This is a genomic window from Aquimonas sp., from assembly GCF_044377145.1.
Classification (GTDB): Bacteria; Pseudomonadota; Gammaproteobacteria; order Xanthomonadales; family Xanthomonadaceae; genus Aquimonas.
Genome location: NZ_JBILJQ010000004.1, coordinates 55,053 through 112,723, shown reverse-complemented (window position 1 = coordinate 112,723; position 57,671 = coordinate 55,053). Strand labels below are relative to the sequence as shown.

The window sequence follows — 57,671 nt, the reverse complement described above, 5'->3', positions numbered from 1 at the left end:
GACGCTGAAGCCGAAGCCCGCGTCGAGGCCGAACTCGCCACCGTGCTTGGCGCGGCCTCGGCACGGCTGCTGATGGATGCGGCGCGGCGCGCGCATGGGCGAGATCTCGAAGCCGTGGCCGCGATCGTGGGCGAGGCCTCGATCGCGCTGCGCTTCAACCAGCGCGTGCTCGAGGCTGCGCTGGAGAACATGGCCCAGGGCATCAGCGTGGTCGATCGCGAGCTGCGGCTGGTGGCCTGGAATGGCGTGTACCAGCGCCTGTTCGATTTCGACGACGCCCTGCTGAAGGTCGGGGTGCCGGTCGCCGAGCTGGTGCGGCACAATCTGGCGCGCGGCTTTGTGCAGGTCGATGCGGTCGGCCCGGAAGTCGAGAAGCGCATCGCCCATATGCGCGCCGGCACGCCCTACGTCGCCGAGCGTCGTTTCCCGGACGGCCGCATCGTCGAGATCCGCGGCGACCCGATGCCTGGTGGCGGCTTCGTGGCAACGTTCACTGACGTTACCGCTTTCCGCAGCGCCGAAGCCGAGCTGAAGCAGGTCAACGAAACCCTGGAGCAGCGGGTGACGGCGCGCACCGCCGAGTACCGCGCCGCGCGCGCCGAGGCCGAGCGCGCCAATCGCGCCAAGACGCGCTTTCTGGCCGCGGTCAGCCATGACCTCGCGCAGCCGATCAATGCAGCGCATCTGTTCACCCACGCGCTGCAGCAGCGGGTCAGCGACCCCGCGGTGGCGGCGCCGCTGGGCAATATCGATGCCGCCTTGAGCTCGGCGGAAGTCCTGCTTGCGGGTCTGCTCGACATCTCACGGCTGGATGCCGGCGGCCTGGTGCCGAAGATCGAGGCCTTCGCGCTCGATCCGCTGCTGCAGGGCCTGGCCGCCGAGTTCAGCCTGATGGCGGCCGAAAAAGGACTGCAGCTGCGCGCGCCGCATACCCGACTGTGGGTGCGCTCGGATCCGCAGCTGCTGCGCCGGGTGCTACAGAACTTTCTTGCCAATGCGGTTCGCTATACCCAGGTGGGACACATCGTGCTCGGCGTGCGTCGCCGTGTCGGGCAGGCCGAGATCGGCGTCTACGACAGCGGCCCCGGCATCGCGCCCGAAGATCAGAGCCTGATCTTCGAGGAGTTCCGGCGGCTCGATCGCGGCGGGCAGGGGCTTGGGCTCGGGCTGTCGATCGCCGAGCGCATCGCCCGCCTCCTGGAGCATCCGATCCGCCTGCAGTCGCGGCTGGGCCACGGCACCTGCTTCGCGATCCGGCTGCAGCGCGCAGCGGCAGCTCAGGCGCCTGTGCCCGTGGTCGCATCGGTGCCCGCGCCGGCCTTCAGCGCCCGCGTGCTGGTGATCGACAACGATCCCGGCGTACTCGGCGGCATGCAGGCCCTTCTGAGCGGCTGGGGCTGCGATGTGCTGGCACTGGCCGATCCTGTGCACGTGCGCGCGGCGCTGGTCTCCAGCCCGCCCGATCTGCTGCTGCTCGACTATCACCTTGATGGCGACTTCACCGGCCTCAAGCTGCGCGCCAGTCTGGGCGCCGCCGCCGCGCGCATTCCTTGCGTGATCATCACCGCCGACCACAGCGAAGGCGTGCGCGGCCAGGTCGCCGAGGCCGGCTGCTGGCTGCTGCACAAGCCGCTGAAGCCGCTGGCGCTGCGCAGTCTGATGGGGCGGCTGCTGGGGTAGCGCGGAATCAGGCCTCCGCTACAGATTCAGCGCCCGCCCGCCGTCAACCCGCAGCACCGTGCCGGTGGTGTATTCCGCCCGCAGCAGGTAGGCGACGGCCTCGGCGACGTCTTCGGCGCGGCCGGGGCGTTTCAGCGCGGTCTTTTCGAGCAGGGCCTGTTGCTCGCCGCTGGGCTTGCCGCCCTCCGGCCACATGACTGCGCCGGGCGCCACCGCATTGACCCGCACCTCCGGGCCGAGCTCCTTGGCCAGCGACAGGGTCATCATCAGCAGCGCCGCCTTGGCCATGCAGTAGATCGTGTGCTCGGCCAAGGGGCGTTCGGCGTACACATCGACCAGGTTCACGATGGCGCCGCGGTGCGTTCGCAAACAGGGTGCCGCGGCTTGGCTGAGGAAGAACGGCGCGCGCGCGTTGCTGGCGAACAGTACGTCCCAATCGGTGCCTTCGGCCTGACCGATCGGGGTCGGGTAAAAGGTCGATGCATTGTTGATCAGCGCATCGAGCCGGCCGAAGCGCGCCAGCGTCGCGCCGATCAAAGCATCAGCGGCCGCGCTGTCGCCGAGTTCGGCATGGATCGACAGCACGCTGCCCGGACGCATCGACTCGAGTTCTTCCTCCAGCGCCAGCATGGCGTCGGTAGAGCTGCGGTAGTGCAGGGCGAGGTCATAGCCCTCGCGGTGCAGACGACGCGCGATCACCGCGCCGACCCGGCGCGCGGCGCCGGTAATCAGGGCCACGGGCGCCAGCTGGACGGATAAGGGGGCAGGGGGCATGCGCTATCCTTCGGGGCCTTGGATCAGGCCGCAGTGTCCGCGCTGGGCGCTGAAGATTCCATCACGAAGGGCGCATTGCGCCCGTTCTCGCGAGCCCAGAAATGATTCCTCTCGACCTGCCGGAGCCCTCGCCCGAGGCACAGGCGCACAGCGCGCGTTTGCGCGAGTTGATCGCTGCCGAGATCCGCGCCAACCGCGGCGCGATCGCGTTCTCGCGCTACATGGAGCTGGCACTCTATGCGCCCGGGTTCGGCTACTACAGCGCCGGCGCGACCAAGTTCGGCGCCGCCGGTGATTTCGTCACTGCGCCCGAGCTGGGCGGCCTGTTCGCGGCCTGCATCGCCGAAGCGACGGCGCCGGTGCTGCGGCGCTTCAAGGGCGAAGGCTGCTTTCTCGAGCTCGGCGGCGGCAGCGGCGCATTTGCGGCCGCCGTGCTGCCGGCGCTGGCGGCGCGCAACGCGCTGCCGGCCGGCTATTGGATTCTGGAACCCAGTGCCGACCTGCGCGAGCGTCAGCGTGAGCGCCTGCAGGCTGAGCTCGATGCCGGTATCTTCGAGCGTGTGCGCTGGCTGGACCGCCTGCCCGACGACGACTGGAACGGCGTGCTGTTCGCCAACGAGGTGCTGGACGCACTGCCGACCACCCGTTTCGTGATGAGCGGCGGTGAAGTGATGGAGCAGAGCGTCTGCCTGCACGGTGAGGCTTTCGCCTTCTGCGAGCGGCCGGCCGACATGCTGGTGAGCGCGGCGGTTCGGCACGTCGAGCGCAGCCTGGGCCGCGCGTTTGCCGATGGCTACACCTCTGAACTGTTGCCGCAGCTGCCGTACTGGCTGGACGCGGTCTGTGGCGCGCTGGCGCAGGGCCTGGTGTTGTTTGTCGACTACGGCTATCCGCGGCGGGAGTTCTACCTGGCCGAGCGCGAGCAGGGCACCCTGCTGTGCCACTACCGGCATCGCGTACATGCCGACCCCTTTGTGCTGCCCGGCCTGCAGGACATCACTGCCTCGGTCGATTTCACCGCCGTGGCCGAAGCCGGTCAGCACGCCGGGCTGGAGCTTGCCGGCTACAGCAGCCAGGCGGCGTTCCTGCTCAACAACGGCCTGCAGCAGCACGTCGAGGCCGGCCCTGCCGATGCCGTGGGCGCGCATCGGCGGGCACTGGAGGCCAAGCGCCTGATCCTGCCCTCGGAGATGGGCGAGCGCTTCCAGGTGATGGGGCTGGCGCGCGGCGTCGACTGCGAAGATCAGTTCGCGTTCGGCGATCAGAGCCACCGTCTGTGAGCGGCGCATGATGCGGCGTCAAACGCTGCGAAGACTGTGGCTGTGCGGCCTGCTGGCCTACCTCGGCGTGATCGCGCTGGCCTCCTTGCTGCCGCCACCCGAGTTGCCTTTGAGCCCCGGGGGCTTTGACAAGCTCTGGCACGCCGGCGCCTACGCCGCGGCCGCGTTCGCCTGCGTGCCGCTGTGGCGGCGCTGGCCGAGCCTGCTGCTGGCCGGGCTCGCGCTTGTCGCCTACGGCCTGCTGATGGAAGTGCTGCAGGGTTGGAGTGGCCAGCGCAGCTACGACTTGATGGATGCGCTGGCCAACAGCAGCGGCGTGGCCTTTGGTCTGCTGGCTGGCTGCAGCGGTCTGCGTGGCGTGTTGGCAGCGCAACACATCTGAAATGCCACTGACCCGGCAAGGGTGCGAGACTCCAGCCGCGCAGCTGCGCTCGATGCTCGTTGCCGGAGGTTTTCCATGGGATTGTTCAGTTTCATCAGCAGTGCAGGCGAAAAGCTGTTTGGCGGTAGCCAGATCGATGAAAACGCCGTTCGTGAGCACATTCTCAGCCTCGGCTTGAAGCTCAGCTCGCTGAGCGTGATCGCGTTCCAGCCGGAACAGAAAGTCGCCGTGATCGGCCGTGCCGCGACCCTCGAAGACAAGGAGAAGGCGATCCTGGCGGCCGGCAACGTCAAGGGCGTTGCGCAGGTCGACGACCGCCTGCGCGTGGTCGCGGCTGAGGCGACGGGGGCGGCTGCCGCCGTGGCAACGCCGGCAGCGGACGATGCCGACGCCACCGCGGATCTGAGCAGCGCCGAGCTGCCGACCGCGCAGTTCTACACGGTCAAATCGGGCGACACGCTGTCGGCGATCGCCAAGCGTGAGTACGGCTCCGCCAACGCCTACCCGCAGATCTTCGAGGCCAATCGGCCGATGCTGAGCCACCCGGACCGGATCTACCCGGGACAAGTGCTGCGGATTCCGCCCAAGGCCTGAGGCCGCTTGCACGGCCGGGAACCCGGAATCTATACGGCGCGTGCCAGCAGAATTCGCTGGCGTGCGCTTTGCATCGCCGCTGCGAATCCCCTCCGGTTCATCTCTTCTGCATGATCAAGTGTCTGCCCGTTACGCGTGCCATCCCGGGAATGTGGTTTCACCGGATTGCCGGTGGCGGAGGAGTGCACCCGGTGTTCGTGCGGCACTCGTTTCTGCTGACCGCGCGCGAGATCGATGCCCTGCGCCGCGGCGGAGTGGCGGAGATCCTGATTGACACCGAGCAGGGCCTGGACCTGATCGGCTGGCCGGAGTATGTCGAGGCCGAGGCCGTCGAGCCGCAGGCCGAGCCCGATGAAGTCGAGCCCGAGCCGGTTGAATCAGCCGACGAGGCCGGGCAGGCCGAAGCTATCGACGAGGCTGAGGCTGAGGCTGAAGCCAGTGCTGAGGGCGAGCCGGAGCCGGAGCCGGAGGTTGCCGAGCCTGCCCCGGCCGATGTCGAAGTCCCGGCGGCGGTCGCTCCGCCGCGCGCGAAACCGTCTCCGCGCAGTCAGCGCAGCATCGATGCCGAGTTGGTCTCGGCGCAGAAGCTGTGCCTGGCCGGCAAGGCCAAGATGATCGAGCTGTTCAACGAGGCACGCATGGGGCATGCCGTGCGGCCGGAAGCGGTGGAACCGCTGGTGGCGGAGATCAGTGCCTCGGTGACGCGTCATCCCGATGCGCTGATCAGCGTGGCCCGGCTCAAGCGCCACGATGACTACACCTATCTGCATTCGGTGGCGGTGTGTGCGCTGATGATCGCGCTGGCGCGCCGGCTGGAACTGTCCGAGGACGAGGTGCGCGAGGCAGGTGTGGGCGGCATGTTGCATGACATCGGCAAGGCAATGATGCCGCTCAACGTGTTGAACAAGCCGGGAGCGCTGAGCGACGACGAATTCCGGATCATGAAGTCGCACCCGCAGGCCGGTTTCGAGCTGCTGCGCGAAGGCGGAGGGGCCAGTTCGGCGGCGCTGGAGATCGCCCTGCACCACCACGAGAAGTTCGACGGCAGCGGCTACCCGCATGGGCAGAGCGGCGAGGGTATCAGCCGGCTGTCGCGGATGGGTGCCGTCTGTGATGTGTATGACGCGATCAGCTCCAATCGGCCCTACAAGCGCGCCTGGAGCCCGGCAGAATCGGTGCGGCGGATGGCGGCCTGGAACGGTCATTTCGATACGCCGATCTTGAATTCCTTCATCCGCAGCGTCGGCATCTACCCGGTCGGCGCGCTGGTGAAGCTGCAGTCCGAGCACCTGGCCGTGGTGCTGGAACAGCACGACGAAACCCTGCTCACGCCGAAGGTGCGGATCTTCTACAGCGCGCGCAAACGCGAGCCGGTGTTCCTGCGCGACCTCGACCTGGCGGCAGCCAACTGCGCGGACCGTATCGTCGGCATCGAGTCGCCGGAGGCGTGGGGGTTCAGCGCGCTGGAGAAACTTTGGATGCCGGGGTGAAGCCGGGAGTCGGGAGTCGGGAGTCGGGAGTCGGGAGTCGGGAGTCGGGAGTCGGGAGTCGGGATTCGGGATTCGGGATTCGGGATTGGAACAGCCCGCCGCGGTCCCACCGGCTCTGAATCCCCAATCCCTAATCCCGCTTCAAGGCCACCATCGGCGCGGTGCGTGCAGCATCGCGGGCTGGCAGCCAGCTGGCCGCGGCGGCAGTCAGCGAAAGGATCAGGGTCGCGGTGATCAGGGTGGGCGGGTCGTAGCTTTCGACGCCGTACAGCAGGTTTCTCAGGTAGGGCGCGAGCAGCGCATACAGGCCCAGACCGGCGAGCATCCCGACGACGGCCAGCCCGACGCCGCGCGAGGCGACCAGCCGGATGATGTGGCCTGGGCCGGCACCGAGCGCGACCCGGATGCCGAACTCGCGGCCGCGCAGCGTCACCATGTAGGCCATCGCGCCGTACAGGCCGAGGTTGCCGAGCAGCAGGGTGATCAAGGCGGCGCCGCCCAGCAACTGCAGCATCAGCACCAGTTCGGCGATCGATGCGTCGACGATGCCCTGCAGTGAGTCGGCCCTGGACACCGGCACCGTCGGGTCGAGCTCGTGGGCGATCTTGCCGATTGCCGCGATCAGCGCAGCGGTGGATCCGGCGTCCTTCGACCTCACCAGCAGCGCCATGCTGCCCGGGGCGCCAGGTTCAAGTGCAGCGTCCATCGGGGCCAACGGTGGCCGGTACAGCGTCGCCACCGGTGCGGTAGCCAGCGCGCGATCGCGCACATCGCCGACCACACCCACCACCGTATAGGCCGGGCCCGTGGGGTCGAGGCGCAGCCGCTCGCCCAGCGCTGAACTGCCGTCGCTGCCGCCGAACAGCAGGGTCGCGGCGCCTTGGCTCAGCACGATGTTGGCGGCGTGCTCGTGCTCGCTGCGTACAAAGCCGCGCCCCGCCAGCACCGGAATCCGCAGGGCGCTGAAGTAGTCGTCGTCGACGATATTGATCGGCAGGGTGAACACGCGGCCGTCGCGCTCGACGCGCAACGTCTGTTGCAGCGGTTCGCCGCGGGCCAAAGGCAGGCGCGTGGCCAGACCGGCGGCCTCGACCGATGGCAGTTCGCGCACTCGCGCGCTCAGCGCCGAGTAGAAGGCGACGCTGCGCGCATCGTCGTACTTGGCGAACGGCAGCCCGGTCCACAGGGTGGTGACGCGATCGGCTTTGAAGCCCGGGTCAACTTCGTACAGGCCCTGCGCGGAGCGCAGCAGCAGTGCGGAGCCGGCGGTGATTGCGAGTGCGACCGCGAACTGGGCAGCGACCACGGCGGCCTGCAGTCGCGGCCCCGCGGTGCCGCTCCGCCGGGCCTGCCCGAGCCCGCTTTGCAGCCGAAGCTGCAGCAGCGGCAGTAGTGCGCAGACCAGGGCGCCGATCACCGCCAGCAGCACGGCAACGCCGAGACTGTTCCAGCCCAGGCCAAGTTCGGAGACGCGCGGAAGCCCCGCGGGGCTGAGCGCGACGAACAGGCGCACGCCGGCCCAGCTCAACAGCAGGGCGAGCGCGGCCGCTGCTGCGCTGAGCAGCAGCGATTCGGTCAGCGCGTGCGCGACTGCGCGCAGGCCGCGGGCGCCCAGTGCGCGACGTACCGCCAGCTCGGCGCGGCGAGTGTCGGCGCGGATCAGCATCAGATTGGCGACATTGGCCCAGGCGACGAGCAGTACCAAGCCCGCTGCTGCCGCGAGCAGCCACAGCGTCGGCGCCACACCGGTGGTGAGGTGCTCGCGCAGCGGCGTCACCACCGGCCTGAACTGCATCGTGTCCAGCCAGTCCCGGGTCGACCCGCCGGTCTGCAGACGCGGAAACTCCGTTGCGAGGTTCGGCAGCAGGGCTGCCAGCTCCTGTTGTGCTTGCGCGGGCGTCGCACCCGGCGCGAGGCGCGCCACGCCGGCGTAGACGAACTCGCCGACGCCAGCGGCCTCGTCGAAGCGCCCGGGCAGCCACATCCGCGTGTCGGCCCGCGGGAAAGCGAAGCCTGCGGGCATCACACCGACGATCTCGCGTCGCACGCTGTTGACCATGAGCGTCTTGCCCAGCGCGTCGGGCGCGGCATTGAACCGCGCGCGCCACTCGGCCTCGCTCAGGATCACCGCGCCCGGCCCATTGCGGTGGTACTCATCCTCGTTGAACACACGGCCAAGCAGTGGTGCCACGCCGAGCAGGGGCAAAGTGCCAGCGCCGACCCAGCTCACGCTCAAGCCCTCGGCGGGCGCGCTGCTGTTCTCATCCCAGACATTCGACTTGCCGTCGCCACCGCGATGGAATCCGACCGCTTCCAGCCGGCGTGCCGACCGTTGATAAAGCTCACGCAGCGCCGGCGGCTGACCCTGCCACTGCTGCTGCGGCGTCTCCCAGCCGATGCTGACCAGCCGATCCGGATCCTGATAAGGCAGCGGTGCCAGCAGCACGCCGTGCACGATCGAGAACATCGTGGTGGCGGCACCGATGCCCAGCGCGAGGATCAGGATCACCGTCAGCGCGAATACCGGCGTGCGCCGCAGGGATCGGAGGCTCTGACGAAGATTCATCCGCGCCGGGCGTGGGTGTGGATGCCGAGGGATGCAGCTGCGAGGCGTTCGTCGTGCGCAGGCAAGGGCGGCATGCGGCTTGCCACTGTCGAGGCGTCGGAAGCGGCGGGCGTGCGACCGGTGTCGCGGCTCATGCGTGGATCTCACTGCTACGCGCCGCAGCAATCGCCGCAATCCGCGCGCGCTGCAGCGCTTCACCGACCTGCGGACCCTTGAGCCCTGACAGATCGAGATCACGCGCTTGCACCGCCAGCGCGGCGCGGTGGCAGCGCGTGAGCAGCTCGCGGTTGGGGTAGGGCGCATCTTCGCTGCCGAGCCGGCCGCGCTTGTCGATCTCACAGACCCGGCCGATCTGGTCGATGCGCTCGGGTCGGCGGTAGCCGTCGCAGCGCTGGATCAGGGCCTCGATCTTGGAGGCGCGCATTTCATCCAGGCGATGAACATTCAGATGCTCGCGGCAGGCGTGCAGGGCCAGCTCGCGGAAGTGGGTCGGCACCTTCAAACGCGCGCTCACCGCCTCGATCGGCTCCAGCCCGCGTTCTTCGTGGCGGAGGTGCTTGGGCAGCTCTTCGCTCGGCGTCAGCGCCTTGCCAAGATCGTGCACCAGCACCGCGAACGCGATCTGCGCATCGCCGGGCGCCAGCTGTGCCGACTGCGTGAGACACAGCTCGATATGCAGACCGGTGTCGACCTCGGGGTGGTACTCGGCCCGCTGCGGCACGCCGTACAGGGCATCGACTTCCGGTAGCAGGCGAGCCAATGCGCCGCAGTCGCGCAGGCTGCGCAGCGCCGCCTCCGGGGCGGGTTCAGCAAGCGCGCGCTCGAGTTCCTTCCAGACCCGCTCCGGCACCAGGTGGTCGACTTCGCCGGCCGCCACCATCGAGCGCATCAAGGCCAGCGTTTCATCGGCGATGCGAAAGCCGAGCGGCGCGAATCGAGCCATGAAGCGGGCTACGCGCAGGATCCGCACCGGGTCTTCGGCGAACGCTGGCGACACATGGCGCAGCAGGCGCGCATCGAGATCGGCGCGGCCGCCGTAGGGGTCGATCAGGCGCCCGTCCGCCGCCTGTGCGATCGCATTGATGGTCAGGTCGCGACGCTGCAGGTCTTCTTCCAGGGTCACGCCTGGATCGGCATCGACCACGAAGCCGCGATAGCCGCGGCCTGATTTGCGCTCGGTGCGCGCGAGCGCGTACTCCTCGCCGCTGTCGGGATGCAGGAATACCGGGAAATCGGCGCCGACGGCCTTGAAGCCAAGCGCATGCATCTGCGCCGGATCGCAGCCGACGACGACCCAATCGCGGTCGCCCACGGGTCGGTCGAGCAGGGCATCGCGCACGGCGCCGCCAACGAGGTAGGTGTGTTCTGCGAGGTTTGGATCGGCCATGCCGTGCATGGTAGCGCCGTGCAGTCTGCGGCTCGCCTTGCCCACGCATGTCCGGATGCGGTGGCATCCCCCGTATCCCCCGCGCTGGCGGCTGTCAGCGCCAAGGAATTCTCGTTGACATGCTGTTCACCAAACGCCTACCGTGCCGTCACGCAAGCCCAATCCGCCACGGGGGTGTCGGATGAACGAGTCGCAGCCCGCGGGCGGCACTCCAGCCAGCTATCGGATCGCCATCATCGGTTCTGGCCCGGCCGGGCTGAGCGCGGCTGCGCGCGCCGCCGAGATCGATGCCGCCGAGCGCCCGGGGCAGCCGCCCAGCCACGTGCTGCTGGAGGCCTCCGCAGCGCATGCGCGCACCATCCAGCGCTACCAGAAAGGCAAGTTCGTGATGGCCGAGCCCGGCTTTCTCGATCTGCGCAGCCCGCTGCGTTTCCGCGCTGGTTCGCGCGAGGCGGTGCTGGATGCCTGGGCACGCGGGATCGAGGCCTTGGGCGTGAACGTCCGCTACGGCTCGGAAGTGACCGCGTTGCGCGGCGAGCGCGGCAGGTTCGAGATCGAGTTGAAGGACGGCGGCCGTGTGCGCGCCGAGCATGTGGTGCTGGCGATCGGCCTCGAAGGCCAGCCCAACCGGATCGGTGCGCCGGGCGAGGACTGCGGCATCGTCCACTACCAGCTCGATGACCCCGAGGCCTGGCAGAACGAAACCATCGTGGTAGTCGGCGCCGGTGACTCCGCAATCGAGAACGCACTCGGCCTGTCGCGCTTCAATGCCGTGCACATGGTCAACCGCCGCGAAGAATTCTCGCGCGCGAAAGAGGGCAATCTGAACGCGGTGCTGAAGGCGATCAACGACCGCGCGCTCGACTTCCACTGCCACTACCGCGCCTCGGTCGCCAGCATCGAACCACCCGCCGCCGACGGTCGCGGTGCGGTGGTGCTGAACACGCCCGATGGCCAGCGCCGGATCGAGTGCCACAAGGTGCTGGCGCGCCTGGGCGGCACGCCGCCGCGCAAGTTCCTGGAAGCCTGCGGCATGGCGTTTCCGAGCGATCGCCCGGATGCGCTGCCCACCCTCGATGCGCAGTACCAGTGCAGCGTGCCGGGCCTGTATGTGATCGGTTCGCTGGCCGGTTTCCCGCTGATCAAGCAGGCGATGAACCAGGGCCAGGATGTGGTCGACAGCATCCTCGGACGCGCGGTGCGGCCGGTCGATCACGTGCTGCTGGCGCTGCAGTTTGCCGGCTTGCCCTATGTGGCCGAGGTCGAGGAAATCCTGGCCCTGTATCAGCAGCGCATTCCGATGTTCCGGCGCATGAATGCGCTGGCCTTCCGCGAGCTGCTGATCGAGAGCCGGCTGATCGTCAGCGCCGGTGACGCCGACACCTTGAATGACGCCAACAAGCAGGTGCGCGCTGCAATCGAGCGTCGCCGTGCCGAACAGCGCGCGCGCCAGGCCGCGATGCTGGAGCAGATGCGTCGCGCCGGCGAGACGCCGTCTGAATCCGAAACCGCCGAGCCGCCCGAGCCGCGCGCCTCCGAGGTGCTGGCGGCCGGCAGCGTGCTGTTCCGCGAGGGCGAATACAGCAGCGGTTTCTACACCGTGCTCGAAGGCGAAGTGCGGCTGCGCTACGGCGACGCCACCGAGTACGTGCTGCAGCCCGGCCAGTTCTTCGGCGAGATGAGCCTGATCTCGGGTCGCCCGCGTGGCGGCGATGCCTTCATCGGTGCTGACACCATCGTCATCGAAACCCCGCGGCGGACGATGGTGAAGCTGCTGAACTCGAACGACGAAGTGCGCGCCGGTGTGGACTGGATCTTCATCGTCCGCGCGCTGCAGGCGCACTTCGCTCCAGCCCTGCCGGTGGCCGAGCTGCGCGCGGTGGCGCAGGCCGCCAAGGTGCATACCTTCAATGCTGGCGAGCCGCTGTACTCGCAGAACGAAACCGGCGACTGCCTGCATCTGGTGCGCAGCGGCACCGTCGCCCTGTTGCGCGATGGGGTTACGGTCGGCCATGTGCAAAGCGGCCAGCTGTGCGGGCAGATGGCCCTGATGGGCGACCCGGTCCGGCGCGAGACCGCGCGGGCTGCGGTGCGGGTGGAAACGATCCGTCTGGGCCGCGCCGAGTTTCTGGATCTGCTCAAGAAAGACCCGCAGCGGGTCGGCGCGCTGCAGGACGAAACCAGCGCCCAGCTGCGTCGTTTCTCGGTGCTGGAGGCCCTGCCCGAGGGGGGTGAGCTGGTCTCGTTCCTGATGGGCGAAGGTCTGGGCGAGGCCACCAATGCGCTGCTGATCGACGAGGCGCTCTGTGTCGGTTGCGACAACTGTGAGACGGCCTGCGCCGAGACCCATGCCGGCATCTCGCGGCTGGATCGGCATCGCGGCAAATCGTTCGCGGCGGTGCAGGTGCCGATCTCCTGCCGCCACTGCGAACACCCGCACTGCATGAAGGACTGCCCGGTCGATTCGATCCACCGCGCGCCCTCGGGCGAGGTCTTCATCGATGACCGCTGCATCGGCTGCGGCAACTGCCAGACCAACTGCCCCTATGGCGTGATCCGCATGGAGTACGCCGCTCCCGAAAAGCCCGGCCTGCTGTCCTGGCTGTTGATGGGTTTCGGCGCCGGCCCTGGCGAGGATCGCGCTGCCAAGCCCGACAAGCAGGCCAAGGCGGCCGGCAAGAAGGCGGTGAAATGCGACGCCTGCATGGGCATCGATGGCGGCCCGGCCTGCGTGCGCGCCTGCCCAACCGGTGCGGCGGTGCGGCTGGCGCCAGACGGCTTCACCGACCTGATCGCGAAGCGACTGAATGGCTAGCGGGCGCGCCAGTGGGGAGGCGTCGGGCAGCTTTCTGGGTCCGCGCGCGCGCCGCTACGGCTGGCTGGCGCTGGCCGTGTCAGGCGTATCGATCGCGATCTACGCCAGCCAGCCGGCGACCCTGCCGCCCAACGGCGGCAGCTGGCAGGGCTATGTGCTGGGCACCCTGGGCGCCGTGCTGATCGTGTGGCTGTCCCTTCTCGGAATTCGCAAGCGCAGCTACCGATCCAACCTGGGCAGCGTGCAGGGCTGGGTCGCTGCCCACGTGATGTTGGGCCTGGCCCTGGTGGTGGTGGCGACCCTGCACAGCGCGTTTCAACTTGGCTGGAATGTTCACAGCCTGGCCTATGTGCTGATGCTGGTGGTGATCCTGAGCGGCGTGTATGGCCTGTATGTCTACCTGCGTCTGCCGCGCCGGATCGCGGCGATCCACGCCGGCCGTCGCCGCGAGGACTGGCTGACCACGCTGAACCGCATCGATGCCGACATGCGTGCACAGGGCCAGCAGGCCGATGCGCTGACGTTGGCGGTGGTTGAAAGCGCGATCGACCGCACCACCCTCGGCGGCGGCGTGTGGGCACAGGTGCTGGGCCGCGACCACTCGAAGATGATCGACCCCGCGGCGCAGCCGGCGGGCTCGAAGATGCTCGCCAACCGCGGCCAGCAGAAGCTGCTCGACTACCTAGCCGGGCGCGTGCCGAAGGCGCGCAAGCGCGAGGAATCGGCCGCGCTGCAAAGCCTGCTCGGCCTGGCCGCGCAGCGTGCGCGGGCGCTGGAGGTGCTGCGCCGCAGCGTCGCCCTGCAGGCGCGCCTGCAGCTGTGGCTGTACCTGCATATTCCGCTCACCGTGGGCCTGCTGGCCGCGCTCACGGTGCACATCCTCACCGTCTTCCTCTACTGGTAGCGCGCCGTGCTTGTTCTGTTGCGCCGGGTGTATCGCGATCGCAAGGGGGCCGAAACCCTGCTTGAGGCCAGCCACGAGGGCGGGCTGATCACGCTGGGCCATCGCAACGACCAGACGCTGCAGCTGCACGACCCGCAGATCGCGCCCAGACATCTGACCATCAAGCCGTTGTCGGGCGGCCGCTTCAGCCTGCGTGCGGTCGGCGCTGCGAGCATGCAGCTCGACGGGGTCAGTGTGCGCACGGCGGTGCTGTCGCCGGGGCAGAAGGTGGAGCTCGGCGCGCAGGAGCTCGGCGTGATCTCCGCACCGGCCGGCTTCGGCGGCGCCCTGCAGCTGACCCAGATCGAACAGGCGCAGAACTTTGGCCCGGCCACGCACTTCCAGACCCGGCTCGACCAGACCGGCCTGCGCATGCGCGCCAACGCCTGGCTGCTGGTGTTGCTGGCGGCCCTCTTGCTGGGGCTGCCGCTGGCTGGATTCTTCAATCCGGCGCTCGGCGGCTGGCTGCGCGCGAATACGCCTCTGCTGTCGGATGCGGTCTGGAGCAGTGGGCCGCTGGCCAATGCCCACCACACGCTGGAGATCGATGTCGACTGCAATGGCTGCCATCTCAAGCTGTTCGAGACCACGCCGGACCGCGGCTGCCTCGGCTGCCACGAGGGCCAGAAAGGCCATGTCGATGTGACTGTGCATGCGGTTCCGCAGCTGGCCGACGCCCACTGCGCGAGCTGCCACAAGGAACACAACGAACCGGCGATGCTGGTGCGCGAGGACACCGGCCTATGCGTCGACTGTCATCGCGACCTGCAGCAGGTCGCCACCCATCAGAACGGCGGCAGCATGGCGCATCCGGTGCTGGGCTTCGAGCCGGGCCGGCACCCGGAGTTCCAGCTCGCCCTGCTGCGCTTCGATGCTGAGCTGAAGGCGTGGTCGACCGAGCGGGTGCGCCCTTCCGCCGATGTGGTGGCGTCGGAGAGCTCGAACCTGAAGTTCCCGCACGATGTGCATCTCGACTTCAAACGCGTGCAGGTGCGCGCCGAGGATCGCGCGCTCGGCTGCGCTGATTGCCACAGCCTGCTGAGCGATGGCGAGCATTTCCGGCCGATCACCATGGAAGCCAACTGCCGCAGCTGCCACGGGCTGGGTTTCGACGAAGAAGAGCCCGAGCGTCAGCTGCCGCATGCGCAGGTGCGCGCAGCCGTGCTGGCGCTGGAGGAGCACTACATCCGCCAGTTCGCCGACACCGCCAAGACGATCGAAGTGGGCCAGCGCAATCGGCGCCGGCCGGCGCGGGTCGATGTCGATCCGTGCCCGCAGGGCGCGCTGGCCTGTGGCCGCGAACGGGCCGAGATCGAGGCGCACAACCAGTTCACCCGCTCCGGCTGCGTCACCTGTCACGAGGTCAGCGAACACCCCGAGCGCGCGGTCTACGAACGCTGGCAGATTCTGCCGGTGCGACTGGTGTCGGATTTCTACCCGCAGGCACGTTTCGACCATATCGCCCACCTGACGCGTCGCGACACCCGCGCCGAAGATGACGCCACCTGCATCGGCTGCCATGCCGCCGATGTGTCAGGCGCCAGCAGCGATGTGCTGATGCCGGGCATCGACGGCTGCGTGACGTGTCACGGCGAGCAGCGCGGCAGCCAGAACGTGCAGCTGGACTGCACCGGCTGCCACGGTTTCCATCTGCCCGCGGGCACGCCGATGCAGGCGGTCGGGCCCTCGCCGCATGCCGCCTCAGCAGCAACCGCAGGAGTTGAGCAATGAACGCGATCAGGCGGTGGTGCGGAACGCGAGCCGATGGAGCGGGGCGGTGGCGTTTCGGCGCGGCGCCGCCGCTCGCGGTGTCGGTGGCCGTCGCATTGCTGGCTGTCTTCAGCACGGCTTCCAGCCTAGCCAATGAGGGCGCCAGCCTGCGTGGCATGGGACTGACGGAGCCCGCCGCCCGCAGCGGCAGCCGCAATGTCCAAGCCGCACCGCAGGCGCAGACCTGCGCCAGCTGCAGCGTCTCAGCCGGCATCGAAGCCTCGCAGACGCTCAGTGCCGAGGACGTCGGGCAAGTCATCGCCCAAGCGGTGGCGCAGGCGCGAGCAGCCAATGCGGTCGCCAGCATCGCCGTGGTCGATCGGGTCGGCAATGTGCTCGGCGTCTATGTGATGGCCGGTGCAGCGCGCGATGTGCGCGTGACCAGCACTCCAGCCGGCGCAACGGGTATCGACGGTGGCCTCGAAGGCATCGTGCTGCCGGCGGCCGTCGGCGGCCCGGCGCTGGCGGCGATCGCCAAGGCGATCACCGGTGCCTACCTGTCCAGCGGCGGCAATGCCTTCAGCACCCGCACCGCCAGCCAGATCGTGCAGCAGCATTTCAATCCGGGCGAGATCAATCAGCCCGGCGGCCCGCTGTTCGGCGTGCAGTTCAGCCAGCTGGCCTGTTCGGATTTCATGCGTCGCGCCAGCCTGATGCAGGCCAGCACCGGCCCCAAGCGCTCGCCGCTGGGGCTGTCGGCCGACCCGGGCGGCTTTCCGCTGTACAAGCAGGGCGTGCTGGTCGGCGGTGTCGGCATCAGCGCCGACGGTCTGTACACGCTGGATCCGAGCGTGGCCGATTTCGACAGCGATCTCGATGAACGGATCGCGCTCGCCGCGACCCAGGGCTTCAGCGCGCCGGCCGACATCCGCGCCGATCGCATCACCGTCGATGGCAAGGTGCTGCGCTTCGCCGATACGCGTACTGCCGAGCTGGCCGCGGGCGTCGGCAGCGCGCGCTTCGCTGCACTCACCCCGGGCGATGGGCAGCTGCTTGCGGTGCCGGGCTACGGCGGCGGCAGCCTGCGCGCCGGCACCGCGTTTGGGCAGGCCGAATCAGGCCTGCGCCTGGCGGCAGAAACCGAATTCGACAGCGCTGAGGCCCTGGTCTGGGTCGATGCCTTCGATGCACCGCGTCACCCGCCGCGCGCCGGCAGTGAGGCTGCGGCGGCGCTGAGCGCGGACGAGGTGCGCGGCCTGCTCGCCGAAGCGCTGAAAGTGGCCGATGCCAGCCGCGCGCAGATCCGTCGCCCGCTCGGCTCGAAGGCGCGGGTATCGATCGCCGTGGTCGACTCGCGCGGCGAGATCCTCGGCATGGTGCGCAGCCCGGATGCGCCTGTGTTCGGTGCCGATGTCTCGCTGCAGAAGGCGCGCTCGGCGGCGTTCATGTCCTCGCCGCAGGCGGCAGCCTTCATTGAGGGCCTGACCGAACCGACTGTACTGCTGGATGCCAACTTGAGCCCGCGCCGCAGCATCGACCTGCGCGCCACGCTGACGCCGTTGCGCGGCCTGCTGGGCGCGAATGCGCTGCGGGGCGAGACCGCATTCTCGGCGCGTGCGATTGGCAATCTGGCGCGGCCATTCTTCCCCGATGGTCTGCTGAACGCGCCGCCGGGCCCGCTGTCGGCGCCGCGCGGGCAGTGGAGCCCGTTCGCGACCGGCTTCCAGCTCGATCTGGTGCTGAACGGCATCGTCCAGCATGTGGCCTTCACCGCCGGGCTGCCGGGCTTCAGCAGCGACACGCCCGCCAACTGTGTGGGCGTGCAGCTGGGCGCAGGCAGCTCGGCTTCGCCGGGCGGCAATCTTGCGAACGGCCTGCAGATTTTCCCCGGCGGCTTGCCGGTGTATCGCGGCAGCCAATTGGTCGGCGCGGTGGGTGTGTCTGGCGATGGCATCGATCAGGACGACATGGTCGCCTTGCTGGCGGTGCACAACGTCAGCGCGCGTGGCGCCGGTATCGCCAATGCACAGACAGATCGACGAGCGGACCGGCTGAGCCCCGCCGGCGTGCGCCTGCGCTATGTGCAGTGTCCGTACAGCCCCTTCCTGGGCTCGGGCGCGCACAACGTGTGTGTGGACAGGTGAGCATGCCGATGAACAGACTGTCGTTCGGCGCGATCACCTGTCGCACCCGCGTATTCAACCGAGGCGCCAGCGTGCTCGCGCTGGCGCTGTTGAATGGCCTGCTCTCGTCGACACCAAGCTCCGCACAGGCGCCCGCTGTCGCGCCGGCCGCCGAGGCGCCGAAACCGAGCAGCAGCCGCACCCGCATGCCCGACTGCGCGCCGCTGAAGGCCGAGGACCTGCGCGTGCGCTCGCGGCGTCGGCCCGGCGATGCCGGCATCGACTGCGTGCCGACCTATGACGAGGCCGCCGACCCCGAGCTGCGACGGCAGCTGCGCGACGAATCACTGATCGAGCCGCGGGTGTATTCCGATGTGCCTTCACCCGCCCAGATCAAGGCCCCGGCCATCGTGCCGGTGCCCGACCGCTGGCGGATCGTGGATACGCTGTACGGCGACAACCGGCTCGACCCCTACAACCGCAATGTGCTGAAGGGTGACAAACCGGTCCGCAACGGCGACGAGTTTTTCTCGGTCACCGCGATTGCCGACACCGTGCTGCAAACCCAGCGCTCGCCGACGCCGGTCGGCTTCCAGAGCATCGACCGTCCGGACTCGAACGATGTATTCGGGCGTTCGCGGCAGGAGGTGTTCGCCGAAACCCTGCTGGTCGAACTGGTGTACCTGAAGGGCAATACCGTGTTCCGGCCGCCGGACTACGAGTTCCGCCTGACGCCGGCCTTCCAGTACAACCGCGTCGAGGTCGAAGAGACCCTGGCGCTGAACGTCGACCCGCGTCGTGGCCGGACCCGCAGCGACCGCCATTTCGGCCTGCAGGCGGCGTTCTACGACTACCACATCCGTGATGTGTCGGAGAACTACGACTTCGACAGCGTGCGGGTCGGTATCCAGCCGATCACTGCCGATTTCCGCGGATTCCTGTTCAACGATTCGCCGTTGGGCGTGCGCCTGTTCGGCACGCGCAAGAACAACATCTTCCAGTACAACCTCGGCCTGTTCCGGCGGCTGGAGAAAGACACCAACAGCGGCCTGAACGACCTCGGCGAATCGCCGCGCAAGGACGACGTGTTCATCGCCAACCTCTACTGGCAGGATCTGTTCAAGCTCGGCCTGAACTCGCAGTTCGCGCTGCTGCACAACCGCAACCGCGAGGACGGTGAGTTCTATTTCGATCGCAATGGCTTCATCGCCCGCCCGGCCAGCTTCGGCGACGAGCGGCCGCGCCGCTACGACGTCAGCTATCTCGGCTACAGCGTCGATGGCCATATCGACCGCCTCAACATCAGCGGCAGCACCTACTACGCATTCGGCCACGAGAAGAACGGCGCCTTCAGCAGCGAGCCGTCCGACATCCGCGCCGGCTTCGCCGCCGCCGAGCTGTCGATCGACTACTCCTGGATCCGCCCGCGCGTATCGCTGCTGTACGCGACCGGCGATTCCGACCCATTCGACAATCGTTCGGAGGGCTTCGACGCGATCTTCGAGAATCCGCTGTTTGCGGGCGCTGACACCAGCTACTGGATCCGCCAGAGCGTGCCGCTGATCGGCGGTGGCCGGGTCGCCCTGTCGGGCCGCAACGGCCTGCTGAACTCGCTGCGCTCCAGCAAGGAGCAGGGCCAGAGCAACTTCGTCAATCCCGGTCTTGGGCTGGTCGGCGCCGGAGTCGATCTGGACCTCACGCCCGAGCTGCGGCTGTCGTTCAATGCCAACGGCCTGTGGTTCGACGAAACCGCCGTGCTTGAGGTCGCCCGCCAGCAGGCGGACATCCCCAAGCACATCGGCACCGACGTGTCGGCCGCAGTGATCTGGCGGCCGTTCATGAGCCAGAACATCGTTATGCGCTTGTCCTATGCCTCGCTGCTGCCGGGCAGTGGCTACAAGGCGCTGTTCCCGGACCAGGGGCGACCGCATTCGCTGCTGGCCAATCTGATTCTGACTTACTGAAGGGGGCGATCATGATCGCGCAGCTATTCGCGGTGATGCGCTCCAAGGCCGCAGCTCTGACGCAGACCCGTCGCGCTTTCATAGGGTGGATCTTGACCCAGCCCGCATCCATAGGGTGGGTCTTGACCCACCGATCTCCCCACCCAGCCACCGCGCCCATTTGGGTGGTCCGGAGCGACTTGAACCGCGGCCAGACCTCAGCGGCGGTGGGTCAAGACCCACCCTATGGCCGGTTGGTGGGTCAAGACCCACCCTATGGCCGGTTGGTGGGTCAAGACCCAACCTATGGGCGATGGGGGTTTGCGGCGGTCCTCGCCCTTGCCTCCAGCCTCAGCTTCGCCGCTGGCGGCAACTACGAGGCGGTCGAACGCAGCGACCCGATGGGCGCGGCCGCGCCGGCCAGCCAGAGCGCCGAGCAGGCCGCGGCCAATAGCGCCGGCTGCCTGGGCTGCCACACCCAGACCGACATGCCGACCATGCACGACAACCCGGCGGTGAAGCTGGGCTGCGTCGACTGTCACGGCGGCAATGCGGCCGTGCAGGTCGCCACAGGTGCGGTGCAGGGGGATGCCGTCTACACCGCTGCGATGGAGCAGGCGCACGTGCTGCCGCGGTTTCCGGAGGCCTGGGACACCAGCGCCACACCCGAGCGCACCTACACCCTGCTGAATGCGGAGCGCCCGGAGTTCGTGCGCTTCATCAATCCCTCCGACTATCGCGTCAATGAGCTCGCCTGCGGTGCCTGCCATCAGCCGGTGATCGACGCGGCGCGACGCAGCCTGATGGCGACCGGGGCGATGTTCTGGGCAGGTGCGGCGTACAACAACGGCATCCTGCCGTTCAAGCAATCCATTCTGGGCGAGGCCTATACCGACGACGGCCACCCCGGCAGCGTGCTGGCACCGATCCCGCCCACGCCCGAGATGAAATCGCGCGGCATTCTGGCCGAGCTGCTGCCGCTGCCGGCCTTCGAGACGATCAAGCCGGGTGACAACTTCCGCGTGTTCGAGCGTGGCGGTCGCAACATCCTCAGCCTGTTCCCTGAAACCGGGGTTCCGAACATCGCCGGCAACATCCAGCGTCTGGAAGAGCCGGGCCGGCCGGACATCCGCCAATCCAATCGTGGCCCCGGCACCGGTGCGCGGATTTCGGTTCCGGTGCTGAACATGCACAAGACCCGGCTGAACGACCCGATGATGTGGTTCGCCGGCACCAACGATCAGCCGGGCGACTATCGCCATTCCGGCTGCGCGTCCTGCCATGTGGTGTACGCCAACGATCGCGACCCGCGCCACTCCGGGCCGTATGCGATGCACGGCCATGCCGGCACCAGCGCCAGTGTCGATCCGACCATTCCGAAGGATCGCTCCGGCCACCCGCTCAAGCACGGCTTCACCCGCGCGATTCCGAGCAGCCAGTGCATGGTCTGCCACATGCACCAGCCGAACATGTTCATGAACACCTTCCTCGGCTACACCATGTGGGACTACGAGTCCGATGCGCCGCACATGTGGCCGGAACAGCAGCAGTATCCGGACGCCGGGCAGATGCGCGCGGTGCTGGAGCGCAATCCCGAGGGCGCGGCGCCGCGCGGCAAATGGGGCGACATCGATTTCCTGGCCCAGGTCTGGGACATGAACCCGCAGCTCTCCGACACCCAGTTCGCGGACTACCACGGCCACGGCTGGAATTTCCGCGGCGTCTACAAGCGCGACCGCGACGGCAACCTGCTGGATGCCGAGGGCGCGCAGGTGGCGAACGACGACCCGGAGAAGTTCAAGAAAGCGGTGCACCTGTCCTCGATCCATGTCGATGTCGGCATGCACTGCGTCGACTGTCATTTCAGCAGCGACTCGCACGGCAATGGGCACATCGGTGGCGAAGTGGCGCTGGCGGTCGAGGTCGGCTGCAAGGACTGCCATGGCGATGCCACGACCTATCCGAGCCTGTACACCTCAAATCCGGCGGCGCTCGACGGCGGTCAGGACCTGCGCCTGCTGCGCACGCCCGATGGCCGCCGCCGCTTCGAGTGGATCGGCGACACGCTGTTCCAGCGCTCGATGATGGATCCCGAGCTCGAATGGGAGATGAGCCTGGTGCGCGACAGCGTCACCCCGGGCAATGCGCACTACAACGCCAAGGCGGCGCGCGCGAAGACAGTCGGCTCCGATACTGAAACCCAGGCCTTCGGCCCCGATGTCGACCCGGCCACCTATGCGCACAGCTCCGAGAAGATGGAGTGCTACGCCTGCCACACCAGCTGGACCACGACCTGCGGCGGCTGCCACCTGCCGGTCGAGGCCAACTGGAAGACCGAGCGCCACCACTACGAGGGCGGCGCGACGCGCAACTACGCCACCTACAACCCGCAGGTCGCACGCGATGAGGTCTTCATGCTCGGCCGCCACAGCCCGGCCAAGGGCGGCAAGATCGCGCCGGTGCGCAGCTCCTCGGCCTTGGTGCTGTCGTCGACCAATTCGAGCCGCGAACGCATCTATGTGCAGCAGCCGCCGATCGCGGCCAGCGGCTTCAGCTCGCAGGCGATGAACCCGCACTACCCGCACACCGAGCGCAAGACCGAAACCCGTGTCTGCAGCGACTGCCATCTGTCGGCCGATGGCGACAACAACGCGATCCTGGCGCAGACGCTGATGCTCGGCACCAAGTTCATCGATTTCGTCGGCTACCACGCCTACGTCGGCGGGGCCGGCGAAGTGGCCGCGGTGCAGGTCACCGAATGGGACGAGCCGCAGGCGGTGATCGGCAGCTACCTGCATCGCTACGCCTACCCGGACTGGTTCAGGGAGCACCAGCAGCGCGAGCGCGAACTGCAGACCGGGCATCGCCATCGTTCGGGCGAGGTCGGCTGCGTGCAGCTGCGCGGCGAGTATCTGTATGCCGCGGCCGGCGACGAAGGTCTTCGGGTGTACGACGTCGCCAACATCGCGAACAAGGGCTACAGCCAACGGATCGTCACCGCGCCGTTCAGCCCGCTGGGGCAGGGCACGCGAGTGAAGTCCGAGAACGCCACCTGCCTGCATCTGGTCACCACCCAGCCGGTGCACCCGGAGCGCAATCAGGGCGATCTCATGCGCGTGGACAACCTCGAACAGCCCTTCCATCCGATCTACAACTATGCGCTGGTGACTGACGCGGTCGAGGGTTTGATCCTGGTCGACGTCAATACGCTGGCCGATGCCGAGCCGCGCAACAACGACCTGAGCCGCGCACTGACCTGGAACCCGGACGGCGTGCTCGATGGTGCGCGGCATATCGAAATGGCCGGCTACCGTGCCTACATCAGCACGCCGCGCGGGGTGGTGGTGGTGAATCTCGATACACCACTGCACCCGCGGGTGGAGGCGCAGATCGCGTTGCCCGGCGCGCGTGCGGCGGCGGTGCAGTTCCGCTACCTGTTCGTGGTCGACGATGCCGGCCTGAAGGCGGTCGATGTCACCGACCCGGCCCGGCCGCGGGTGGTCGACAACAACACCCTCGCGTTCAAGGACGCCCGCCGCGTGTTCGTGGTGCGCGACTACGCCTACGTGGCGGCCGCCGATGAAGGCCTGGTGCTGGTGGATATCCGCCGGCCCGAGGCGATGCGCGAGTACCAGCGGCTCGGCGCGGCCGAGGGCATCGCCGACGCCCGCGACGTGGTGGTGGCCACCACCAATGCCTCGCTGTTCGCCTATGTCGCCGACGGCCGCGAGGGCCTGAAGGTGCTGCAGCTGACGTCGCCGGCCTCGCAACCGAACTTCTACGGTTTCTCGCCGGCACCGAAGCCCGAATTGATCGCGCACTATCCGACCCGCCGCCCTGCCTTGAGTCTGTCGCGGGCATTGGAGCGCGACCGCGGCGTGGATGAAACCGGCGGCCAGGTGGCGGTGTTCGGCCGTCGCGGTGCGCGTCCGCTCAATCTCGAAGAAATGCAGCGCCTGTATCTGAACGCCAACGGGGAGCCTTGGTATGTCCATGACCAATTGCCGGAATAAGCGCGCCGCGCTGGGACTGCTGGCGCTGTTGGCAAGCGCGGGTGCACTGGCGCAGCCGGTGGAGGCGCCGCTCAGCCATCAACACCTCGGCCCGGCGACCTGCGCCAGCAGCGCCTGCCACGGCCGGGTGGTGGCGGATGAGAACGCGCGGGTGCGGCTGGACGAGTACCGCCTGTGGTCCCGCGAGGATCGACACGCGCGGGCCTATCAGACCCTGCTCAGCGCCGAATCGCAGGCGATCGCGCGCAAGCTCGGCATTGGCCCTGCCCACGAGGCCAAGGCCTGCCTGGACTGCCACGCTGACAACGTCGCCGAAGCCCAGCGCGGGCCGAAATTCCAGCTCTCCGATGGCGTCGGCTGCGAAGCCTGCCACGGCGGCGCGGAAGGCTGGATCGCCTCGCATGCCGAAGCCGGCGTGTCCCACGCCGACAATGTCGAGAAAGGTTTGAACCGGACCGAAGATGCCGGCGTGCGCGCCGAGCTGTGCCTGTCGTGTCACTACGGCAACAGCGAGAAGTTTGCCGGCCACGACATGATGGCGGCGGGCCATCCGCGGCTGTCGTTTGAACTGGTGGCTTTCACCGCCAACCAGCCGGCGCACTTCGACATTGACGAGGACTACCTCGAGCGCAAGGGTGCGCACAGCGCGGTGAGTCTGTGGGTGCAGGGGCTGGCGCACGGAGTCAAAGCGCAGACCGCCCTGCTGCGCAGCCCGCGCTTCGTGCGCGGTGGGCTGTTCCCCGAATTGGCCGCGTTCGACTGCCACGCCTGTCACCACCCGATGGACGATCGCCGTGACGGCCAGACGGCCGTGCACGCCGGGCTCGCGCAGGGGGCGGTGCGGCTGAACGACAGCAGTGCGCTGCTGCTGATCGCCGCGCTGGAGGTGATGAACCCGCCGCAGGCGCAGAGCTTCAAGCGCGAGCTCAACGCTCTGCATCGCGCGACCGGCGGCGGCTTGACGGCGATCCAGACCGTTGCCGCGCGCATGGACAGTCAGATGGACGCGGTGGTCGCCGGTCTTTCAGGACGCAGCTTCGCACCGGAGGATCTGCGTCGCCTGCGCAGCGCCCTGCTGCGCCGTGCTGCGGGCGGCGAGTATCGCGACTTCGCCGCCGCCGAGCAGGCCTATCTGGCAGTGGAGACGCTCTGCATCGAACTGGGCGAGGGCGAGTCGCTGAAACCCCAGCTCGATCAGCTGTTCGCCAGCCTGGAGGATGAGCACCGCTTCCGCGCGGCGCGCTTTGCGAGCGCGGCGGCCAAGCTGCCGGGCACGCGTTGACCGCTGCTGCGGGTGCATCGCGCGCCGCAGCACCCTCAGCACCCGCAGCGTCCCGAGCGATTGAGCGATTGAGCCAACCGTTCCACAGGCGTGTTCCTGACGGGCGACGTCGCCATCGAATGCTTTGCCCTTGGCTCGCCGGCCAGCGAGAATGCGCGCATACGGATGTGCGAAGGGAAATGCGACATGAGCGTTGAATCCAGCGGCTTCAAGCTTCGCGCCGAAGCCGACGGCACCGAGACACCGGTACGCAGCGGCATGACGGTGGGCCGCGGCGATGACTGCGATCTGGTGATCAAGCTCGGCGTGGTGTCGCGCCAGCACGCCCGCTTCAAGCTGGTCGACAACGCGCTGTGGGTCGAAGACCTGGGCTCGACCAATGGCACCACGGTCAATGGCGAGGCGGTGACCAGCGCGACCCGCGTCAAGCCCTCGGACATCATCTGTTTTGACGATGTCGCCTATCTGGTGCTGGCGGCCGGCGCGGCCTCTGCCGTTGCAGCCGCGCCTGAGCGCGAGCGTGATCGCACCGTCGTGGGCGCGCGGCTACCGCCACCGGCTGATGCAGCACTGAAAACCGTGCAGTCCGCCATGCCGGCACGCGCGCCCGCCGACGCGCCCGTTCTGCTGCCGCCAGCGCCCGCGGTGCCGTTGCCCGCGCAGCCGCGTCGGCCTGCATCCGAGCCGATCAGCGCGCCCGGCATTCCGCTGAGCTGGGCGGAATCCGACCGCCTGGAAGCGGCCTCGCATACGCAGGCACTGCCGGCCCTGTTGCGCCAGATCAGCCAGAAGACCGGTGACACCGAGGGTTTGATCGAGGCTGCGCGCGCGCATTGCCCCGTCCGACAGCCGCGTCTGATCGGCCTGAATCACGCCGTCGCCGGCGAGATCTTCGGGCTTGATGTCGGTGCCGGCAATCGCAAGTGGGAGTTGGGCCGCGATGCCGGTGCCGATATCCGCATCCTCGACGAAAGCGTGTCCGGCCGGCATGCCCAACTGGTGCTTGAGGATGGCCGCTGGAAAGTGGTCAACCTGATGTCGGTCAATGGCACCTTCGTCAATGGCCGCAAAGTGCTCAGCGCGTACCTCAAGACCACCGACAAGATCCGTCTGGGCAACGTCGAGCTGGCCTTTGATGCGGGCGTGGGGGGAAGCGCGTCGCAGTCAAACACATCGAGCGGAGGCGGACTATGGTCGCGTTTGCGCGGCGCACTTCTGCGCTTGTTCGGACGTAGCTGACGCAGCGATGCTCCGGTTTCGGAAGCTTGGTGCTCAGCGCAGCGAAGCTCGGCTCCGATAGGTTGGTGCCGAGCGCAGCGAGGCCCAACATCGCCCGCTTCAAGGATCGGCAAGCGCTGAAGTCTGCGATGTTGGGCCGCGCTGCGCTTGGCCCAACCTACAGAAAGGCCGCTTGGCCCTACCTACAGACGGGCCGCTCCGCGCAGGCCACAGGATGGACGTTACGCCCAAGCGGCGAATGCAAGGCTGCGTTCAACGCGCCACAGGTGCCGTGAGCGAGCGCGGCTCACGCAGCGCGCGGTGGCAGTGTGCGCTGAGGTCCGCAGACCCTACGCCAGCGTGTGTGCCGGCGGCCCATATGCGTCACCTGCATTGGTCCTGCCGAGGCGGAGCGCCTATCCTTCGGGGCTCGTCTTTCCCGGAGCCTTCGCGATGTTCTTCGAGCTGCAGCCTGCCCCCGCCGATCCTATCCTCAGCCTGATGGCCGCGTTCCGTGCCGACCCGCGGCCGCACAAGATCGACCTGGGCGTTGGCGTGTACAAGGATGAGGTCGGGCACACGCCGGTACTGGCCTGCGTAAAGCGCGCCGAAGCGCGCCGCAGCGAGCGCGAGGACAGCAAGACCTATATCGGCATGGCCGGTGATCCCGGCTTCAACGCTGCGCTCGAAAGGCTCGCCCTGGGCGATGTGCCTGCGCTCGCTGAGGGCCGCGTTGCAACCGCGCACACGCCCGGTGGCACCGGTGCGCTGCGAATGGCGGCGGAGTTGATCAAGCGCGCTCGGCCGGATGCCACGGTGTGGGTCAGCGACCCGACCTGGGGCAACCATCCCTCGGTGTTCAAGGCCGCCGGCCTGAAGGTGCGCGAGTACTCGTACTACGACGCCGCCACCCAGTCTTTGCGCGCCGAGGCGATGCTGGCGGCATTGACCGAGGTGCCGGCTGGCGATGTGGTTCTGCTGCATGCCTGCTGCCACAACCCGAGCGGTGTCGATCTTGAGCCGCAGCACTGGGAGGCGGTGGCACAGCTGGCCGAACGGCAGGGCTTTCTGTGTTTCGTCGACATGGCCTACCAGGGCTTCAGCACCGATCTCGACAGCGATGCATTCGGGCCGCGCCTGCTGGCTCAGCGTCTGCCAGAACTGCTGCTGGCGACCTCATGCTCGAAGAACTTCGGTCTGTATCGCGAGCGCATCGGTGCACTCAGCGTGATCGGCCACAGCGCCGCCCAGACCCAGGCCACCTTCTCGCAGCTGCTGTCGGCGATCCGCAACGTGTACTCGATGCCGCCGGCGCACGGCGCGATCCTCGTTCGCGAGATTCTCGACGACCCCGAGCTGCGCGCGCAGTGGCTGCAGGAACTGGCCGACATGCGCGGCCGCATCAATCACTACCGCGGCCTGATGGTCGAGCACCTCGCCGCTGCGGGCGTGCCGCGCGATTTCAGCTTCATCGAACGCCAGCGCGGCATGTTCAGCTTCCTCGGCATCAGCTCCGAGCAGGTCGAGCGCCTGAAGACCGAGCACGCGATCTACATGGTCGGCAGCAGCCGCATGAACATCGCGGGCTTGTCCGAGGCCAACATCGGGCATTTCGCGCAGGCGCTCAGAGCGGTGCTTTGATTGAGAGCCGGGATTTGGGATACGGGATTCGGGATTCGCAGCCGGCGGGATGAAGGTCGCCGGACGGCCGTTTTGCAGGTGTGCCGCGGCGGGAAGCAAAGACGCGGACCTGATACGGGTATCGGGGAGCCAGCCTTCGGACGAATCCCCAATCCCGAATCACGAATCCCGGCCCTCAAGGCCTCCCCGACGCCCCGCGATACCGATCAAGGCGCGCCTGCTTGCCCTGTGGAAACAGGATTTGCGGGATCACCGCCTCGATCGGGGTCTTGTCGAGCTTCAATCGATACAGGCCGTCGATACCGCCGACCGAATCGAGCTTCAGCGAAAGGAAATTGTCGGTCGAAAACGGCTTGCCGGGCACGAAGTCCATGATCAGCGCCTGCAGGCGACCCAGTGAGTCGGGCAGCGGGATCACCAGCCGTCGCAGATGCATGCAGCGCGCGGTGTAGCGCACGATCTCGGCGAGGCTCAGCACCTCGGGGCCGTAGAGTTCGAACACCTGGTTGTGCGCGGTGCTATCGTTCAGGGTCTTTACCATCGCGGCGACCACGTCCCCGACGTAGACCGGTGCGAACTTCGTTGAAGCCCGCGCCAGCGGCAACACGGGCGCAATCGCCAACAGGCTCTTGAAGCGGCCGAACAGGCCGTCGCCGGGGCCAAAAATCACCGACGGCTGATAGATCGTCCAGTCCAACCCGGAAGCTTTGACCGCGGTTTCGGCTTCGCCGCGGGTCTTCAGATAGTGGCTTTCGCCGCGGCCGGCATTCAGCGCGCTCATCTGCAGCAGCCGGCGCACGCCCGCGGCTTTGCAGGCGGCGATCACGTGCTGGGTCAACTCGACGTGCGCGCGCCGAAAGCCGCCGCCGCCGAAGCCCTTCTCGTTGAGGATGCCCACCAGGTTGATCACCGCATCGGCGCCGCGCACGGCGGCTGCGAGCGCTGCGGCATCGTAAACATCGACCGCGGCGAGTTTGACGCTCGGCAGTACGCTGAGCTCGGGCTTGGTCGCTGGATTGCGACTGAGCACGGTGAGCTGATGGCCGAGGCCGGACAGGCGCGGGATCAGGTGGCTGCCGACGAAGCCGGTGCCGCCGAGGACGACGATGTTCATGAACGGACAATCCGGTGGCGGGCCGCCGAGGCGGCCGAGGTCGAAGAACGCGCAAGCGTAGCAGTGCCGGGGTGAGCTGGGGCCCAAAGCGGCACCGGCAGACCGACAAGGGCCCGCCGAATCAGATTCCCAACCCCGGTGAACGTCGCTCCCAGTTGGAACGACTCTGCCGCCAGATCTCGATCCGCTCCGATTCGAAGGGCGGCGGCAGCTGTCCCGGGCCGTCTTTGTGAGCCCCCAGGCGCACCGCCAACTGTTGCGACGGCGCGTTGTCGGGATCAATGCAATGAATGACCTCATCCCAGCCCAGGGTGGCGAAGGCCCAGTCGATGGCGGCCTGCGCCGCCTCGTGCGCATAGCCCTTGCCCTGATGCTCAGTCAGCAGGCCCCAACCAACCTCGGTGCCCGGCCAGCCCTCCGGTTGCCAGGGGCCGACTCTGCCGAGCCATTCTCCGCTGGCGCGTTCGATCACCGAGAACATCCCGAAGCCCTGGATCTGCCAGGCCCCGACCGTTGTCAGAAAACCGCGCCACGCAGAAGCGCGTGGCTGCGCGCCGCCGACGAAGCGCGCGGACGCAGGATCTGCCATAAAGCGGGCCCAGGCGTCGAAGTCGGCACCGAGCGGCGGGCGTAGCAGCAGGCGAGGCGTGATGATTTCAGGCATGGCAATTGATCGGTTGGGGGATAGCCGGTGACCCTCGGCCGCGGGCGAATGCGGGCGAATGTGCGAAAGTTCCGCTTCTGTTGAATCTATCCGGGGGGAGGATGGAATTGTGCTGCAGTTGATTGCCCGAGTGGCGCGAGCCGCCGTCGTTGCCAGTCCGCGTTCCGTCAATGGTGCCTATGCGATGGCGCTGCTGGTTTTTTGGCCTTTAGCGAGCATGGCGCAGACGCCAGCAGCGGAGGTTCCGCCCGAGCTGCGCGAATGCCGTCAGCTGCGTCGGCAGGCCCCGCAGCAAGCACTGGCCGTGTGCCAATCCGCCGCTGTTGCGCTGCGCGCGCGCGACGAGAACGACGCCGCGTTTGAAGCCCTGATGCATGTGACCCAGCTGGCAATCCGCGGCGCTGAGGCGGTGCTTGCGGAGCGGGCGTTGGACGATGCCAGCCTGCTGTTGGCGAAGGTCAGCGATCCCTTGGCCTCGCAGCGGATTGCGCGTCGACGCGGGCAGTTGGCCTATGGGGCGGGGCGTCGAGCCGAGGCGCTGGGACGGTTTCTGGAGGCGCTGGCGATTGCGCGCTCGGTTGGCGATGTCCAAGCGATCGCGATCAGCGAAAACGACGTGGGCGTGGTGTACTGGCAGATGGGCGACTACGGCGCCGCGCTGGGGCATCTGCAGGCCAGCTTGGCGGCCAAGGAGGCCAACAATGATCGCGATCTGGGCAGCACCTTGGTCAATATCGGTGGCCTCTACACCGAGCTCGGCGACAACGTACGCGCTGCCGACATCCTGCGCCGGGCGCTGCAATTGCATCAAGAAGCCGGTTCTCCGGTAGCGATCGGTTCGACCCTGGAAGAGCTGGCCATGGTTGAGGCCGCGGTCGGCGATCTGGGCGCGTCGCGCCGCGATATGGACGCGGCTTGGCAGCTGTATCTGGACAACAACGCCACCCGCGAGCAGCTGCGGCTGGCCTTGCGGCGGGCATCGCTGGAAGCCGAACATGCGCCGGAGTTTGCGCCAGTCTGGATTGAGCGCGCGCGCGACGCGGGTCGGCAGCTGGACCGCAACGAGCTGTTGGCGGCAGACCTGATCGTCGCCCGCCTGGCCCGCACCAAGGCTGAATTCGAAGCCGCTTTTGCGAGCCTGCAGCGTGCCATTCGAGTCGAAGTGGATGCTGGGCCGACCTTGGCCCTAGAGGCTCAGGGCGAGCTCGCGCGACTGGCCGAGTTGTTGCAGCGGCCGGATCAGGCGCTGGGCTTTCTGCGCGAGCATTTGCGGCTGTCTCGTCAGCTTTCGGAATCCCGCCACAGCCAGCGTCTGGACGCGCTGCGAGTGCGGCTTGACTTGACCCTGGCGGAATCCGAGCGTGATCGACTGCTGCGTCAGAGTGAGCTGCAGAGGTCCGAGATCGCGCGTCGCCGTGCGCAGACCCTGGTGGTCGGGGCAGGCGCGCTGCTGATTCTCGCCGCCTTGGTGCTGACCTTTCAGCGCCGCCTGTATCGCCAGCGCCTGGCCGCGGAAGCGCAGCGACAGATGCTTGAGCGCAGCATTCGTGAGGCGCGCACCGCCGCCGCCGCACTCAGCGCCGACCTGCGCTCAACCGAGTGGTTGCTGGAGCGTCAGTCCAGCCCGGCGCTGATCTTTGATGCCAGCGGAAAAGTCCGGGCTGTCACTTTCTCCGCGGCAGAGCTGCTCTCGCGTGCTGCAGAAGAGGTCCGCGGGCGAGCGCTCGCTGAGGTACTCGGTCCGGTTGCTGCCGACTGGGCGCAGCAGCAGGTTGAGCGTGAGTCGTTGAGCGGCGAGGGACAGTTGCCGACGCCGGTAGAGCAGGAGTTCGATGTGGGGGCGGACACCTCGGATGAGATCGCTCCACTGATGCTGCGCTGCCAGCGGCTTGACCTGGAAGAGGAATTCGGTCTGCTCGTGCTTGCGCGTGAGGTGCAGCCCGCCGGCGATGTCGTGGCTGCGCTCAAGCCTGCGGTGGAGTCGGTGGCGCGGCCGGAGTCGCCGGATGCATTCCGCGCTCATCTGGTGACCTTGATGCAGGCAAGCCTTGATCTGTGGGAGCGGATGACGCGCAAGACCCGGATTGACCTGGCCGAGCGCAGCGGGGTGTGGCGAATCACCATCGACGAAGGGCGCCTGCGTGTACGCGCTTTGGATCGCTACCTCAGCCTGGACACCCTGCCCGAGAAGCCGCGTTGGCGAGAGGTACTGCGAACGGCCTACTTCGTGCTGTCAGAGCTTGAGATCAGCGTCCAACAGCGTCGTGAGCTTGAGATCCTGATCGAGTCCGTTCTGGCCTGGACCCGCAAACGCGCCTGAAGGCGCGCTTGCGGAGGCGGTCGCGTTCTTCTGCTTGCTTGTTGGGCTCAGTTGGCAGCGCAGCGCATGCAGGTGCCGGTCAGACTGCGACTCGGGTCATAGGAGCCGACCAGATTCGCCCGCACAACGGCATCGAGATCGTTGATGGCTGCGGTCGCGGTGCCGATCTCGCTGTTGGAGTCACCCGCGATGGTGTACTGGGCGCAATGCAGTGACGCGGCGGCGACTGCAAGCACCTCGACGGCCTCGATCTCTTCTTCCGGGTACGGCGGATAGTCCTCGTCAAAGATGCCCTTGTCTTTGGCTTGCCAGCTGCCAGCTGCGGCGGGCGCAGCTGATCCCACGGCCAGCCGTGCAAGGCCTCCATTTGCGAGCAGTTCCGGATAGAACGTGAAGTCGGCAACCGGGACGACGGTGCCCGTGGAGCACCAATGGGGCCCCGCCCCCCCAACCTGAGCACGGGTGTCGGCAGAGAGCATCAGGAAACTGCCGGCAGCCATCAGACCGAGAACGATGATTCGCATGGAACACCTCTTTACGTGGTGGAAGTGGCCCCAAGCTAGCCGCTGCCTTGCACGCAAGTCGACTCGATTTTGGGACCATTTGGGAACAAATAGTGTATTTTCGACGAAATTTGGCAAAGTTTGAGGGCGCACGTGCGGCGGGTGCCGTGCGGGCGATCGGGTGCAGACGCGGGTTGCTGTCATCGTTGAGACGATAGACTTCGCCGCAATTCTGCCGTCGAGTTCGAACACATGCTTTTTCCCCATCGCGTTTCCGCCGCCGGCGCGCGTCAGCATCCGCTGAGGCGTGCGCTGGCTGCGGCTCCCGGGCTGCTGCTGATCGCGGCCTGCACCAGCGCCCATCAGCGCGCTGAGCCGCCTGCACGTCCGACCGGCATGCCCGCGCCCCTGCTGCAAGTCGGCACTCACGACGAGCACCCCGCCAGCTGGTACGCCGCGGGCGCCGCAGCGGCGCGCGCGCGGGGCGCGGGCGATGCATCGGCGCGCAATCTGATCCTGTTCGTGGGTGATGGCATGGGCCCGACCACGGTCGCGGCCGCCCGCATCCTCGAAGGCCAGCGCCGCGGCGCGACCGGCGAAGAGAACCTGCTGAGCTTTGAGGCTTTTCCGCACACCGGCTACAGCAAGACCTACAACACCGATATGCAGACGCCGGATTCGGCCGGCACCATGAGCGCGATGATGAGCGGCGTGAAGACCCGCGCTGGCGTGATCGGTCTCGATGGTCGCGCGCGCTACGGCGACTGCGCATCAGCGCAGGGCACCGACCTGCCCAGTCTGCTGCAGTTGGCCGAACAGGTCGGGCTGGCGACCGGCGTGGTGACCACCACCCGCATCACGCACGCGACCCCGGCCGCCACTTACGCACACACGCCGCTCCGTGATTGGGAGGCCGATGCGCTGGTGCCCGCCGCCGACCGCGCCGCCTGCGCCGACATCGCGCGGCAGCTGATCGAGTTCGACCATGGTGACGGCATCGAGGTGGTGATGGGTGGCGGCCGGCAGATGTTCATGCCGGCGACGGCGACCGACCCCGAATACCCCGAAAGCCGCGGACTGCGCGAGGACGGTCGCGACCTCGTTGCCGAATGGCAGACGCGCCATCCCGAGGGGCACTACGCGTGGAATCGCGCGGGCTTCGACGGCATCGACTTCGCCTCGGCCGACAAGGTATTCGCCCTGTTCCAGCCGGGCCATATGCAGTATGAGCACGACCGCTCCGCGGATGTCGGCGGCGAGCCCAGTCTGGCCGAGATGGTCGCCGCCGCCATCCGGCGATTGCAGCGCGAGCAGCGGGGCTTTCTGTTGGTGGTGGAAGCCGGTCGCATCGACCATGCCCACCACGCCAACAACGCCTACCGCGCTCTGACCGACACCATCGCCCTGTCCGATGCTGTCGCGGCGGCGCAAGCGGCGACTTCGGTCGAAGACACGTTGATCGTCGTCACCGCCGACCACAGCCACGTGCTGAGCTTCGCCGGCTACAGCCACCGCGGCAATCCGATTCTCGGCAAGGTCAGCGACCGCACCGGCACCGATGACGTGAAGCTCAAGCGTGATCTGACCGGTCGCGTCTATACCACGCTGGGCTACATAAACGGCCCCGGCTACGCCAGCGAGAGCGAACTGCAGCCCGCCGGCCCGAAGCGCTATCCGCACGAACCCGAGCGCTTCGCTGCCGTCGATGCGCGACCCGATCTGGAAGCGGTAGACACCACCGCGCCGGACTTCGTGCAGCCCAGCCTGTGGGCGCTGGCTAGCGAGACTCACGGTGGCGAAGACGTTGCTGTCTACGCGCTCGGCCCGGGTGCGGAGACAGTGCGTGGTGTGATGGAACAGAACGTGATTTTCCATCTTCTGCTGCAGGCGCAGCCGATGCTGCGCGCGGCGGAATCCGCTGTCCGGAGTGACAACCCGCGCTGATCTGGCAGCGAAGCCTCGGTCGACACCGCGACATGATTCGTGCAGAGGTCGGACTAGCTGATTCGCGGTGTGTAGGACGCGCTTGCGCGCCGTTCAAGCCCGCAAAAGCGCAAGTGGCGGCCAGAAGGCCGCCGCTTGGCAAAGGATCCGCCGACCCAGGTGGGTCAACGGTCTTGGATCATCCGGTCACAGCGCCAGCCCGCTGATCTCTGCATCCTCACGCAGGGTGAGGCCCGGCTGCAGCGGAGTGGCTGCAGATTGATCGCCGGAGGCTCCCTGCTGCGCCAGCAGATTGTCCAGTGCATCGTCGAGCGCGGCGGCATTCTCGAACAGGACGGGCTCCGAAACGTGCTGCGATGCGGTCATCCCGGGACCGCTGAGCGTGTACTTGATTGGCACCAGGAAACGACGCTTCTCGCCGTTGCTTACCGGCTCCAGAAAGTCGTAGCGCCACGCCAGCATCGCGTTTCGGGCTGACTGTGCAAACGGCTTCAGCGCTTGTCTGATGTCGTTCTCGCCGCCCAGCCGCGCGCCGATGATCTGCCCGCGCACCGGTTCCGCCGAGCTGACGCTACCATCGTCCTCAACGGTGATCGCCATCAGCAGGCTTGCGCCCAAGCGCCGCTCCAGGTGGATTGAAGGATATCTCGGCGCCCGCGAAGCTATCAGCACCGGTTGGCCGAAACGGGTCTCCGCGAATTCCAGTACATGGCCCTGCTCGCGCTTGACCAGCTCAAGCCGCAGGTCCATCGAAGTGCGAATGCGCCGTGCCACGCCATCGACCTCGAACGGATTGAAAGTCCAGCCGCGAACCGCCTCAAGCACGCGTTGCTCCATCTCGGGCCGTAGCGGGCTTGAGGTCACACGTACAGTCTCGACCTTGCCGGTGGCATCGACTTCGATGATCCCGCTGACATACAGCGCGTTACTGTCATCGGAGGCTATGGCGGCCGTCATGCCAAAGGTCGACGCCAGCAGCAGCGCGCAAGCAAAACACAAACCCAAGAGTGCTCTCATCATGTTCTCCCGTCATTGAAAGTGGTGAAGCCGGCAGTAGACCCAGGCGGACCAAAAATGTGACTGTTCGGTGGTGTCACTGTCGATCATAAGGCAGTAAATGCAGATCTGCGCAGGGCCTGCGAGCGACGCCTGGCGTCTGACAGAGATCTCACGCCGGTGTTCCCGATGGCATGAGCGCGCGCCACCGGCCAAGAGTTTGAGATCGGCGGTGGTGCGGAAGCGAGAATCGTAGCTGTTCGGTCGGCTTGCCGCCGCGACAGCTGCCCCCCAAAAAAACACACGGCGGCACAAGGCCGCCGTGTACTTGAGCCCCATGCGCCTCGAACTACAGGGCTTTTTCAAGCTCCGGCACCAGGGTGAACAGGTCGCCGACCAGGCCAAAGTCAGCCACTTCGAAGATCGGCGCCTCGCTGTCCTTGTTGATGGCAACGATGGTGCCGGCGTCCTTGATGCCGGTCAGGTGCTGGATCGCACCCGAGATACCGCAGGCGATGTACAGCTCTGGCGCGATGATCTTGCCGGTCTGGCCGACCTGCAGCTCGTTCGGCACGTAGCCGGCGTCGACGGCAGCACGTGAAGCGCCAACCGCCGCGCCCATCTTGTCGGCCAGGCTGTAGATGATCGAGAACGCCTCGGCCGAGCCGAGCGCGCGCCCGCCGGAGACAACCTTCGCGGCCGCCTGCAGGTCCGGGCGATCGGAGCTGCCCTGTTTGAGTTCAACGAACTGGGTGTGGTTGGGCAGGGTGGCCTCGACGCTGACGGTTTCAATCGACGCTGCGCCGCCGTTGCCGGTGGCCGGCCACGAGGCCGAACGCACCGTGGCAACCACGGTTTTGTCGGCCGGTGCTTCGACCGTGATGATCGCGTTGCCGGCATAGATCGGCCGGGTGAAGCGGTGGCTGCTCTCGACGCTCATCAGGTCGGACACCTGCGGCGCGTCGAGCAGGGCGGCGATGGCGGGCATCACGTCCTTGCCGAAGCTGCTGCTGGGGCCGAACACGTGGCTGTAGCCGGTGGCGATCTGGGCCATGGCGGGCGCGACCTGCTGTGCGATCAGATGCGCGAACGCGGCGTTCGCGACCGTGAGCACCTTGGCCACGCCCTCAATGGCGGCCGCCTGCGCGGCCAGCGGCGCTGGGTCCGCTGCCAGCACGACGATGTGGATCTCGGCGCCGTCAATGGCGCGCGCGGCGGTCACGCAGCGCGCGACGGCGCCGTTCAACTGGCCGTTCAGATGATCGGCAACGATCAGGATCTTGCTCATGGGTGTGATCTCCTGTGCGGCCGGCGTCAAGCCAGGCCCTTGGCCTTGAGCGCGGCGACGAGTTCGCCGACGTCCTTCACCATCACGCCCTTCGAGCGCTTGGCGGGCGGTGCGTAGCTGACGGTCTTGAGGCCACCGCCGAGCGTGACGCCGAGGTCGGCCAGCTGCAGGGTTTCCAGCGGCTTGCTCTTGGCCTTCATGATGTCCGGCAGCTTGATGAAGCGCGGCTCGTTCAGACGCAGATCGACAGTGATCACCGCCGGCAGCTGCACCTTCAGTACCTCGAGACCGGCATCGACTTCGCGCGTGACGGTGGCGGCGCCATCAGCGACTTCAACCGCGCTGGCGAAGGTCGCCTGCGGGCGGCCCCACAGCGTGGCGAGGATCTGCCCGGTCTGGTTGGCGTCGTCGTCGATCGCCTGCTTACCCAGCAGCACGATGTCGGGCTGCTCCTTCTCGATCAGCTTCAGCAACACCTTGGCGGCTTCCAGCGGCGACACCGGTTGGTCGCTGACCACGTGCAGGGCGCGATTGGCGCCCATCGCCAGGCCGTTGCGCAGATGCGCCTGGGCATCGGCAGGGGCAATCGTGGCGACGATCACCTCGGTGGCCACGCCCTTCTCGCGCAGGCGCAGTGCTTCTTCCAGCGCGATCTCATCAAACGGATTGGGTGAGAGCTTGACGCCGTCGGTGACGACGCCGCTGCCATCGGGCTTGACCTGGATGCGCACGTTGTAATCCACAACGCGCTTGTAGCCGACCAAGATCTTCATCGGGCGGGGGTTCCTGCTGTCGAGGGAAAGGGGGTGAAAAACCCCGCGATTCTACCTGCGGGGGTTTGGAATACCTACTCGATACCAGTTTCGACGGCAGGCTGGCGTCAAAACGTCGCAGCCGGCATCGCCCGGCGAAACCGCACGGGCGCCAACCAACGGGAACGACTCAGACGCGCGCAGCAATCCGCTCGCGCAGGGCCAGCACGAAGCGGTCAGCCGCGCCCGCTGCGGTGACGAAGAACAGCGAGGGCTCGGTCAGCTCCAGCTCCAGCAGCTGGGGGCCCTTGGGCGAGGGCAGCAGGTCGACGCGCGCATACAGCAGCGGGCCGAACGGCAATGCTGACAACACCTGGCGAGCAGTCGCCATTTCCTGCGCCGAGGGCTCGCGCGCGGTGATGTGCTCAGGCGCGAACAGTGCGCGGGTCGGACCCTCGCCGCGCTTCAGCAGCGGGCCCTTGCGGATCGCGTGCGAGAACTTGCCGCCGAAGAACAAGAGGGCGGTTTCGCCGGCGCTGTCGACCTGGGCCAGATAGGGCTGCACCAGCACATGGCGGCCCTGGCTCAACAGGCGTTCGATGTGCTGCGCGGCGGGTCCACGCTCCGCTCCGCTGTAGCGCTGGGTATCGCGCGAGCCTGCGCCCACGGTGGGTTTGGCCACGAACTCCGGCCACTGCGGAAAGCCGTCCGCCGGCTCGCCCGGGGCGATGTAGAAGCTCTCGATCGCCGGCACGCCTTTCTTCGCCAGTTCGCCGAGGTAGCGCTTGTCGGTGTTCCACCGCACCACCTCGAACGGATTGATCAAGCGGGTCTGCGCCGACACCCGCTCGCACCAGAGGAGGAACTCCGGCAGCCGCTGGGTGTAGTCCCAGGTCGAGCGCAGCAGCACCGCATCGAAGCGCGACCACGAAACCGTCGTGTCATCCCAGGACAGGGTCTCGTGCGCGATGCCGGCTCGATCCAGCGCCTCGCGCAGCGGCGGCAGGTCTTCGTCGAGTTCAATGGCGGCCGTGGCCGAAGCGATGGCGATGCGGGGCATTGGGGGAGTCAGCGCAGTGATGGAACGCGAATGATGCCTTGCGCGGCGCTTCGGCGTGAACGCCACCGCGTCGGATCCACGTCTTCAGCGACTGAACGGCGAAGTCTGCTCGGCCAACCTTGGGGCAATCGGTCGCTCGGCGATGTACTCGCGCGACAGCAAGCCCAGCATCACGCTGTCCTGGGTGCCGCCGCCCAGCCGGTAGCGCTCGCGCGCCAGACCTTCACGGACGAAGCCCAGCGACTCCAGCAGGCGCAGGCTGCTGTGGTTGGCGGGGTCGACATCGGCTTCGATACGTTGGATCGCCAAGCTGCCGAGGGCGTGCGCGATGGCGGTGTGCACTGCATCGCGCGCCAGGCCCTGGCCCCAGTGCCCAGGATGCAGGGCGAAGCCGATCTCGCAGCGCGCGTGGTCACGGGCGAAGCCGTACAGGGTGACAGTTCCGAGCAGCCGGTCATGCGCCGGCAGGGTCAGCGCCCACTGCAGCAATTGGCCACTACTTGCGCCAGCATGGATGTCACGCAGATAGGTTTCGGCCTGGCGGCGAGCGGTCCACGGCCCGTGGCTCCAGTAGCGGGTGACATCGGCGTTGCCGAACAGCGCGAACAGGTCATCGAGATCGTCACCACGCGGCTGCCGAAGCGCGATGTGTTCGCCACGCAGGGTGGGCAGGGTGGCCATGTGGGGCGGGTCCAGTCGAGTGTCTGCAGGCGGTGGAGATGGCGTGTTGGCGATGTTCGCACACGGTCTCCACGGAGGCGCTCGTCACGCCACTGCATTCGCCCCTCGGTGCGCCTTCCAATGGCGGGTGCGCCCAAGGTCGAACCCTGCTACTCCCCGCCACTCGCTCCGCAGGAACGCCGCACTGCCAACCGAGTCGGCAAAGTTCGACTCTCGGCCGTGCGGCCGGCGATCAGCTCGATCAGGCTTCCCACCAGCACCTCGCCGGCACCGCGGGTGTCCTGTTGGACCGTGGTCAGCGCGGGCTGGGCCAGCCGCGCCATCGGTATGTCATCGAAGCCGGCAACGGCCACGTCTTCAGGCACGTGCAGGCCGCGTTCGGACAGCGCCTGCATTGCGCCGAGGGCGATCAAGTCAGACGCAGCGAAGATCGCATCGAAAGCCTCGCCGCGATCGAGCAGTTGAGTTGCCGCGGCGTGGCCTTCGGCTTCGCTCGACAGCGCATCCACGCGCAAACGTTTGCTGGCGGACAAGCCTGCCGCTCGCATCGCCCGCGCATAGCCGCGGTGACGCGCCTCGAATTCGGGGTAGTGCGGCGACGCATCGCCGAGAAAGGCGATGCGGCTGTGGCCCTGGGCGATCAGATGGCGGGTCGCCAGTTCGCCGCCGCTCAAGTTATCGCTGCCGATCGACACCCCCGGCTGACCCGCCTGCACCGCGCCCCAGCGCACGAAGTGGGTGCCTTGGGCGACCAGCCGGTCGAGCTTCTGCCGGTAGGCCTCGTAGTCGCCGTAGCCGAGCAGGATCAGCCCATCGGCCTTCTTGCTGTCTTCATAGTCGGCATGCCAGTCGCGCGACATCTGCTGGAACGACACCAGTAGATCGAAGCCGCGCGCACCGCAGGCGCGGGTGATCGAGGCCAACATGGCGTGGAAGAACGGATTGATCTGCGAGTCGTCGGCGGTGGTGTCCTCGAACAGCAGCAGCGCCAGCGTGCCAGCGTGCTGGGTGCGCAGATTGGACGCGTTCTTGTCGACCTTGTAGTTCAGCTGCGCAGCAATCGCCTTCACCCGCTTGCGGGTTTCAGCATTCACCAGTGGGCTGTCGCGCAATGCACGGGACACGGTGGGCTGGCTGACGCCGGCCATGTGCGCGATATCAAACGAAGTCACCTTGCCTTTCACGGACCACCTTCGCATGCGCTGGCGGTGGATTGTCGCGGTCGGCGCCGGGCTTGGCATTGTGCGTTGCGGCAAACGGCCGTCGGACGCGATGCGAGCCACGGGCGGGCGCTTGCCCGCGTTCCTCGCGCGCATGCAGCGCTGCGCATCGACCTGCCGCCGAACCAAGCACTCATCGGCGCCGCGACTGCGAGGCGCAGAAAGCACAATCCCCGCCGGAGCGGGGATCGTGGATTCACTCGGCGGTCGGCTGCTTCAGCTGCCGACCTGCACAGCGAGTCAGCCGCGCGGCGGCGGGCCGCGACGCTTGGGCGGAGCACCTGCACCCGGCGCGCGATCGAAGCCGCCGCCCGCCGGACGCGGTTTGCGCGGCGCATCACTGCGATCGAAGCCGGCACCCGCGGGGCGCGGCTTGCGCGGGCCGTCGCTGCGCGGCACGAAGGCCGGCTTGGCGGCCTTGTCCTGCGCCGAGGCGTGGCGAATGCGCAGGCGCTGGCCGGCCACCCACACCTGCTGCAGATGGGTCATCAGATCTTCCGGCATGCCTTCCGGTAGATCGATCAGGCTGTGATCACCGCGGATGTCGATGCGGCCGATGTGCTTGGACTCGATCCCGGCCTCATTCGCGATCGCGCCGACCAGGTTGCCCGGCTTGACGCCGTGGACATGGCCAACGTCTACGCGAAAGGTCTCGAATGCGAAGTCGCTGGGCACTTCGCGTGCAGCCGGGCGCTCGGGACGCGGCGCACGTTCCGGGCGCTCGCCGCGCTCGGCGCGGTCAAAACTCTTGCGCTCGCCCATCTCGCGGCCTTCGCGCTGCTCGCGCATGGCCGGCGGGTCTGGCGGCAGCAGCAGGGGCGTATCGCCCTGCAGCAGGCGCGCCAGCGCCGCGGCGATCTCGATGGCCGGAATGTTCTGCTCGGCTTCAATACGCTCGATGATCTGGCGGTACTGCTCGGCCTTGGGATCCGCGGTCGCATCGAGGATCTGCTGACGGAACCGGCTCATGCGCTGCTCGTTGACGGTTTCCACCGAGGGCAGGGACATCGGCTCGATCGGCTGCCGGGTGGCGCGCTCGATGGTGCGCAGCAGGTGACGCTCGCGCGGGGCGACGAACAGGATCGCCTCACCGCTGCGGCCGGCGCGGCCGGTGCGGCCGATCCGGTGCACATAGCTTTCGGTGTCGTGCGGAATGTCGTAGTTCAGCACGTGGCTGATGCGCTCGACATCGAGGCCGCGGGCGGCGACGTCGGTGGCGACGATCAGGTCGAGATCGCCGTCCTTCAGCCGCTGCACGGTGCGCTCACGCACCGCCTGAGCCACGTCGCCGTTGAGCGCCGCGGCGGCGATGCCGCGCGCGGACAGCTTCTGCGCCAGCTCTTCGGTGGCCTGCTTGGTGCGGGCAAACACCAGCATGGCCTCGTAGGGTTCGGCTTCGAGGATGCGGGTCAGCGCATCGAGTTTGTGCATGCCGCTGACCAGCCAGAAGCGCTGGCGAATGTTCTTCGCCGTGGTGGTCTTGGAGGCGATGGTGACCTCCTGCGGGTCGCGCAGATGGGTCTGGGCGATGGCGCGGATGCGCGGCGGCATGGTCGCCGAGAACAGCGCGACCTGGCGGCTGGCCGGGGTCTTCTTGAGGATGCTCTCGACATCGTCGATGAAACCCATGCGCAGCATTTCATCGGCTTCGTCGAGCACCACCCACTTCAGCGCGGAGAGATCCAGCGAGCCGCGCTCCAGATGGTCGATCACGCGGCCGGGAGTGCCGACGACGACGTGTGCGCCGCGCTTCAAGCCGGTCAGCTGCGGCTGGTAGCCCTGGCCGCCGTAGATCGGCAGCACGTGAAAGCCGGGGATATGGGCGGCATAGCGCTGGAAGGCTTCGGCGACCTGGATCGCCAGCTCGCGGGTGGGCGCCAGCACGATCGCCTGCGGCGCCTTCTGCGCGATGTTGATGCGCGACAGGATCGGCAGGGCGAAGGCGGCCGTCTTGCCGGTGCCGGTCTGGGCCATGCCCAGCACGTCCTTGCCGGCCAGCAGCGGCGGAATGGTTGCGGCCTGGATCGGCGAGGGGGTTTCGTAGCCAACCGAGGTGATGGCTTCGAGCAGGGCGGGCGACAGCCCGAGGTCGGCAAAACGGATGCCAGCCGCGGAGGCGGCGGTGTTGTCAGCGGTCATTGGATGCTCCGGGAGGGGCTTACAAAAACGCACCTGCAGGCCGGAGAACAGCGCTCGTTGAGGCCGCGCCGGTGTCGAGCCCACGGGGGATCGATCGATAGGGCGGGGCAGCACCCGCGGGCCTTGACAGGCGAACGGGGCGAGAGCGGAAACGACAGGGCCGAAGGCGCACACGGGGTAAAGCGGCGCGAATTCTAACAGCCGGGCCGGTTTGCGTCCGCCGGAATCTGTGGCGCTGCTGGCGCGCCGTTCAGGCTGCTAGGCTGCAGCCTTCGTCCAGAAGATTGCCGGGGGCAGCCATGCGGTGGGATCGCGCACGACGCAGCAGCAATGTCGAAGACCGTCGCGGACAGGGCGCCACGGGTGGCGGCGGTGGTCGGCTGCCGGGCGGCGGCAAGGGACTCGGCCTGACCGGCATCATCATCGTGGTGGTGATTGCGTTGATCATGGGCAAGAACCCACTAGAGCTGCTGTCCCTGCTGGATGGCGGTGGCGCGCAGGCGCCGTCAGCGAGCTCGAGCCCGCAGCGCAGCGGCCCGGCACCGAACCCGAACGATCCGGCGATCGCGTTCATCGAGGCGGTGCTCGGCGATACCGAGGACACCTGGAACGAACTGTTCGCGGCCAGCGGCTCGCGCTATCAGGCGCCGAAGCTGGTGGTGTTCGAAGGCGGCGTGACCACCGCCTGTGGCTACGCATCGTCGGCGGTCGGCCCGTTCTATTGCCCCGGCGACCGGCAGGTGTATATCGACCTGCAGTTCTTCCGTGAGCTGGAAACGCGCTTCCGCGCCGCGGGTGATTTCGCCCAGGCCTATGTGATCGCGCACGAAGTCGGTCACCACATCCAGACCCTTACCGGTGTGTCTGCGCGGGTCAATCAAGCGCGTCAGAGTGGCCAGAAGGTCGAGGGTGATGGCGGCCTGCTGGTGCGTCAGGAGCTGCAGGCCGACTGCTATGCCGGCGTGTGGGCGCATTCGGCCAGGCGTCGGCTGGACCTGCTGGAACCGGGTGATCTGGAAGAAGCGCTGACCGCCGCCAGCGCGATCGGCGACGATCGACTGCAGCAGCAGTCGCAAGGGCGGGTGGTGCCGGATTCGTTCAGCCACGGAACCTCAGCACAGCGGGTGCGCTGGTTCAAGCGTGGTTTTGATGAAGGCCAAGTGGGTAGCTGCGATACCTTCGCGGCGGCGCGGCTGTAGCTGGGGCATCGCGAGTCGGGCGTGCAGGGTTGAGCCTTTGCCTGCAGTCCTGCTTCTGTGCCTGATCTCCTCGGCATCCGGGCTCGCTATTGCCAAGCTTCGTTCTGATGCTTTGCGGATGTGGAACTGGTGCCCGTTGCTGCTGATGGCAGGTCGCGTCAGCGGGTTCGAGGACCCGCTGACGCGCTGTGTGTTGCCTGGGGCTCTCATCGCGCACAAGGCGATGCCCTGAAGGCTTGACCCGCCGCGCACTTCCGCCGCGAGTCAAATGTGCCAGGTCGCTACGGACGAACCGCCTTCTGGTCCGCGCAGATGCAAAAGCTCACGCCGCCCGCGCCAGCCGAACCTCGCCCAACTTGAAGTTGCCCACCGCCGCCTGCAGCTCCTGCGCATGTTCGCGCAGGCTGTGCGCTGCGGCGCTGGCTTCCTCGACCAGGGCGGCATTCTGCTGGGTCGCCTGATCGAGTTGCTGCATGGCGCCGCCCATCTGTTCGATGCCCGCGGTCTGTGCGGCCGAGGCGCTGCTGATCTCGCCCATGATGTTGGTCACGCGCTGCACCGAGGCCATGATCTCCTGCATGGTGGCGCCGGCCTTGCCGACCTGCTCGGCACCCACCCCGACTCGACGGGTCGAGTCTTCGATCAGGCCCTTGATCTGCTTGGCCGCTTCCGCCGAGCGCTGCGCGAGTGAGCGCACTTCGCTCGCCACCACTGCGAAGCCGCGGCCCTGTTCACCGGCGCGGGCGGCTTCAACCGCGGCGTTCAGCGCCAGGATATTGGTCTGGAAGGCGATGCCATCGATCACGCTGATGATGTCGCCGATCCGCCGCGAGGATTCGGTGATGGACTGCATGGTCTGCACGACATCGCCGACCACCCGATCGCCGGCCTGCGCGACGCTGCCGGCGCCTTCGGCCAGTCGATTGGCTTCGCGCGCACGGTCCGCATTGCGGCGGACGATCGCAGTCAGTTCGCTGAGCGAATGGTTGGTGGCATCGAGGCTGCCGGCCTGCTGTTCGGTGCGGACCGACAGGTCCGACACGCCGGAAGCGATCTCACCCGAGGACAATCCGATCGAGTCGGCGCTGGCGTGGATGCTGCGGACGATGCTGCTGATCTGTTCGGCGCTTCGATTGGCGTCGTCACTGATGCGTGCGAACACGCCGGCGTAGCGACCGTTCATGCGTACGCTGAGGTCACCCTTGGCCAGGCCACCCAGCACGCTCGAAATCTCGCTCAGATTGGCGTCTGCGGTGCTCATCAGAGCGTTCAGATCTTGAACCATCTCGCGATAGCCGAACTCGAACCGGCTGGCATCACCGCGGGCAGAGAAATCGCCGCTCGACGCCGCCGATGCCAAGCGCTTCACTTCGTTGCCGATGGCGACCAGGCTCGACTTCGCCCGGTCCATGGTCGTACTGATCTGGGCCTGTTCGCCGGGCAGGCGCTGCATGTCCTTGGACAGATCACCCGTGGCGTAGCGGTCGACAAGGGCCACCGTGTCAAGGCTGATCGTGATCGACGCGCCGACCAGCTGGTTGATCTCATCGGCCATCCGCCCGTAGACGCCCGGAAAATCGCTGGAGCGGATGCGATAGCTCAGTTCGCCGGCTTCATGGCGGACGGCCATTTCGCGCTGTGCCGCGGTGAAGCCGATCAACTGCTGCTGCATGTGCTTCATGGCTGTCAGCAGCTGGCCGGTTTCATCGTTCGCGGTCACGCCGATCACGCTGCCAAGGTCGCCGTCGCCGACCCGCCGGGCGACTTCCAATGCCTGATTCAACGGGCGGGTCACCCGCCGCACGATCAACCAGGCCACGATCGTTCCGAGCGCGATGGCGAGGGCGGCGAGCGCGATCATCAACGCGGCAAAGCCTTTGGCGGTCGCTGCGGCCTGCTCGGCCTCCACATGGTTCCGCGCTTCCTGCAGATCGATGAACTGATTGATCCGGGCCAGCCAGGTCTCGAACGCGGGCTTTGCACGCTGCAGCAGCAGGCTGTGCGCAAGCGCTGTGTCACCGACGGAGCGCAGCCGGCGCACCTCGATGATTAGCGGCAGCGTCTCGGCTTCGATCGCCTTGATGCTGCTCAGAATCGCGCGTTCCTCCTCGTCGCTGGTGGCGTCGTCCACCAGCAGGCTGTCCAGCGGTGCGGCGGATTTCGCGTAGTCAGCCGCCAGCCGATCGATCGTCGCCTCGGCGGCCGCGATGTCGGTCGCGCCCTCGAACAGAACCACATCGCGCAGGGCGATCGCACGGTCGTGCACGCTGCCGCGAAAGTTGATCGCGTAGCGCTGTTTGACACTGTTGAGGGTGTTGATGGTGGTCAGCGCGCTGTCGATCTGGTTGACGCGCTGCACGCCGATGGCGGTGAGCAGCAGCATCAGGCCGATCAGCAGGCCGAAGCCGAGTGCGAGTCGCTGCCAGATTTTGAGGGTCTTGCGCATCTTTGAAACTCCCGTTGTTGGCTTGAGTTGGAGGCGGATTGGGGTGAGGGTCGATCCTTGGCGAAGATCGTTGTTATAGCTATGGTGTATTGAAGAGATTCTTTAGTTCGATCCTGTCGATCGCATTGCAAGCCTCGTGCCCTCGTCTGCTGGCGACCGCCGGATTTCCGAATCCGTGGACAGAGATGATGGAAAGCAACGGCTTGAGCGGTTGTTCCGCTGGCGGCACCGAGCGCCGCTGCCGAAACGCTCGGCCCAAGCGGCACCGTCGTCGTGGCCGGGTTTCGGCGGTGACGTATCGCGTGTCGGTCGCGCCCTGACAGGCGTTGAGGCGTCCGCATGCGGCGGATCGAGGAGCGGCTGGACTGAGCCCCGCGCGGTCGCTTCCGGCGTTGACAGGACTGAGCTGTGAAACGGGAACCGCGCGTCGCGGTGGCGCCGCAGAGGCAGCCTGCCAGCAGCTTGACGCCCACCGCGTGCTGCGAGGGCTGCGGTCAAGACCTTGCGTCCGCCCACGCCGCGAATCGACCCACAGACGCATCCGGCATAATCCGCGGCCTGTCCCTTGGCGCGTACCGGAGCCCACCATGTCCATCCTTCGTCTTGCAGATCTCGACCTTGCCGGCAAGCGCGTGTTGATTCGCGAGGACTTGAACGTGCCGATCAAGGACGGCCGCATCACCGCCGAGCAGCGCATCGTGGCGGCCCTGCCGACCCTGCGGCTGGCGCTTCAGAAGGGCGCCGCGGTGATGGTGACCTCGCACCTCGGGCGGCCGATCGAGGGGCAGTGGACCGAGGCGGATTCGCTGGCGCCCGTGGCCGCGCGGCTGGCCGAGCATCTGGGCCGGCCGGTGCCCTTGATCCGCGACTGGGTGGATGGCGGCTTCGAGCTCGCGGCGGGCGAGATCGTGCTGCTGGAGAACTGCCGGATGAATCCGGGCGAGGGCAAGGACGACGAGACCCTGTCGAAGAAGTACGCCGCGCTGTGCGACATCTTCTGCATGGACGCGTTCGGCACCGCGCACCGCGCCCAGGCTTCGACCCACGGCGCGATTCGTTTCGCCAAGGTCGCCTGCGGCGGCCCGCTGCTGATGGCTGAGTTGGACGCGCTGGCCAAGGCGCTGGAGAAGCCGGCGCGGCCGCTGCTGGCAATCGTCGCCGGTTCCAAGGTCAGCACCAAGCTGGAGCTGCTGTCGAACCTGGTCGGCAAGGTCGATCAGTTGATCGTCGGCGGCGGCATCGCCAATACCTTTCTGGCCGCGCAGGGCCTGCCGGTGGGCAAGAGCCTGTGCGAGGCCGATCTGCTCGACACCGCACGCAAGATCATCGCCGACGCCAATGCGCGCGGTGCGCACATTCCCCTGCCGATCGATGTGGTGGTCGCGCCAGCCTTCGCCGCCGATGCGCCGGCGTCGATCAAGGAGGTTGATCGCGTCGCGGCCGACGACATGATCCTCGACATCGGCCCGGCCACCGCCAAGCAATACGCCGACATCATCGCCAAGGCCGGCAGCGTGATCTGGAACGGGCCCGTCGGCGTGTTCGAGTTCGATGCCTTCGGCGAGGGCACGCGCGCGGTGGCCGAGGCGATTGCCGCGTCGTCGGCGTTCTCGATTGCAGGCGGTGGCGACACCCTGGCAGCGGTCGATAAGTACGGCGTGGAAAGCGGCATCAGCTACATCTCGACCGGCGGCGGCGCGTTCCTTGAATTCTGCGAGGGCAAGCCGCTGCCGGCCGTGCTGGCACTGCAAGCGCGCGCGCAGGGCTGACGCGCGCCGTGGTGCTCAACATCGCCGTCTATCACTTCGCGCCGATCGCCGAGCCGACCGCGCTGCGTGAGCTGTTGTTCGAGCGCTGCACGCAGGCGGCGCTGCGCGGCAGCGTGCTGGTGGCGCCGGAAGGCTTGAACCTGTTTCTGGCCGGAACTGAGGCCGGCATCGAATCGGTGCTCGACTTCGTGCGTGGCGTGCCTGGCTTTGCCGAGCTGCGGGTCAAGCGCAGCTGGAGCACGCATGTGCCGTTCGCGCGTCTGAAGGTGAGGTGCAAGCGCGAGATCATCGCCTTCCGTCGCGACGACTGCGTGCCGCGCGCGCGCCGCGCACCGGCGCTCAGCCCGCAGCAGCTGCGGGATTGGATCGAGCGCGGACAGGACGATGCCGGGCGTCGGCTGGTTTTGGTCGACACCCGCAATCGCGAGGAGATGCTCTACGGCAGCTTTGAGAATGCGGTCGAGCTGCCGATCGACAACTTCACCGAACTGCCGGCCGCGCTGGAGCCATTGAAGGAGTCGCTGGCCGATGCCGCCGTGGTCAGTTTCTGCACCGGCGGCATCCGTTGCGAGAAGGCGGCGCTGTGGATGCAGGAGGCCGGCTTTGCCAATGTCTGGCAGCTCGACGGCGGAATCCTCGACTACTTCGAACAGGTCGGCGGCTTCGGCTATCGCGGCGAGTGCTTCGTGTTCGATGAACGGGTCGCGCTGAAGCCTGATCTGAGTCCCCGGCTGGACGCCGAAGTGACGGTTCCGGTGGATCCCTTGGCGCACAAGCGGCCGCACGCGGCGTGAACCTGCGGCCGGCCATCGGCATCGTCGGCAGTGCCGGCGCCTACGGTCGCTGGCTGACGGGCTTCTTCGAGCAGCGCATGGGCTGCCCGGTGCTGGGTGCGGACCCGGCTGATCCGGCGGCGATCACGCCCGGCGGATTGATTGAACGCTGCGAGGTGCTGGTGTTCAGCGCACCGATCCGCCACACGCCGGCCTTGATCGCCGAGTACGCCGCGTTGGCGGGTGCGCGCGCGCCAGCGCAGCTGTGGATCGACGTGACCTCGGTGAAGGCGCAGCCGGTGGCGGCGATGCTGGCCTCGGGCGCCGAGGTGCTGGGCCTGCATCCGATGACCGCGCCGCCGAAGGCGCCGACCCTGCGCGGCCGCGTGCTGGTGGCGTGCGAAGCGCGGGTCGAGCGCTGGCGCGGCTTTGTCGATGCGCTGTATGCCGCGCTGCAGGCCGAGCGGGTGCAGGCATCGCCCGAGCAGCACGACCGGGTGATGGCCCTGGTGCAGGCGCTGGTGCATGCCGGCCATCTGGCGCAGGCGGGCGTGCTGGCCGAACTGGCGCAATCGCTGGGTGGCGCGGCCAGCCTGCTGCCGTTCCGTTCGGCCTCGTTCGAGATGGATCTGGCGATGGCCGATCGCATCCTGGCCGGCAACCCGGCGATCTACTCCGGTATCCAGTTCGACAACCCGGCCGTGCCAGCGGTGCTGGCCCTGCTTGAGCAGCGGGTGGCGCGGCTGCGCAGCCTGGTGGGGCAGGGCGATTCGGCGCGGGCGGACTTCGAAGCCGAGTTCATCCACGCGCCGAAGGCGGCGTTTACCGAGGCCGAGATCGCCCGCGGCAACCGCAGTTTCGAGAACCTGGGTTATCTGCTGGCCGACCTCGCGCACGCCGAAGCGCTGTCGGTGCACCTGCCGGAGGACCGCCCGGGCTCGCTGCGCGCGCTGCTGGATGTGTTCGAGCGCCATGCGGTGAACCTGGCCTCGATCCATTCCTCGCGCACGCCAACGGGTGAGGTGCATTTCCGCTTCAGCTTTACCGATGCCCTCGATGCAGATGCTCAGGCAGCGCTGGGCGCGGATATCGAATGTGACGACATCGGCCGGGTGCTGGCATGGGCCTGAGCCGCGCAGCAACAAGCGCTGTGGCGTCGCGGTTGCGACGCCTATGAATGAGGATGCAGCAATGAGCAAGCGGCTGGTGAATTTCCGCAACATGCCAGATGACGAGCAGGCCGAGATCTGTGCCCTGCTGGAGCAGGCCGCGATCGAGTTCTACCTGACCCCGCCGAACCTGTTCGGGCTGTCGGCGGCAGCGCTTTGGGTGCGCGAGGAGGCCGACTTCGATCGCGCCAAGCATCTGCTTGACGAGTTCCAGACCGAACGTGCGCGCACTGCTAGGGCAAGCTTCGATGCCGCGCGTGCCGCTGGCGAAGTGCCGGGACTGTGGTCAGCCGTGCGGCAGCGGCCGGCGCAGGTAGTCGGTCTGATCGTGCTGGTGCTCGGGGTGCTGTTCGCGCTCAGCCTGCCGATGCTGCTGCTCGGGCGCTGACAACGGAAATCGGCTCGGATCCGGCCCGGACCGCCGCCCTGGATAGGGGATGATCTGGGCCTTTTTGCTCCGCGCGGTGCGCGCGAGTTCGACCCGGGCGCTCGTAAGTTAATGAAAAACAAGTTTAATTTTCGAATCGTGCCCGGTTTGACCTTGCCCGGAGCACGCCGTAAAGCTGACCCATGCCTTTGCTAGATTCAAGGCGTCCGAGCTGCTGTCTGCAGGCTTGGGCTTCGATTGAATCCACGAGGGGCGTGTTATGACTGTGGCACTGCGTGCGCTGCGAGCGCTTTCGAACGCCAGCTCACCTGAGGGGCTGAATCGTGAAGTCGGGCGGATCCTCCACGCGATGGGGGTGGACCATTGGGTCTACGCGATCAACCTGCCCCTGCTCAACGATCGCCAGAACCAGTTCACGCTCGGCGACTACCCGCCGGCCTGGGTCGAGCGCTATCTGGAATGTGACTATCTGAAAATCGACCCGGTGGTCGCTCACTGCCATGATCACGGCACGCCTTTCCTGTGGAGCGAGGCCCAGCTCCGCGCGCGCTGTGCGGTCGATCCGCACCACAACCTGATCCGGCGCATGTTCGACGAGGCTGATGAGGTCGGGCTGGGTGCAGGGGTGAGCATTCCGCTGCATGGCCCGGGCGCCTGCTGGGGCCTGATGTCCTTCACCGCGCCGAGCCGCCGCCGCGCTGAACTGGAGCGGCGTTTGCCCGAACTGAATCTGCTGGCGCACTACGCCCACGAAGCGGCACGGCCGTTTGCGCGCAGCAAAGCCTCCGTCACCCCTCCGGATCTGACCCGCCGTGAGCGCGAATGCCTGCACTGGGCGGCCGAAGGCAAGACCAGTTGGGAGGTCGGGCGGGTGCTCGGCGTCAGCGAACGCACGGCGATTTTCCATATCCAGAATGCCGCGCGAAAGCTGGAGGTCAGCGGTCGTCAGGCCGCTATCGCGCGTGCGATTTCGTTGGGCCTGATCAACCCGGCCTGAGCTCAGGTATTCGGAACCTCAGACCTGCGTCCGCGACCGCCGTGGCTCTGGCCCGCGGGCGTCGCGGAAACCGCAGGTGCTGCTCGCGGCTGCGCCGCGTATCGGTGGCCGAATGTGCGCCTTCGATGCAGCCGGATCAGGGCTGTCTGGACTCGGCATCGGCGGCTTCTGCGCGCACCTGATCGCGTGCTCATTCGTGCCGTGAGGAGCAGGACGCTCCGGCGCCCCGCGAGAACTTTCCGTGCGCCAGAACCGCCTGCGGCCCTGCATCCAGGCGGCTGCCATCCTGTCAGTTGCGCCAGCTGCAAGAACTGGCAGCTTCAGCGTCTGCTGACCCTCCGCACCTTCGCGGAGGAGAACGTAAATGATTGAGATCAGCATGGGCCGCGCCGGCGAAGGCGCACTGCAGGCGCACTTGATGGACAGCATGTTCCGGCTGCGCACCGAGGTGTTTCACCAGCGCCTCGGCTGGGATGTCCGGGTCGACAACGGACGCGAACACGACTGGTTCGATCTGATCGGACCACGCTACCTGGTTGCCCACTCGCGTGGCTCGCAGCCGCAGGCCCTGGGCTGCTGCCGATTGCTGCCGGCCAATGGACCCAACATGCTGCGCGACGTGTTCCCTCTACTGCTGGATGGAGCTGCCGCGCCCGCGGCAAGCGACCAGTGGGAAGTCAGTCGTTTTGCAGTGTCCGAGCGCTGCACCGAAGGCGGATTCGGCTTCAGCGATGTGCCCGCGGCGATGGTGGCGGCGGTGGTGGAGTCCGCGGCGCAGCACTCGATCAGTGCCTTGGTCGGGGTCACCAGCGCCGCCTTCGAGAGGATGCTGCTGGGCTTGGGACTCGACGTGCGCCGTCTCGGGCGAGCGCGACGCATCGGGCGCGTGATGAGCCTGGCCTTTGAGCTGCCGATTCACGCCGGCAACTTGCAGGCCATCGGTCGCTACGCCTTTTCAACGCCGGCATTGCAGGCCGCTTGAGGGCTCGCTGCCCGCAGCTCGGGAAACCTCCCGGCTGTGGGCAGCAACTCTCGGTTCAGGCGGGAACGCCAATCGGCTGCAGCGACGGGGCTGGTCGCAGCTCGATCCGCCTGAGAGTTTCGAGCGTTCCGTTCCAAAGCTGGTGGCGGGCGTGCAGTGCTTCACTCGCGGCCAGCCGGGCGCTTTCGAGGCCGAACGGGTTGCGATCCAACTCGCGGTGGATCAAACGTGCGGCGGCCGGCCCATGGCTGTCTGCATCGAGCTCGATGTGCCGCTCCAGGTAGTAAACGAATTGCGGCGCCGCCGAGCGCGCCAGGCCCCAGCGGTCGAGCAAACCCTGGAACATCGGCGGGATCACGTTCTCGCGGCCGTACAGGAAACTCGACATCACCTGCAAACGGCTGCCGTTGAGCGCGGTATCGAGCGTCTTGCTGACGAATTCGCGGACGAACCACGGAATCTCCTCATCGGCCAGCGCGAGGCTGAGCATCTCGCCTTCGCGAAGTGCGGACAGGAAGCGATCAAAGCACTGCGTGCTGGCGCCGACTTCGCGCATGGCCGCCAGGTACAGATCCAGATGGCTGGCCGGAATGCCATTGGCGCCGACGTCGCTCTCTTCACCCAGCACGATGTCATTGATCAGGCGCGCTGCCTCCGGGTCGGCGGGCGGCATCCACGGCAGCTCGGTGCAGGTCAGCTCACGCTGAAGTCGCTTGACCAGCGACATGAAATCCCAGACGGCGAACACGTGGATCTGCATGAACGCCTGCAGATGCTCGCGGCTGTTGAGGGCGCTGAACACAGGGTGCAACTCAAGCCCGGCGCGCAGTTCCCGGATGTCCGGGGTCAGAATCGGGTCGGGCTTGCCGGGGGCATGACTGGATGCGCTCATCGGGGGACTCCTTTCGCGGCTCACAGTGGAAGGTCGCCACCCGCGTCGCGGGTGGATGCAACGGCTTCAAGTGATCGGGCAGGCGACAACGCGGCTGAGCCGAAGGCTCCGCACACGCCCCTGGGTGTCGCCACGAGCGCCCCGAGCGGGCGCCGAGTCAGCCGCTACAGCGGCTGGTAGAGCGGGTAGAGGTTGGCCTCTTCGCGCTGGATGCGTTGCGACAGCAAGCCGCCTACGACGGCGTAGTCACGCAGAAAGGTCTCGCGCGAACCGTCGTTGAAGGGCGCGCGCTGGTACTTCTTCACGAAATCGACCACGCCGCGCGCGATCGAATTCATTTCACGGCGGAAGCTGCGGATCAGGGCGAGGTTTTCCTCGTCGCTGGCCAAGCTGTTCTCGACATAGTTGTAAAAGCGCACGTTCTCGGCGATGACGTGGCTTTCCAGCCCGGTCTTGAACGCTATCAGAAGCGCCGGCAACTCGTTGAAGCGGCCGCGCTCGGCGGTTTGGCCGATCTGCTGGAACAGCTCCACCAGGCTGTGATGGTCGTGCTTGAGTGATTCAATCAGCCGAGAGTCGTAGGCCGGTGCCCGAGGCGCAGGCGATGCTGAAGCGCCCGGCGTGGCGCGCGCCGGCGGGGCGGCGGCCGCGGTGTCCTGTCCAATCCAACGCTTGATGAGGTCGAACATGCCGGCATTCTCCTGCAGATAAAGCCTAGACGGCTACGAGAATGAACATTAGCGCTCGCGCAACACGCGCCAACAGCTGCCGGATCTTGCAGGGTGAAGGAATTCACATAATCACAGGGCCGGCGTCCATCGAGGCGGACGCCGGCCATGCGTTGCAGCGATCAATGGCTGTGCGCAGTGCCTGACTTCGGGCAGTGGCAGGGAGCGGTCGGGCCGTACTCCAGGCCGAAACTGCGGCCCTCGCCATGGCGCTGCCAGTAGAACTGCGGCGCCGGAGCGTTCCCCCCACCGACTTCGGCCATGTCCTGGGCAAGATCGAACAGGCGCCCGCCGACCATCACCATCGAGGTGTCGATGCTGTGGCGGATGTCTTCCAGCGGGTTCGAATTCAGCACCACCAGATCAGCCTTCTTGCCGGCTTCCAGCGAGCCGAAGTGTCGGCCCATGCCGATCGATTCGGCCCCATCGATGGTAGCCGCGCGCAGCGCTTCAAAATTGCTGAAGCCGCCCTGGGTCAGCATCCAGATTTCCCAATGTGCGGCCAGACCTTGCAGCTGGCCGTGGCCGCCGATCTGGATCCGCACACCGGCGTCGCGGAGGGTCTTCAAGGCCTTGGCGACCTCGATGTGGTAGTAGTCCCAGTCCGGCGCGATCTCGCGGCGGATCGAGCGGGCGTCGAGGGTTTCGCGCGGGAAGAAGCGGTTCAGGCGCGGCTCTTCCCACACGTTGTCGCGGCTGTACCACCAGAACTCGCCCGACAGGCCGCCGTAGCTGACCACCAGGGTCGGCGTATTGCGTACCTTGGTCGCTGCCCACAGCTGCACCACGTCGCGGTACAGCGGTGCCACCGGCAGGTTGTGCTCCACCGTGCTGGCGCCGTCGATGATCATGCTCAGGTTGTGGAAGAAGGTGGAGCCGCCTTCCTCGACCACGCGCATGCCGAGCTCGCGTGCGGCCTGGTTGACCTGCTGGCGCTGGTCGCGGCGCGGCTGGTTGTAGCTCTTCACGCTGAAGGCGCCATGGGCCTGCATGCGCCGCAGGTGCGAGCGCGCGTCATCGAGACTGTTGATCACCGCTTTGAAGTCGCCATCAGCGCCGTACAGGATGGTGCCGGTCGAGAACACCCGCGGGCCGACCATCGCGCCGGCCTGCACCAGTTCGGCTTGGCTGAAGACGAATTCGGTGGTGGCGGAAGGGTCGTGCATCGCGGTGACACCGAACGCCAGGTTGGCGTAGTAAGCCCAGTTCTGCTGTGGAACCACCCCCTGGCCGAAGTGCGCGGCGTGTGCGTGGGCATCAACAATCCCCGGCATGATCGTTTTGCCGGTGGCGTCGATCACGCGCGCGCCGGCCGGCACCTGCACCTCGCTGCGCGGGCCGACCGCGACGATACGGTCGCCTTCGATGACCACGGTGCCGTCCTCGATCACGTCCTCGCGGTTCTGCGCATCGCGCATGGTCAGGACGCGCGCGCCCGTGAAGGCGACCCGCTGCTGCGGGCGGTACACAGGCACCTCAAGCCCGACCTCGATGCCGCGCGCGTCTTCGGGTTTGGGTAGGTCTTTGGGTGCACCGGGCAGGAAGGCGAAGCTGTCGGTCAGTGTGCGGCTGAAGTACTGCCTGCCGACCATCCAGTGCAGGGCCTGGCCGTCTCCGGTGCCCGACCAGTGCAGGTAGCTGCCGACGTCCTGGCTGATCCGGGTCACCGGAATCGCCTTCGAATCTTTGCTCAGCTCGATGCTGCCGCCGGTCTGCGGCAGCGGCGCGACGTAGGCATTGAACAGTTCGGTAAAGGCCACATAGCGGCCGTCCGGCGACAGGCTGATGCTGTCGGCGTATTTCAGATTGAACACCTCGCGCGGCTCTTCGCCGTTCAGGCCGACCGACATCAGCTTTTTCGAAATGCCCCCGCCAGTCATGTAGTAGACGCGCGTGCCGTCGGCCGAGAACTGCGGGCTGTAGCCTTCGCGCGCGACCCGCGTGGGTTCGCCGCCGGTGGCGGGCACCCAGAAGATGCCGCGCTCCTGCGCCCACAGGCTGCCGGTCAGGCCGGAGCCGGCGCTGCGCGCGTACACCACCTTGCTGGCATCGGGCGAGAAGCGCGGGCCGTAGTAGAAGCCCGGGCGCAGGCTCAGGCTGCGGCGCTCACCGCTGGCGAGGTCCAGCGCCAGGATCTCGCCGAGGTTGGCGTCGGTCCAAGTGGTGTAGAGCAGCTGCCGGCCGTCGGCGCTGAAGCTGGGCTCGTACTCGGCTGATTCCGCATCCGAGGTCAGACGCTGCGGCGTGCCGTTGGGCAGTGCACGGCGGTAGAGCTTGCCGACCGCGTGGAAGATCAGCTCGCTGCCATCGGGGCGGGTGGCGACATCGCGGATCATCTGCGGCGCGAAGTTCGCCCCGGGCAGGCTGATCTGCGGGTCCAGCGCTTCGATCACGGTCTGCTCGACCTGGGCGGTGAAGGGAATCTCGCTGGCCTGGCCGTCTGCGGCATTGACCCGCCACAGCCCGCCCTGTGCCCACACCACGATCGCGCTGCCGTCCGGCGTCCAGTCGAAGCCGGGATAGGGGCCGAAGATTGACCAGGCCTCCTGTTGGTCGTGCGAGAGGCCATCCCACAGCGGCCGGCTTTCGCCGCTCAAAGTGTCGAACACGTGCAACACGGTCTTGTCGCGGATGCGCTTGACGAAGGCGATGCCGCGGCCGTCCGGCGCCGGCTGCGGACGCACCGCGCCGCCGGGGCCCTCGATCAGGGTCTTGATCTCGCCGGTTTCGCGGTCGAGCTGGCGGATCGCGTAGATGCCGTCGTGCGGGTTCTTGTTGTACTGAAAGAGCGGTCCAGCGGTCATGTCCTCGCTGAAGTAGACATAGCGGCCGTCGGGGCTGATCGCCGGCTCGCCGAGGTCCTGCTGGTCATTCTTCTGTTTGGTCAGCTGCAGGCCGGCGCCGCCGGACCTGTGCCAGATCCACAGCTCGCCCGCGCCCAGCGAGCGCTGGCCGGTGAAATGCTTGCGGGCAATCAGGTAATCGCCGTCCGGCGTCCACACGGCGTTGTTGGTCAGGCGGAAATCCTCGGCAGTGACCTGGATCGGATCACCACCCGCCAGCGGCTGACGCCAGATGTTGTTGCCGCCGCCGCGGTCGGAGGTGAAGCTGACTTCGCGGCCGTCGGGCGAGAATCGGGGCTGCACGTCAAAGGCCGGGCCCGAGGTCAGGCGCTTGGCTTCACCGCCTTCGATCGGCAGCAGGTACAGATCGCCGAGCATGTCGAACACCAGCTGGCGTCCGTCGGGACTGATGTCCACGCTCATCCAGGTGCCTTCGTCGGTGCTGAAGCTCACCTTCTGGGTCGGGCCGCGCAGCTGGTTGACGTCCCACTTTGGCGCGTCGTCCTTGGGTTTTGCGGCAAGCGCAGGGCTTGCGGAGGCGCCGGCCAGGCACAGGGCCAAGCTGGTGATCAGGGTGAGGCTTCGCATCAGGGAACTCCGAGGGCTGGCGCGCCAACGCCGGCGCGAGCGTGCGCGGATGGTGAAGGCCGGCTGCGCCGACGTCATCTGCCAGAAGTCGGCGCGGCCTGAGCCGCTAGACTTCGCCCATGACTACCGAATTCCACGCCAGCGCCCAAGCCTCGCAGCTGGGCAAAACCGTCGACTACGCCGACACCTTCGATGCGACGCGCCTGTTTCCGATTCCGCGCGCGGCCAAGCGCACGGAACTCGGTATCGACACGCCGCTGCCGTTCGTCGGGGTGGACATCTGGAACGCGTGGGAGCTGTCCTGGCTGGATTCCCGCGGCAAACCGCAGGTCGGCGTCGCCGAGTTCCGGGTGCCGGCTGACTCGCCGTGCATCA

General features: G+C 67.4%; 41 protein-coding genes (2 of these 41 cut by a window edge). 24 read left to right on the top strand and 17 right to left on the bottom strand.

Annotated elements, in window-relative coordinates:
* Positions 1-1,680: the 3' portion of a PAS-domain containing protein gene (locus tag ACIQ7H_RS02870; RefSeq protein ID WP_395788182.1), read on the top strand. It extends 1,635 nt beyond the left edge of the window; 1,680 of the gene's 3,315 nt are visible here — the last part of the coding sequence; its start codon lies beyond the left edge, outside the window; it ends in the stop codon at positions 1,678-1,680.
* An 18-nt stretch (positions 1,681-1,698) separates the two neighbouring features.
* On the opposite strand, the gene ACIQ7H_RS02865 is transcribed toward ACIQ7H_RS02870, so the two are convergent.
* The gene (locus ACIQ7H_RS02865) at positions 1,699-2,454 is read right to left on the bottom strand and encodes a pteridine reductase (RefSeq protein WP_395788180.1); all 756 of its coding nucleotides are present in this window, start codon (positions 2,452-2,454) and stop codon (positions 1,699-1,701) included.
* A gap of 101 nt (positions 2,455-2,555) precedes the next feature.
* On the opposite strand from ACIQ7H_RS02865, the gene ACIQ7H_RS02860 reads away from it, so the two are divergent.
* The 4 genes from ACIQ7H_RS02860 (at position 2,556) to ACIQ7H_RS02845 (ending at position 6,200) form a co-directional block, all read left to right on the top strand.
* Positions 2,556-3,734 carry a class I SAM-dependent methyltransferase gene (locus ACIQ7H_RS02860; RefSeq protein WP_395788178.1) on the top strand — a complete coding sequence of 393 codons (1,179 nt, stop codon included), beginning with the start codon at positions 2,556-2,558 and terminating at the stop codon, positions 3,732-3,734.
* 7 nt (positions 3,735-3,741) lie between these two features.
* A complete protein-coding gene (locus tag ACIQ7H_RS02855) occupies positions 3,742-4,116 on the top strand; it encodes a hypothetical protein (protein ID WP_395788176.1) in 375 nt (124 codons plus the stop codon).
* A gap of 75 nt (positions 4,117-4,191) precedes the next feature.
* Positions 4,192-4,710 (top strand): LysM and BON domain-containing protein, encoded by a 519-nt coding sequence (locus ACIQ7H_RS02850; protein WP_395788174.1) that lies wholly within the window; start codon positions 4,192-4,194, stop codon positions 4,708-4,710.
* A 110-nt stretch (positions 4,711-4,820) separates the two neighbouring features.
* Positions 4,821-6,200 (top strand): HD-GYP domain-containing protein, encoded by a 1,380-nt coding sequence (locus ACIQ7H_RS02845; protein ID WP_395788172.1) that lies wholly within the window; start codon positions 4,821-4,823, stop codon positions 6,198-6,200.
* 130 nt (positions 6,201-6,330) lie between these two features.
* Here the strand turns inward: ACIQ7H_RS02845 and ACIQ7H_RS02840 are convergent, their stop codons facing one another.
* A complete protein-coding gene (locus tag ACIQ7H_RS02840; RefSeq protein ID WP_395788170.1) occupies positions 6,331-8,766 on the bottom strand; it encodes an ADOP family duplicated permease in 2,436 nt (811 codons plus the stop codon).
* A gap of 130 nt (positions 8,767-8,896) precedes the next feature.
* Positions 8,897-10,153 (bottom strand): multifunctional CCA addition/repair protein, encoded by a 1,257-nt coding sequence (locus ACIQ7H_RS02835; protein ID WP_395788212.1) that lies wholly within the window; start codon positions 10,151-10,153, stop codon positions 8,897-8,899.
* Between the two features lie 181 nt (positions 10,154-10,334).
* Here ACIQ7H_RS02835 and ACIQ7H_RS02830 point away from each other — a divergent pair, with 181 nt between their 5' ends.
* The 9 genes from ACIQ7H_RS02830 (at position 10,335) to ACIQ7H_RS02790 (ending at position 27,841) form a co-directional block, all read left to right on the top strand.
* Positions 10,335-12,968: a cyclic nucleotide-binding domain-containing protein gene (locus ACIQ7H_RS02830; protein WP_395788168.1), complete on the top strand. Its 2,634-nt coding sequence runs from the start codon at positions 10,335-10,337 to the stop codon at positions 12,966-12,968.
* Positions 12,961-13,872 carry a hypothetical protein gene (locus ACIQ7H_RS02825; RefSeq protein ID WP_395788166.1) on the top strand — a complete coding sequence of 304 codons (912 nt, stop codon included), beginning with the start codon at positions 12,961-12,963 and terminating at the stop codon, positions 13,870-13,872. The genes ACIQ7H_RS02830 and ACIQ7H_RS02825 overlap by 8 nt, the downstream gene beginning before the upstream one ends.
* A gap of 6 nt (positions 13,873-13,878) precedes the next feature.
* The gene (locus ACIQ7H_RS02820; protein ID WP_395788164.1) at positions 13,879-15,642 is read left to right on the top strand and encodes a cytochrome c3 family protein; all 1,764 of its coding nucleotides are present in this window, start codon (positions 13,879-13,881) and stop codon (positions 15,640-15,642) included.
* The gene (locus tag ACIQ7H_RS02815) at positions 15,639-17,765 is read left to right on the top strand and encodes a heme-binding protein (RefSeq protein ID WP_395788162.1); all 2,127 of its coding nucleotides are present in this window, start codon (positions 15,639-15,641) and stop codon (positions 17,763-17,765) included. Before ACIQ7H_RS02820 ends, ACIQ7H_RS02815 begins: the two co-directional genes overlap by 4 nt.
* Before the next feature lie 8 nt (positions 17,766-17,773).
* Positions 17,774-19,708, top strand: a complete 1,935-nt coding sequence (locus ACIQ7H_RS02810; protein WP_395788160.1) for a hypothetical protein — start codon at positions 17,774-17,776, stop codon at positions 19,706-19,708.
* Between the two features lie 179 nt (positions 19,709-19,887).
* Positions 19,888-23,700, top strand: a complete 3,813-nt coding sequence (locus tag ACIQ7H_RS02805; protein WP_395788158.1) for a hypothetical protein — start codon at positions 19,888-19,890, stop codon at positions 23,698-23,700.
* A complete protein-coding gene (locus ACIQ7H_RS02800; RefSeq protein ID WP_395788156.1) occupies positions 23,675-24,982 on the top strand; it encodes a multiheme c-type cytochrome in 1,308 nt (435 codons plus the stop codon). The genes ACIQ7H_RS02805 and ACIQ7H_RS02800 overlap by 26 nt, the downstream gene beginning before the upstream one ends.
* Before the next feature lie 186 nt (positions 24,983-25,168).
* Positions 25,169-26,221, top strand: a complete 1,053-nt coding sequence (locus tag ACIQ7H_RS02795; protein WP_395788154.1) for an FHA domain-containing protein — start codon at positions 25,169-25,171, stop codon at positions 26,219-26,221.
* Between the two features lie 432 nt (positions 26,222-26,653).
* On the top strand, positions 26,654-27,841 hold the full coding sequence (locus ACIQ7H_RS02790) for an aromatic amino acid transaminase (protein ID WP_395788152.1): 1,188 nt from the start codon (positions 26,654-26,656) through the stop codon (positions 27,839-27,841).
* A gap of 175 nt (positions 27,842-28,016) precedes the next feature.
* Here ACIQ7H_RS02790 and ACIQ7H_RS02785 read toward each other — a convergent pair whose 3' ends face one another.
* Complete coding sequence (locus ACIQ7H_RS02785) at positions 28,017-28,955, bottom strand: complex I NDUFA9 subunit family protein (protein ID WP_395788150.1); 939 nt, start codon at positions 28,953-28,955, stop codon at positions 28,017-28,019.
* A 121-nt stretch (positions 28,956-29,076) separates the two neighbouring features.
* Positions 29,077-29,619: a GNAT family N-acetyltransferase gene (locus ACIQ7H_RS02780; RefSeq protein WP_395788148.1), complete on the bottom strand. Its 543-nt coding sequence runs from the start codon at positions 29,617-29,619 to the stop codon at positions 29,077-29,079.
* A gap of 217 nt (positions 29,620-29,836) precedes the next feature.
* On the opposite strand from ACIQ7H_RS02780, the gene ACIQ7H_RS02775 reads away from it, so the two are divergent.
* Positions 29,837-31,939: a tetratricopeptide repeat protein gene (locus ACIQ7H_RS02775; protein WP_395788146.1), complete on the top strand. Its 2,103-nt coding sequence runs from the start codon at positions 29,837-29,839 to the stop codon at positions 31,937-31,939.
* 47 nt (positions 31,940-31,986) lie between these two features.
* Here the strand turns inward: ACIQ7H_RS02775 and ACIQ7H_RS02770 are convergent, their stop codons facing one another.
* Complete coding sequence (locus ACIQ7H_RS02770) at positions 31,987-32,463, bottom strand: hypothetical protein (protein WP_395788144.1); 477 nt, start codon at positions 32,461-32,463, stop codon at positions 31,987-31,989.
* 231 nt (positions 32,464-32,694) lie between these two features.
* Between ACIQ7H_RS02770 and ACIQ7H_RS02765 the strand changes: the two genes are divergently transcribed.
* Complete coding sequence (locus tag ACIQ7H_RS02765) at positions 32,695-34,386, top strand: alkaline phosphatase (protein WP_395788142.1); 1,692 nt, start codon at positions 32,695-32,697, stop codon at positions 34,384-34,386.
* A 186-nt stretch (positions 34,387-34,572) separates the two neighbouring features.
* On the opposite strand, the gene ACIQ7H_RS02760 is transcribed toward ACIQ7H_RS02765, so the two are convergent.
* From ACIQ7H_RS02760 to ACIQ7H_RS02730, 7 genes are all read right to left on the bottom strand, one after another.
* Positions 34,573-35,343 carry an energy transducer TonB gene (locus tag ACIQ7H_RS02760; RefSeq protein ID WP_395788140.1) on the bottom strand — a complete coding sequence of 257 codons (771 nt, stop codon included), beginning with the start codon at positions 35,341-35,343 and terminating at the stop codon, positions 34,573-34,575.
* Between the two features lie 388 nt (positions 35,344-35,731).
* A complete protein-coding gene (locus ACIQ7H_RS02755) occupies positions 35,732-36,670 on the bottom strand; it encodes an electron transfer flavoprotein subunit alpha/FixB family protein (protein WP_395788138.1) in 939 nt (312 codons plus the stop codon).
* 26 nt (positions 36,671-36,696) lie between these two features.
* Positions 36,697-37,443 carry an electron transfer flavoprotein subunit beta/FixA family protein gene (locus tag ACIQ7H_RS02750; RefSeq protein WP_395788136.1) on the bottom strand — a complete coding sequence of 249 codons (747 nt, stop codon included), beginning with the start codon at positions 37,441-37,443 and terminating at the stop codon, positions 36,697-36,699.
* Positions 37,444-37,612: 169 nt separating this feature from the next.
* Positions 37,613-38,482, bottom strand: coding sequence for a RimK family alpha-L-glutamate ligase (locus ACIQ7H_RS02745; protein ID WP_395788134.1), 870 nt, complete (start codon positions 38,480-38,482; stop codon positions 37,613-37,615).
* 84 nt (positions 38,483-38,566) lie between these two features.
* Entirely contained in the window at positions 38,567-39,163 is a 597-nt protein-coding gene (locus ACIQ7H_RS02740; protein ID WP_395788132.1) for a GNAT family N-acetyltransferase, read from the bottom strand.
* 149 nt (positions 39,164-39,312) lie between these two features.
* Entirely contained in the window at positions 39,313-40,362 is a 1,050-nt protein-coding gene (locus ACIQ7H_RS02735) for a LacI family DNA-binding transcriptional regulator (protein ID WP_395788130.1), read from the bottom strand.
* 261 nt (positions 40,363-40,623) lie between these two features.
* Positions 40,624-42,522, bottom strand: coding sequence for a DEAD/DEAH box helicase (locus ACIQ7H_RS02730; RefSeq protein ID WP_395788128.1), 1,899 nt, complete (start codon positions 42,520-42,522; stop codon positions 40,624-40,626).
* Between the two features lie 299 nt (positions 42,523-42,821).
* Between ACIQ7H_RS02730 and ACIQ7H_RS02725 the strand changes: the two genes are divergently transcribed.
* Positions 42,822-43,721 (top strand): neutral zinc metallopeptidase, encoded by a 900-nt coding sequence (locus tag ACIQ7H_RS02725; RefSeq protein WP_395788126.1) that lies wholly within the window; start codon positions 42,822-42,824, stop codon positions 43,719-43,721.
* A gap of 322 nt (positions 43,722-44,043) precedes the next feature.
* Here the strand turns inward: ACIQ7H_RS02725 and ACIQ7H_RS02720 are convergent, their stop codons facing one another.
* On the bottom strand, positions 44,044-46,167 hold the full coding sequence (locus ACIQ7H_RS02720; RefSeq protein WP_395788124.1) for a methyl-accepting chemotaxis protein: 2,124 nt from the start codon (positions 46,165-46,167) through the stop codon (positions 44,044-44,046).
* 587 nt (positions 46,168-46,754) lie between these two features.
* Between ACIQ7H_RS02720 and ACIQ7H_RS02715 the strand changes: the two genes are divergently transcribed.
* The 6 genes from ACIQ7H_RS02715 (at position 46,755) to ACIQ7H_RS02690 (ending at position 52,245) form a co-directional block, all read left to right on the top strand.
* Positions 46,755-47,936, top strand: coding sequence for a phosphoglycerate kinase (locus ACIQ7H_RS02715; RefSeq protein WP_395788122.1), 1,182 nt, complete (start codon positions 46,755-46,757; stop codon positions 47,934-47,936).
* 8 nt (positions 47,937-47,944) lie between these two features.
* Complete coding sequence (locus tag ACIQ7H_RS02710; RefSeq protein WP_395788121.1) at positions 47,945-48,730, top strand: sulfurtransferase; 786 nt, start codon at positions 47,945-47,947, stop codon at positions 48,728-48,730.
* The gene (locus ACIQ7H_RS02705) at positions 48,727-49,839 is read left to right on the top strand and encodes a prephenate dehydrogenase (protein ID WP_395788119.1); all 1,113 of its coding nucleotides are present in this window, start codon (positions 48,727-48,729) and stop codon (positions 49,837-49,839) included. Before ACIQ7H_RS02710 ends, ACIQ7H_RS02705 begins: the two co-directional genes overlap by 4 nt.
* 61 nt (positions 49,840-49,900) lie before the next feature.
* On the top strand, positions 49,901-50,266 hold the full coding sequence (locus tag ACIQ7H_RS02700; RefSeq protein WP_395788117.1) for a DUF6164 family protein: 366 nt from the start codon (positions 49,901-49,903) through the stop codon (positions 50,264-50,266).
* A gap of 259 nt (positions 50,267-50,525) precedes the next feature.
* Positions 50,526-51,263 carry an autoinducer binding domain-containing protein gene (locus ACIQ7H_RS02695; protein WP_395788115.1) on the top strand — a complete coding sequence of 246 codons (738 nt, stop codon included), beginning with the start codon at positions 50,526-50,528 and terminating at the stop codon, positions 51,261-51,263.
* Positions 51,264-51,627: 364 nt separating this feature from the next.
* A complete protein-coding gene (locus tag ACIQ7H_RS02690) occupies positions 51,628-52,245 on the top strand; it encodes an acyl-homoserine-lactone synthase (protein ID WP_395788113.1) in 618 nt (205 codons plus the stop codon).
* 55 nt (positions 52,246-52,300) lie between these two features.
* Here ACIQ7H_RS02690 and ACIQ7H_RS02685 read toward each other — a convergent pair whose 3' ends face one another.
* The 3 genes from ACIQ7H_RS02685 to ACIQ7H_RS02675 form a co-directional block, all read right to left on the bottom strand.
* A complete protein-coding gene (locus ACIQ7H_RS02685) occupies positions 52,301-53,137 on the bottom strand; it encodes a DUF3050 domain-containing protein (protein ID WP_395788111.1) in 837 nt (278 codons plus the stop codon).
* Positions 53,138-53,301: 164 nt separating this feature from the next.
* Positions 53,302-53,826, bottom strand: coding sequence for a hemerythrin domain-containing protein (locus ACIQ7H_RS02680; RefSeq protein ID WP_395788109.1), 525 nt, complete (start codon positions 53,824-53,826; stop codon positions 53,302-53,304).
* Positions 53,827-53,987: 161 nt separating this feature from the next.
* The gene (locus tag ACIQ7H_RS02675; protein ID WP_395788107.1) at positions 53,988-57,296 is read right to left on the bottom strand and encodes an amidohydrolase family protein; all 3,309 of its coding nucleotides are present in this window, start codon (positions 57,294-57,296) and stop codon (positions 53,988-53,990) included.
* A 119-nt stretch (positions 57,297-57,415) separates the two neighbouring features.
* Between ACIQ7H_RS02675 and queF the strand changes: the two genes are divergently transcribed.
* On the top strand, positions 57,416-57,671 hold the 5' end (the start) of the coding sequence (gene queF, locus ACIQ7H_RS02670; RefSeq protein ID WP_395788105.1) for an NADPH-dependent 7-cyano-7-deazaguanine reductase QueF. It continues 581 nt past the right edge of the window; 256 of the gene's 837 nt are visible here — the first part of the coding sequence; its start codon is at positions 57,416-57,418; its stop codon lies beyond the right edge, outside the window.

Excerpts from the sequence above, each read along its gene's own strand:
- ACIQ7H_RS02810 (WP_395788160.1), top strand. The coding sequence starts at position 17,774 with ATGAACAGACTGTCGTTCGGCGCGATCACCTGTCGCACCCGCGTATTC.
- ACIQ7H_RS02690 (WP_395788113.1), top strand. The coding sequence starts at position 51,628 with ATGATTGAGATCAGCATGGGCCGCGCCGGCGAAGGCGCACTGCAGGCG.
- ACIQ7H_RS02830 (WP_395788168.1), top strand. The coding sequence starts at position 10,335 with ATGAACGAGTCGCAGCCCGCGGGCGGCACTCCAGCCAGCTATCGGATC.
- ACIQ7H_RS02695 (WP_395788115.1), top strand. The coding sequence starts at position 50,526 with ATGACTGTGGCACTGCGTGCGCTGCGAGCGCTTTCGAACGCCAGCTCA.
- ACIQ7H_RS02730 (WP_395788128.1), bottom strand. The coding sequence starts at position 42,522 with ATGACCGCTGACAACACCGCCGCCTCCGCGGCTGGCATCCGTTTTGCC.
- ACIQ7H_RS02720 (WP_395788124.1), bottom strand. The coding sequence starts at position 46,167 with ATGCGCAAGACCCTCAAAATCTGGCAGCGACTCGCACTCGGCTTCGGC.
- ACIQ7H_RS02680 (WP_395788109.1), bottom strand. The coding sequence starts at position 53,826 with ATGTTCGACCTCATCAAGCGTTGGATTGGACAGGACACCGCGGCCGCC.
- ACIQ7H_RS02825 (WP_395788166.1), top strand. The coding sequence starts at position 12,961 with ATGGCTAGCGGGCGCGCCAGTGGGGAGGCGTCGGGCAGCTTTCTGGGT.
- ACIQ7H_RS02790 (WP_395788152.1), top strand. The coding sequence starts at position 26,654 with ATGTTCTTCGAGCTGCAGCCTGCCCCCGCCGATCCTATCCTCAGCCTG.
- ACIQ7H_RS02815 (WP_395788162.1), top strand. The coding sequence starts at position 15,639 with ATGAACGCGATCAGGCGGTGGTGCGGAACGCGAGCCGATGGAGCGGGG.
- ACIQ7H_RS02770 (WP_395788144.1), bottom strand. The coding sequence starts at position 32,463 with ATGCGAATCATCGTTCTCGGTCTGATGGCTGCCGGCAGTTTCCTGATG.
- ACIQ7H_RS02760 (WP_395788140.1), bottom strand. The coding sequence starts at position 35,343 with ATGACGGCCGCCATAGCCTCCGATGACAGTAACGCGCTGTATGTCAGC.
- ACIQ7H_RS02685 (WP_395788111.1), bottom strand. The coding sequence starts at position 53,137 with ATGAGCGCATCCAGTCATGCCCCCGGCAAGCCCGACCCGATTCTGACC.
- ACIQ7H_RS02715 (WP_395788122.1), top strand. The coding sequence starts at position 46,755 with ATGTCCATCCTTCGTCTTGCAGATCTCGACCTTGCCGGCAAGCGCGTG.
- ACIQ7H_RS02855 (WP_395788176.1), top strand. The coding sequence starts at position 3,742 with ATGATGCGGCGTCAAACGCTGCGAAGACTGTGGCTGTGCGGCCTGCTG.
- ACIQ7H_RS02800 (WP_395788156.1), top strand. The coding sequence starts at position 23,675 with ATGTCCATGACCAATTGCCGGAATAAGCGCGCCGCGCTGGGACTGCTG.
- ACIQ7H_RS02795 (WP_395788154.1), top strand. The coding sequence starts at position 25,169 with ATGAGCGTTGAATCCAGCGGCTTCAAGCTTCGCGCCGAAGCCGACGGC.
- ACIQ7H_RS02745 (WP_395788134.1), bottom strand. The coding sequence starts at position 38,482 with ATGCCCCGCATCGCCATCGCTTCGGCCACGGCCGCCATTGAACTCGAC.
- ACIQ7H_RS02835 (WP_395788212.1), bottom strand. The coding sequence starts at position 10,153 with ATGGCCGATCCAAACCTCGCAGAACACACCTACCTCGTTGGCGGCGCC.
- ACIQ7H_RS02780 (WP_395788148.1), bottom strand. The coding sequence starts at position 29,619 with ATGCCTGAAATCATCACGCCTCGCCTGCTGCTACGCCCGCCGCTCGGT.
- ACIQ7H_RS02675 (WP_395788107.1), bottom strand. The coding sequence starts at position 57,296 with ATGCGAAGCCTCACCCTGATCACCAGCTTGGCCCTGTGCCTGGCCGGC.
- ACIQ7H_RS02850 (WP_395788174.1), top strand. The coding sequence starts at position 4,192 with ATGGGATTGTTCAGTTTCATCAGCAGTGCAGGCGAAAAGCTGTTTGGC.
- ACIQ7H_RS02725 (WP_395788126.1), top strand. The coding sequence starts at position 42,822 with ATGCGGTGGGATCGCGCACGACGCAGCAGCAATGTCGAAGACCGTCGC.
- ACIQ7H_RS02765 (WP_395788142.1), top strand. The coding sequence starts at position 32,695 with ATGCTTTTTCCCCATCGCGTTTCCGCCGCCGGCGCGCGTCAGCATCCG.
- ACIQ7H_RS02840 (WP_395788170.1), bottom strand. The coding sequence starts at position 8,766 with ATGAATCTTCGTCAGAGCCTCCGATCCCTGCGGCGCACGCCGGTATTC.
- ACIQ7H_RS02865 (WP_395788180.1), bottom strand. The coding sequence starts at position 2,454 with ATGCCCCCTGCCCCCTTATCCGTCCAGCTGGCGCCCGTGGCCCTGATT.
- ACIQ7H_RS02845 (WP_395788172.1), top strand. The coding sequence starts at position 4,821 with ATGATCAAGTGTCTGCCCGTTACGCGTGCCATCCCGGGAATGTGGTTT.
- ACIQ7H_RS02785 (WP_395788150.1), bottom strand. The coding sequence starts at position 28,955 with ATGAACATCGTCGTCCTCGGCGGCACCGGCTTCGTCGGCAGCCACCTG.
- ACIQ7H_RS02740 (WP_395788132.1), bottom strand. The coding sequence starts at position 39,163 with ATGGCCACCCTGCCCACCCTGCGTGGCGAACACATCGCGCTTCGGCAG.
- ACIQ7H_RS02735 (WP_395788130.1), bottom strand. The coding sequence starts at position 40,362 with ATGCGAAGGTGGTCCGTGAAAGGCAAGGTGACTTCGTTTGATATCGCG.
- ACIQ7H_RS02860 (WP_395788178.1), top strand. The coding sequence starts at position 2,556 with ATGATTCCTCTCGACCTGCCGGAGCCCTCGCCCGAGGCACAGGCGCAC.
- ACIQ7H_RS02755 (WP_395788138.1), bottom strand. The coding sequence starts at position 36,670 with ATGAGCAAGATCCTGATCGTTGCCGATCATCTGAACGGCCAGTTGAAC.
- ACIQ7H_RS02750 (WP_395788136.1), bottom strand. The coding sequence starts at position 37,443 with ATGAAGATCTTGGTCGGCTACAAGCGCGTTGTGGATTACAACGTGCGC.
- ACIQ7H_RS02775 (WP_395788146.1), top strand. The coding sequence starts at position 29,837 with ATGGCGCAGACGCCAGCAGCGGAGGTTCCGCCCGAGCTGCGCGAATGC.
- ACIQ7H_RS02700 (WP_395788117.1), top strand. The coding sequence starts at position 49,901 with ATGAGCAAGCGGCTGGTGAATTTCCGCAACATGCCAGATGACGAGCAG.